Annotated in this window: 74 protein-coding genes and 1 pseudogene (1 of these 75 cut by a window edge); 32 read left to right on the top strand and 43 right to left on the bottom strand. The window is 67.6% G+C overall.

The features are described from left to right. The 3 genes in view from nadC to nadA are tightly spaced (each overlapping or abutting the next) and all read right to left on the bottom strand, a layout consistent with a single transcriptional unit that may run on beyond the window. Positions 1–728: the 5' portion of a carboxylating nicotinate-nucleotide diphosphorylase gene (gene nadC / locus DJ017_RS17635; protein ID WP_111530219.1), read on the bottom strand. The gene continues 118 nt to the left of window position 1, outside the view; 728 of the gene's 846 nt are visible here — the first part of the coding sequence; the start codon lies at positions 726–728; the stop codon falls past the left edge of the window. Beyond that, positions 725–2,248 (bottom strand): L-aspartate oxidase, encoded by a 1,524-nt coding sequence (locus DJ017_RS17630; protein ID WP_111530218.1) that lies wholly within the window; start codon positions 2,246–2,248, stop codon positions 725–727. The genes nadC and DJ017_RS17630 overlap by 4 nt, the downstream gene beginning before the upstream one ends. Then, on the bottom strand, positions 2,248–3,363 hold the full coding sequence (gene nadA / locus DJ017_RS17625) for a quinolinate synthase NadA (RefSeq protein ID WP_111530217.1): 1,116 nt from the start codon (positions 3,361–3,363) through the stop codon (positions 2,248–2,250). Before nadA ends, DJ017_RS17630 begins: the two co-directional genes overlap by 1 nt. A gap of 263 nt (positions 3,364–3,626) precedes the next feature. On the opposite strand from nadA, the gene DJ017_RS17620 reads away from it, so the two are divergent. After that, on the top strand, positions 3,627–4,712 hold the full coding sequence (locus tag DJ017_RS17620; protein ID WP_227000238.1) for a cell wall hydrolase: 1,086 nt from the start codon (positions 3,627–3,629) through the stop codon (positions 4,710–4,712). 5 nt (positions 4,713–4,717) lie between these two features. Here the strand turns inward: DJ017_RS17620 and DJ017_RS17615 are convergent, their stop codons facing one another. The 3 genes from DJ017_RS17615 to trxB form a co-directional block, all read right to left on the bottom strand. Further along, complete coding sequence (locus tag DJ017_RS17615) at positions 4,718–5,212, bottom strand: GNAT family N-acetyltransferase (RefSeq protein WP_111530216.1); 495 nt, start codon at positions 5,210–5,212, stop codon at positions 4,718–4,720. 40 nt (positions 5,213–5,252) lie between these two features. Next, a complete protein-coding gene (locus DJ017_RS17610) occupies positions 5,253–5,444 on the bottom strand; it encodes a hypothetical protein (protein ID WP_111530215.1) in 192 nt (63 codons plus the stop codon). 106 nt (positions 5,445–5,550) lie between these two features. After that, positions 5,551–6,552 (bottom strand): thioredoxin-disulfide reductase, encoded by a 1,002-nt coding sequence (gene trxB / locus DJ017_RS17605; protein ID WP_111530214.1) that lies wholly within the window; start codon positions 6,550–6,552, stop codon positions 5,551–5,553. A gap of 34 nt (positions 6,553–6,586) precedes the next feature. On the opposite strand from trxB, the gene DJ017_RS17600 reads away from it, so the two are divergent. Further along, complete coding sequence (locus tag DJ017_RS17600; protein ID WP_111530213.1) at positions 6,587–6,796, top strand: hypothetical protein; 210 nt, start codon at positions 6,587–6,589, stop codon at positions 6,794–6,796. 72 nt (positions 6,797–6,868) lie between these two features. Here the strand turns inward: DJ017_RS17600 and DJ017_RS17595 are convergent, their stop codons facing one another. After that, positions 6,869–8,611 carry a calcium-binding protein gene (locus DJ017_RS17595; RefSeq protein ID WP_111530212.1) on the bottom strand — a complete coding sequence of 581 codons (1,743 nt, stop codon included), beginning with the start codon at positions 8,609–8,611 and terminating at the stop codon, positions 6,869–6,871. A 173-nt stretch (positions 8,612–8,784) separates the two neighbouring features. Then, positions 8,785–9,258, bottom strand: a complete 474-nt coding sequence (gene greA, locus DJ017_RS17590; RefSeq protein WP_111530211.1) for a transcription elongation factor GreA — start codon at positions 9,256–9,258, stop codon at positions 8,785–8,787. Positions 9,259–9,425: 167 nt separating this feature from the next. Between greA and DJ017_RS17585 the strand changes: the two genes are divergently transcribed. Further along, entirely contained in the window at positions 9,426–10,376 is a 951-nt protein-coding gene (locus DJ017_RS17585; protein WP_111530210.1) for a glycosyltransferase family protein, read from the top strand. Here the strand turns inward: DJ017_RS17585 and DJ017_RS17580 are convergent. From DJ017_RS17580 to DJ017_RS17570, 4 genes are all read right to left on the bottom strand, one after another. Beyond that, positions 10,366–10,866, bottom strand: a complete 501-nt coding sequence (locus tag DJ017_RS17580) for an AAA family ATPase (protein WP_111530209.1) — start codon at positions 10,864–10,866, stop codon at positions 10,366–10,368. The two genes, DJ017_RS17585 and DJ017_RS17580, sit on opposite strands and share 11 nt — an antisense overlap. 51 nt (positions 10,867–10,917) lie before the next feature. Then, positions 10,918–11,700: an SDR family NAD(P)-dependent oxidoreductase gene (locus DJ017_RS17575; RefSeq protein WP_111530208.1), complete on the bottom strand. Its 783-nt coding sequence runs from the start codon at positions 11,698–11,700 to the stop codon at positions 10,918–10,920. Positions 11,701–11,956: 256 nt separating this feature from the next. Beyond that, positions 11,957–12,127 carry a hypothetical protein gene (locus DJ017_RS20525; RefSeq protein WP_165830700.1) on the bottom strand — a complete coding sequence of 57 codons (171 nt, stop codon included), beginning with the start codon at positions 12,125–12,127 and terminating at the stop codon, positions 11,957–11,959. 251 nt (positions 12,128–12,378) lie between these two features. After that, a complete protein-coding gene (locus DJ017_RS17570) occupies positions 12,379–13,074 on the bottom strand; it encodes a VIT1/CCC1 transporter family protein (protein WP_111530207.1) in 696 nt (231 codons plus the stop codon). Positions 13,075–13,240: 166 nt separating this feature from the next. On the opposite strand from DJ017_RS17570, the gene DJ017_RS17565 reads away from it, so the two are divergent. Continuing rightward, positions 13,241–13,960 carry a cytochrome b/b6 domain-containing protein gene (locus DJ017_RS17565; protein ID WP_111530206.1) on the top strand — a complete coding sequence of 240 codons (720 nt, stop codon included), beginning with the start codon at positions 13,241–13,243 and terminating at the stop codon, positions 13,958–13,960. 32 nt (positions 13,961–13,992) lie between these two features. Here DJ017_RS17565 and carB read toward each other — a convergent pair whose 3' ends face one another. Both carB and DJ017_RS17555 read right to left on the bottom strand, forming a co-directional pair. Then, the gene (carB, locus tag DJ017_RS17560) at positions 13,993–17,283 is read right to left on the bottom strand and encodes a carbamoyl-phosphate synthase large subunit (RefSeq protein WP_111530205.1); all 3,291 of its coding nucleotides are present in this window, start codon (positions 17,281–17,283) and stop codon (positions 13,993–13,995) included. 146 nt (positions 17,284–17,429) lie between these two features. Beyond that, positions 17,430–17,837 (bottom strand): group II truncated hemoglobin, encoded by a 408-nt coding sequence (locus DJ017_RS17555; protein ID WP_111530204.1) that lies wholly within the window; start codon positions 17,835–17,837, stop codon positions 17,430–17,432. Between the two features lie 166 nt (positions 17,838–18,003). Between DJ017_RS17555 and DJ017_RS17550 the strand changes: the two genes are divergently transcribed. Genes DJ017_RS17550 through DJ017_RS17540 form a run of 3 tightly spaced genes read left to right on the top strand, consistent with a single transcriptional unit; the run spans position 18,004 to position 19,118 of the window. Then, complete coding sequence (locus tag DJ017_RS17550) at positions 18,004–18,228, top strand: hypothetical protein (protein WP_111530203.1); 225 nt, start codon at positions 18,004–18,006, stop codon at positions 18,226–18,228. A gap of 46 nt (positions 18,229–18,274) precedes the next feature. After that, positions 18,275–18,667 carry a cupin domain-containing protein gene (locus tag DJ017_RS17545; protein ID WP_111530202.1) on the top strand — a complete coding sequence of 131 codons (393 nt, stop codon included), beginning with the start codon at positions 18,275–18,277 and terminating at the stop codon, positions 18,665–18,667. A 49-nt stretch (positions 18,668–18,716) separates the two neighbouring features. Further along, complete coding sequence (locus DJ017_RS17540; RefSeq protein WP_111530201.1) at positions 18,717–19,118, top strand: GxxExxY protein; 402 nt, start codon at positions 18,717–18,719, stop codon at positions 19,116–19,118. A gap of 43 nt (positions 19,119–19,161) precedes the next feature. Here the strand turns inward: DJ017_RS17540 and carA are convergent, their stop codons facing one another. Next, on the bottom strand, positions 19,162–20,334 hold the full coding sequence (carA, locus tag DJ017_RS17535; protein ID WP_111530200.1) for a glutamine-hydrolyzing carbamoyl-phosphate synthase small subunit: 1,173 nt from the start codon (positions 20,332–20,334) through the stop codon (positions 19,162–19,164). Between the two features lie 298 nt (positions 20,335–20,632). Between carA and DJ017_RS17530 the strand changes: the two genes are divergently transcribed. Together DJ017_RS17530 and DJ017_RS17525 are read left to right on the top strand one after the other, a co-directional pair. Then, the gene (locus DJ017_RS17530) at positions 20,633–21,070 is read left to right on the top strand and encodes a DUF1330 domain-containing protein (protein ID WP_111530199.1); all 438 of its coding nucleotides are present in this window, start codon (positions 20,633–20,635) and stop codon (positions 21,068–21,070) included. A gap of 75 nt (positions 21,071–21,145) precedes the next feature. After that, positions 21,146–21,391, top strand: coding sequence for a DUF1272 domain-containing protein (locus DJ017_RS17525; RefSeq protein ID WP_111530198.1), 246 nt, complete (start codon positions 21,146–21,148; stop codon positions 21,389–21,391). Here DJ017_RS17525 and DJ017_RS17520 read toward each other — a convergent pair. The 27 genes and pseudogenes from DJ017_RS17520 to DJ017_RS17405 all read right to left on the bottom strand — a co-directional run bounded on the left by DJ017_RS17520 (position 21,388) and on the right by DJ017_RS17405 (position 33,685). Beyond that, positions 21,388–22,551 carry a response regulator gene (locus DJ017_RS17520; RefSeq protein WP_227000237.1) on the bottom strand — a complete coding sequence of 388 codons (1,164 nt, stop codon included), beginning with the start codon at positions 22,549–22,551 and terminating at the stop codon, positions 21,388–21,390. The genes DJ017_RS17525 and DJ017_RS17520 overlap by 4 nt on opposite strands. A 306-nt stretch (positions 22,552–22,857) precedes the next feature. Further along, positions 22,858–23,862, bottom strand: coding sequence for a tyrosine-type recombinase/integrase (locus DJ017_RS17515; protein ID WP_133255493.1), 1,005 nt, complete (start codon positions 23,860–23,862; stop codon positions 22,858–22,860). A gap of 14 nt (positions 23,863–23,876) precedes the next feature. After that, positions 23,877–24,020: pseudogene (locus DJ017_RS21060) on the bottom strand (helix-turn-helix transcriptional regulator); the annotation flags it as partial. Then, positions 24,017–24,412, bottom strand: coding sequence for a DUF4326 domain-containing protein (locus DJ017_RS21055; RefSeq protein WP_111530194.1), 396 nt, complete (start codon positions 24,410–24,412; stop codon positions 24,017–24,019). The gene DJ017_RS21055 and the pseudogene DJ017_RS21060, both read right to left, overlap by 4 nt. A gap of 4 nt (positions 24,413–24,416) precedes the next feature. Next, a complete protein-coding gene (locus DJ017_RS20160; RefSeq protein WP_133255492.1) occupies positions 24,417–24,815 on the bottom strand; it encodes a hypothetical protein in 399 nt (132 codons plus the stop codon). Beyond that, positions 24,812–25,105, bottom strand: a complete 294-nt coding sequence (locus tag DJ017_RS20155) for a hypothetical protein (protein WP_133255491.1) — start codon at positions 25,103–25,105, stop codon at positions 24,812–24,814. Before DJ017_RS20155 ends, DJ017_RS20160 begins: the two co-directional genes overlap by 4 nt. A gap of 46 nt (positions 25,106–25,151) precedes the next feature. Then, on the bottom strand, positions 25,152–25,382 hold the full coding sequence (locus DJ017_RS17495) for a hypothetical protein (protein WP_111530192.1): 231 nt from the start codon (positions 25,380–25,382) through the stop codon (positions 25,152–25,154). A 215-nt stretch (positions 25,383–25,597) separates the two neighbouring features. Continuing rightward, complete coding sequence (locus DJ017_RS20150) at positions 25,598–26,086, bottom strand: hypothetical protein (RefSeq protein WP_133255490.1); 489 nt, start codon at positions 26,084–26,086, stop codon at positions 25,598–25,600. Beyond that, a complete protein-coding gene (locus tag DJ017_RS17490) occupies positions 26,083–26,412 on the bottom strand; it encodes a hypothetical protein (RefSeq protein WP_111530191.1) in 330 nt (109 codons plus the stop codon). The genes DJ017_RS20150 and DJ017_RS17490 overlap by 4 nt, the downstream gene beginning before the upstream one ends. Before the next feature lie 151 nt (positions 26,413–26,563). Continuing rightward, entirely contained in the window at positions 26,564–27,292 is a 729-nt protein-coding gene (locus DJ017_RS17485; RefSeq protein WP_133255489.1) for a hypothetical protein, read from the bottom strand. Beyond that, positions 27,285–27,476: a hypothetical protein gene (locus DJ017_RS17480; RefSeq protein WP_111530189.1), complete on the bottom strand. Its 192-nt coding sequence runs from the start codon at positions 27,474–27,476 to the stop codon at positions 27,285–27,287. Before DJ017_RS17480 ends, DJ017_RS17485 begins: the two co-directional genes overlap by 8 nt. Next, a complete protein-coding gene (locus DJ017_RS17475; RefSeq protein WP_111530188.1) occupies positions 27,476–28,279 on the bottom strand; it encodes a hypothetical protein in 804 nt (267 codons plus the stop codon). Before DJ017_RS17475 ends, DJ017_RS17480 begins: the two co-directional genes overlap by 1 nt. Then, positions 28,276–28,485, bottom strand: coding sequence for a hypothetical protein (locus DJ017_RS17470; protein ID WP_111530187.1), 210 nt, complete (start codon positions 28,483–28,485; stop codon positions 28,276–28,278). Before DJ017_RS17470 ends, DJ017_RS17475 begins: the two co-directional genes overlap by 4 nt. Beyond that, entirely contained in the window at positions 28,482–28,799 is a 318-nt protein-coding gene (locus DJ017_RS17465) for an FmdB family zinc ribbon protein (RefSeq protein WP_111530186.1), read from the bottom strand. Before DJ017_RS17465 ends, DJ017_RS17470 begins: the two co-directional genes overlap by 4 nt. Beyond that, positions 28,796–28,993, bottom strand: coding sequence for a hypothetical protein (locus DJ017_RS17460; protein ID WP_111530185.1), 198 nt, complete (start codon positions 28,991–28,993; stop codon positions 28,796–28,798). Before DJ017_RS17460 ends, DJ017_RS17465 begins: the two co-directional genes overlap by 4 nt. An 86-nt stretch (positions 28,994–29,079) precedes the next feature. After that, on the bottom strand, positions 29,080–29,358 hold the full coding sequence (locus DJ017_RS17455; RefSeq protein WP_111530184.1) for a Lar family restriction alleviation protein: 279 nt from the start codon (positions 29,356–29,358) through the stop codon (positions 29,080–29,082). After that, on the bottom strand, positions 29,355–29,642 hold the full coding sequence (locus DJ017_RS17450) for a hypothetical protein (RefSeq protein WP_111530183.1): 288 nt from the start codon (positions 29,640–29,642) through the stop codon (positions 29,355–29,357). Before DJ017_RS17450 ends, DJ017_RS17455 begins: the two co-directional genes overlap by 4 nt. After that, the gene (locus DJ017_RS17445) at positions 29,639–29,914 is read right to left on the bottom strand and encodes a hypothetical protein (RefSeq protein WP_133255488.1); all 276 of its coding nucleotides are present in this window, start codon (positions 29,912–29,914) and stop codon (positions 29,639–29,641) included. The genes DJ017_RS17450 and DJ017_RS17445 overlap by 4 nt, the downstream gene beginning before the upstream one ends. Positions 29,915–30,247: 333 nt before the next feature. Then, positions 30,248–30,484 carry a helix-turn-helix domain-containing protein gene (locus tag DJ017_RS17440; protein ID WP_111530181.1) on the bottom strand — a complete coding sequence of 79 codons (237 nt, stop codon included), beginning with the start codon at positions 30,482–30,484 and terminating at the stop codon, positions 30,248–30,250. After that, the gene (locus DJ017_RS17435) at positions 30,481–30,885 is read right to left on the bottom strand and encodes a hypothetical protein (RefSeq protein ID WP_111530180.1); all 405 of its coding nucleotides are present in this window, start codon (positions 30,883–30,885) and stop codon (positions 30,481–30,483) included. Before DJ017_RS17435 ends, DJ017_RS17440 begins: the two co-directional genes overlap by 4 nt. Further along, entirely contained in the window at positions 30,882–31,142 is a 261-nt protein-coding gene (locus DJ017_RS17430) for a hypothetical protein (RefSeq protein WP_111530179.1), read from the bottom strand. The genes DJ017_RS17435 and DJ017_RS17430 overlap by 4 nt, the downstream gene beginning before the upstream one ends. After that, positions 31,135–31,533 carry a hypothetical protein gene (locus DJ017_RS17425; protein ID WP_111530178.1) on the bottom strand — a complete coding sequence of 133 codons (399 nt, stop codon included), beginning with the start codon at positions 31,531–31,533 and terminating at the stop codon, positions 31,135–31,137. The genes DJ017_RS17430 and DJ017_RS17425 overlap by 8 nt, the downstream gene beginning before the upstream one ends. Next, positions 31,533–31,706, bottom strand: a complete 174-nt coding sequence (locus DJ017_RS20520; protein WP_165830698.1) for a hypothetical protein — start codon at positions 31,704–31,706, stop codon at positions 31,533–31,535. The genes DJ017_RS17425 and DJ017_RS20520 overlap by 1 nt, the downstream gene beginning before the upstream one ends. A 32-nt stretch (positions 31,707–31,738) precedes the next feature. Continuing rightward, positions 31,739–32,050 carry a hypothetical protein gene (locus DJ017_RS20145; RefSeq protein ID WP_133255487.1) on the bottom strand — a complete coding sequence of 104 codons (312 nt, stop codon included), beginning with the start codon at positions 32,048–32,050 and terminating at the stop codon, positions 31,739–31,741. Further along, on the bottom strand, positions 32,050–32,250 hold the full coding sequence (locus DJ017_RS17415) for a hypothetical protein (RefSeq protein WP_111530176.1): 201 nt from the start codon (positions 32,248–32,250) through the stop codon (positions 32,050–32,052). The genes DJ017_RS20145 and DJ017_RS17415 overlap by 1 nt, the downstream gene beginning before the upstream one ends. A 4-nt stretch (positions 32,251–32,254) precedes the next feature. Beyond that, positions 32,255–33,178 carry a pentapeptide repeat-containing protein gene (locus DJ017_RS20885; RefSeq protein ID WP_227000236.1) on the bottom strand — a complete coding sequence of 308 codons (924 nt, stop codon included), beginning with the start codon at positions 33,176–33,178 and terminating at the stop codon, positions 32,255–32,257. A gap of 144 nt (positions 33,179–33,322) precedes the next feature. Continuing rightward, complete coding sequence (locus tag DJ017_RS17405) at positions 33,323–33,685, bottom strand: hypothetical protein (protein ID WP_133255486.1); 363 nt, start codon at positions 33,683–33,685, stop codon at positions 33,323–33,325. A gap of 286 nt (positions 33,686–33,971) precedes the next feature. Here DJ017_RS17405 and DJ017_RS17400 point away from each other — a divergent pair, with 286 nt between their 5' ends. Next, complete coding sequence (locus DJ017_RS17400; RefSeq protein WP_111530174.1) at positions 33,972–34,433, top strand: GIY-YIG nuclease family protein; 462 nt, start codon at positions 33,972–33,974, stop codon at positions 34,431–34,433. 5 nt (positions 34,434–34,438) lie between these two features. Here the strand turns inward: DJ017_RS17400 and DJ017_RS20515 are convergent, their stop codons facing one another. Beyond that, complete coding sequence (locus DJ017_RS20515; protein WP_165830697.1) at positions 34,439–34,594, bottom strand: hypothetical protein; 156 nt, start codon at positions 34,592–34,594, stop codon at positions 34,439–34,441. Positions 34,595–35,188: 594 nt separating this feature from the next. Between DJ017_RS20515 and DJ017_RS17395 the strand changes: the two genes are divergently transcribed. From DJ017_RS17395 to DJ017_RS17315, 22 genes are all read left to right on the top strand, one after another. Then, complete coding sequence (locus DJ017_RS17395) at positions 35,189–35,608, top strand: hypothetical protein (protein WP_111530173.1); 420 nt, start codon at positions 35,189–35,191, stop codon at positions 35,606–35,608. 134 nt (positions 35,609–35,742) lie between these two features. Then, a complete protein-coding gene (locus DJ017_RS20510; RefSeq protein ID WP_165830696.1) occupies positions 35,743–35,913 on the top strand; it encodes a hypothetical protein in 171 nt (56 codons plus the stop codon). 173 nt (positions 35,914–36,086) lie between these two features. After that, entirely contained in the window at positions 36,087–37,076 is a 990-nt protein-coding gene (locus tag DJ017_RS17390; RefSeq protein ID WP_111530172.1) for a DNA cytosine methyltransferase, read from the top strand. Then, on the top strand, positions 37,073–37,516 hold the full coding sequence (locus tag DJ017_RS17385) for a VRR-NUC domain-containing protein (protein ID WP_111530171.1): 444 nt from the start codon (positions 37,073–37,075) through the stop codon (positions 37,514–37,516). The genes DJ017_RS17390 and DJ017_RS17385 overlap by 4 nt, the downstream gene beginning before the upstream one ends. A gap of 26 nt (positions 37,517–37,542) precedes the next feature. Next, positions 37,543–37,863: a hypothetical protein gene (locus DJ017_RS17380; RefSeq protein WP_133255485.1), complete on the top strand. Its 321-nt coding sequence runs from the start codon at positions 37,543–37,545 to the stop codon at positions 37,861–37,863. Beyond that, the gene (locus DJ017_RS17375) at positions 37,860–38,357 is read left to right on the top strand and encodes a helix-turn-helix domain-containing protein (protein WP_111530169.1); all 498 of its coding nucleotides are present in this window, start codon (positions 37,860–37,862) and stop codon (positions 38,355–38,357) included. The genes DJ017_RS17380 and DJ017_RS17375 overlap by 4 nt, the downstream gene beginning before the upstream one ends. Then, positions 38,354–38,992 (top strand): hypothetical protein, encoded by a 639-nt coding sequence (locus DJ017_RS20505; RefSeq protein ID WP_165830695.1) that lies wholly within the window; start codon positions 38,354–38,356, stop codon positions 38,990–38,992. Before DJ017_RS17375 ends, DJ017_RS20505 begins: the two co-directional genes overlap by 4 nt. Next, on the top strand, positions 38,895–39,608 hold the full coding sequence (locus tag DJ017_RS17370) for a hypothetical protein (RefSeq protein ID WP_111530168.1): 714 nt from the start codon (positions 38,895–38,897) through the stop codon (positions 39,606–39,608). Before DJ017_RS20505 ends, DJ017_RS17370 begins: the two co-directional genes overlap by 98 nt. Before the next feature lie 35 nt (positions 39,609–39,643). After that, a complete protein-coding gene (locus DJ017_RS17365; protein WP_111530167.1) occupies positions 39,644–39,910 on the top strand; it encodes a hypothetical protein in 267 nt (88 codons plus the stop codon). Between the two features lie 185 nt (positions 39,911–40,095). Then, positions 40,096–40,383, top strand: coding sequence for a hypothetical protein (locus DJ017_RS17360; RefSeq protein WP_111530166.1), 288 nt, complete (start codon positions 40,096–40,098; stop codon positions 40,381–40,383). 35 nt (positions 40,384–40,418) lie between these two features. After that, positions 40,419–40,850: a hypothetical protein gene (locus DJ017_RS17355; RefSeq protein WP_111530165.1), complete on the top strand. Its 432-nt coding sequence runs from the start codon at positions 40,419–40,421 to the stop codon at positions 40,848–40,850. Between the two features lie 19 nt (positions 40,851–40,869). Continuing rightward, positions 40,870–41,055, top strand: a complete 186-nt coding sequence (locus DJ017_RS17350; RefSeq protein WP_111530164.1) for a hypothetical protein — start codon at positions 40,870–40,872, stop codon at positions 41,053–41,055. Continuing rightward, positions 41,052–41,318, top strand: a complete 267-nt coding sequence (locus DJ017_RS17345) for a hypothetical protein (RefSeq protein WP_111530163.1) — start codon at positions 41,052–41,054, stop codon at positions 41,316–41,318. Before DJ017_RS17350 ends, DJ017_RS17345 begins: the two co-directional genes overlap by 4 nt. A gap of 32 nt (positions 41,319–41,350) precedes the next feature. Continuing rightward, on the top strand, positions 41,351–41,872 hold the full coding sequence (locus DJ017_RS20140) for a GIY-YIG nuclease family protein (RefSeq protein ID WP_133255484.1): 522 nt from the start codon (positions 41,351–41,353) through the stop codon (positions 41,870–41,872). Further along, complete coding sequence (locus tag DJ017_RS20880; protein WP_227000235.1) at positions 41,865–42,314, top strand: terminase small subunit-like protein; 450 nt, start codon at positions 41,865–41,867, stop codon at positions 42,312–42,314. The genes DJ017_RS20140 and DJ017_RS20880 overlap by 8 nt, the downstream gene beginning before the upstream one ends. Next, positions 42,280–43,911, top strand: coding sequence for a phage terminase large subunit (gene terL, locus DJ017_RS17335; protein ID WP_111530161.1), 1,632 nt, complete (start codon positions 42,280–42,282; stop codon positions 43,909–43,911). The genes DJ017_RS20880 and terL overlap by 35 nt, the downstream gene beginning before the upstream one ends. A 41-nt stretch (positions 43,912–43,952) precedes the next feature. Next, a complete protein-coding gene (locus DJ017_RS20500) occupies positions 43,953–44,117 on the top strand; it encodes a hypothetical protein (RefSeq protein ID WP_165830694.1) in 165 nt (54 codons plus the stop codon). Positions 44,118–44,139: 22 nt separating this feature from the next. Then, positions 44,140–44,277 (top strand): hypothetical protein, encoded by a 138-nt coding sequence (locus DJ017_RS20495; protein ID WP_165830693.1) that lies wholly within the window; start codon positions 44,140–44,142, stop codon positions 44,275–44,277. A gap of 30 nt (positions 44,278–44,307) precedes the next feature. After that, positions 44,308–46,521, top strand: a complete 2,214-nt coding sequence (locus tag DJ017_RS17330; protein WP_111530160.1) for a hypothetical protein — start codon at positions 44,308–44,310, stop codon at positions 46,519–46,521. After that, positions 46,521–46,778: a hypothetical protein gene (locus DJ017_RS17325; RefSeq protein ID WP_111530159.1), complete on the top strand. Its 258-nt coding sequence runs from the start codon at positions 46,521–46,523 to the stop codon at positions 46,776–46,778. Before DJ017_RS17330 ends, DJ017_RS17325 begins: the two co-directional genes overlap by 1 nt. A gap of 44 nt (positions 46,779–46,822) precedes the next feature. Next, the gene (locus DJ017_RS20135) at positions 46,823–47,104 is read left to right on the top strand and encodes a hypothetical protein (protein WP_133255483.1); all 282 of its coding nucleotides are present in this window, start codon (positions 46,823–46,825) and stop codon (positions 47,102–47,104) included. Next, a complete protein-coding gene (locus DJ017_RS17315) occupies positions 47,104–48,576 on the top strand; it encodes a hypothetical protein (RefSeq protein ID WP_111530157.1) in 1,473 nt (490 codons plus the stop codon). The genes DJ017_RS20135 and DJ017_RS17315 overlap by 1 nt, the downstream gene beginning before the upstream one ends. Positions 48,577–49,495 lie beyond the last annotated feature (919 nt).

Here is a 49,495-nt window from a genome sequence, read left to right as displayed (position 1 = left end):
GACGCCTCCAGCACCACGCGGCCCTCGGCCCGGCGCACCGCCTCGGCCATGTCGGAGAGGCTGAAGTTGTCTAGCATGATGACGTCCGGCGCCTGGGTCAGAGCCTCGTCGAACTGGGCCAGGGTGTCGACCTCCACCTCGACCTTCATCAGGTGGCCGGCGAAGGCCTTGGCGCGGCGCACCGCCTCGCCGACCGAGCCGCAAGCGGCCACGTGGTTGTCCTTGATCAGGATGGCGTCGTCGAGCCCGAAGCGGTGGTTCACCCCGCCGCCGCAGCGCACGGCGTATTTCTCCAGAGCGCGCAGGCCGGGCGTTGTCTTGCGGGTGTCGACGATCCGGGCGCGGGTGTCGCGCACCGCGTCCACATAGGCCCGCGTCAGGGTGGCGATGCCCGAAAGCCGGCCCATCAGGTTCAGGGCGGTGCGCTCGGCGGAGAGCAGGGCCCGGGCGTTGGCCTCGACCCGCGCCAGGAGGGTTCCGGCCGGCACGGCCTCGCCGTCCTCGACGAGCGCCTCGAAGTGCGCCTCCGGATCGAGCATCTCGATCGCCAGTCGCGCGCAGTCGAGGCCCGAGACCACGCCGGCCTTGCGGGTGGCGAACTGGGCGACCAGGCGCGCCTCGGCCGGGATGCAGGCCTGGGCGGTCACGTCCCCCGCGCGGCCGAGGTCTTCGGCGAGCGCGGCGTCGAGGATGGGCGCGATGAGCAGGTCGGGGAGGGGCTCGATCATTCGGCGGCGAACCGGAAGGGGGAGGCGGCCGGCAGGTCGGCCAGGGTGACGAAGGTCCGCTTCGGCGCCTTCACCTCCGGCGCGTCGGCGCGGAAGTGGCCGCCCCGGCTCTCGGTGCGGGCGAGGGCGCAGGTCGCGACGAGGCGCGCCGCGATCAGGGCGGGGGCCTTGCCGCAAGCGGCTTCGAGCGCGTCGATCTCGGTGATCAGGCGGTTGAGGCCGGCCGCGTCGCGCACCACGCCGGCGTCGCGGCTCATGGCGGCGCGCAGCCGCTTCAGGGCCTCGGCCGGCAGCACCGGCGCCGGCGTCGCCGCCAGCGGCCGGGTCCCCGGGTCGACTTCCAGGGCCGCGGCCTTGCCGGCGCGGGCGCCGAACACCGCCGCCTCGAGCAGGGAGTTGGAGGCCAGGCGGTTGGCCCCGTGCACGCCGGTCGAGGCGCATTCGCCCGCGGCGAACAGGCCGGCCAGCGTCGTCCGCCCCTCGGCGTCGGTGACGATGCCGCCCATGTGGTAGTGGCAGGCCGGCGCGACCGGGATCGGCTGCACCCGCGGATCCACTCCGCCGGCCATGCAGGCCGCGAACACCGCCGGGAATTCGTCGGGGAAGTGCTCGCCCACCGCCTGGGTGGCGTCGAGGAAGGCGCCGCGGCCCGCCTCGCGCTCGGCGTGGATGGCGCGGGCGACCACGTCGCGGGGCGCCAGCTCCGCGTCCGGGTGATAGCGGGCCATGAAGCGTTCGCCCCCGGCGTTGACCAGCACCGCGCCTTCGCCGCGCAGGGCCTCGGTGGCCAGCGGGGCCGGGTCGCGGCCGATGTCGATCGCCGTCGGATGGAACTGGACGAACTCCGGGTCGCCGATCAGGGCGCCGGCCTGCGCCGCCAGGCCGAGGCCGTCGCCGGTCAGCTCGGCCGGCGTGGTGGTGACGCCGTAGAGCCCGCCGACGCCGCCGGTGGCCAGCACCGTGGCCGCGGCGGTGATCTCGATGATCTGGCCGTCGTGCTCGGCCAGCACTCCGCGCACGCGGCCGTCGGCGTCCTGCAGCAGGCCGCGCAGCGCCCAGCCGACCTTGACCTCGATGTGGGGCGCGGCGAGAGCGGCGACGGTCACCACCTCCATGATCGCCCGGCCGGCCTGGTCGCCCTTGACCCGCGCGACGCGGGCCTTCGAGTGGGCCGCCTCCAGGCTCTGGGCGAAGCCGCCGTCGGCCGTGCGGTCGAAGGGCGCGCCGAGGGCGGCGAGCCGGCGCACCGCCTCGGGGCCCTCCTGGGCCAGCAGGCGCGCCATGGCGGGGTCCACCAGGCCGGCGCCGGCGCTCACCGTGTCGGCGGCGTGCAGCTCGGGCGCATCGCCCTCTGAGAGGGCCGCGGCCATGCCGCCCTGCGCCCAGGCCGAGGAACAGCCGTGGTTCAGCGGCACGGGCGTCAGCACCAGCGCCTTGCGCGGCCCCGCGGCCAGGGCGGCCGTGAGACCGGCGAGGCCGGCGCCGACGACGACCACGCCGTCGTGGCGAAGGCGCTCCATCAGATCAACTCCACATCGACGTGGTGGCGCGCCTTGACGAGGTCGTAGCGGGCCGGGACCAGCGGCGGCGGCAGGTCGACCATCCGCTGCACGGCCAGCCGTGCACGCTCGGCGATCGCCGGATCGACGGTCACCTCGAACTGCTCCTTCACCAGCGCCTCGTAGATGTTCTCGAGGCTGATCCGCTTCATGTGCGGGCACAGGTTGCAGGGCCGCACGAACTCGGTGTCGTGGGCGTCGGCGGCGACGTTGTCGGCCATCGAGCACTCGGTGATCAGCACCACGCGCTTGGGCTTGCGGGTCAGGACGTAGTCGTTCATCGCCGCGGTCGAGCCGGCGAAGTCCGAGACCTCCAGCACCTCGGCCGGGCACTCGGGATGAGCCAGGACCTCGGCGCCCGGATAGGCCTCCTTCAGCTCCAGGATGTCGGCGGCGGTGAAGCGCTCGTGCACCTCGCAGCGGCCCTTCCAGGCGATGATGCCGATGTGGGTCTGGCGGGCGACGTTGCGGGCCAGGTACTCGTCCGGGATCAGGATCACCCGGTCGACGCCCCACTGACGCGCGGCTTCCTCGACCACCTGCACTGCGTTGGCGCTGGTGCAGCAAATGTCGGTCTCGGCCTTCACGTCGGCGGTGGTGTTCACATAGGTGACCACCGGCAGGCCTGGATAGCGCTGCTTGATCAGCCGCACGTCGGCGCCGGTGATCGCGCTGGCCAGGCTGCAGCCGGCCTGCAGGTCCGGGATGAGGACCCGCTTCTCGGGGCTGAGGATCTTGGAGGTCTCGGCCATGAAGTGCACGCCGGCCTGGACGATGATCCTGGCGTTCGACTTGGCCGCTTCCTTGGCCAGGCCGAGGCTGTCGCCCACGTAGTCGCCGACGCCGTGGAAGATCTCCGGCGTCATGTAGTTGTGGGCGAGGATGACCGCGTCCTTCTCGCGCTTCAGGCGGTTGATCTCGGCGATCAGCGGGGCCTGGGCGCGCCATTCCATCGGCGTGATGTGCCGCTTCACCTTTTCCCATGCGGGGGCGGTCGCGGCCTCCACCTCGGGGGTGAAGTCGAACTGGAATCCGTCGGCGGCCATGGGAACCTCCCTTATGCTCAAAATGAGCATTTCTCAGGCCTAAAAAGAGGCCTCGGGGCCGGGGCCCTTCGGCTGAGTTATGCTCAATCCGAGCAAAACCTGCCCAAACCATATAGCGCTGAGGGAAGCGGGCGCAAGCGCTTAAGTTCGCAAAACCGTCTCGCTTGCCCCGGGCCGAGGCCGCCCCATATGGCTGGGGACCGCCGAACATTATAGGAAAGTTCCTTGTTTTCGCCGGGTTTAGGGGCCAGGAAGCGCCCCCGAGCCGGAGCGACCAGGGCCCTCAAGATCTCGTGAGCCGCAATCCTTCGAACCCGACCCGCGCCATCGCAGGCCTGGCCGTGACAGCCGTCGCTGTCGCCAGCCTCGCCGCCTGCGCCCCGCCCGGAAAGAAGCCGGCCGCGCCCCAGGCCCGCCTCGCCTCGGCCCACCTCAGCGTCGACCAGCTCCAGAAGCTCGCCGCTGGCGCCGACCCGGCCCAGCTCGGCATCACCCCGGCCGCGCCGCCGGCCAACGGCCTGCCGATCCCGGCCAATGCCGAAGCCGTCGGCGCCGATGCCTTGAAGATCAACGCCTCGCGCCCCTTCGCCGCCGAGCCGATCCTGCCGATGCGGCCGTTCTTGCTCAAGACCGACGCGGCCGACCGCGAGCGCGCCGTCCATTGCCTGACCCAGGCGATCTACTACGAGGCCGCCCGCGAACCCCTGAAGGGACAGCAGGCGGTCGCCCAGGTGGTGCTGAACCGCGTCCGCCACCCGGCCTATCCGAAGACCGTCTGCGGCGTCGTTTATCAGGGGGCGTCGCTCGCCACCGGCTGCCAGTTCACCTTCACCTGCGACGGGGCCCTGCGCTGGAGGCCCGAAACAGACCTCTGGGACCGCGCCGAGGGCGTCGCCAGGAAGGCGCTCGCCGGCTACGTCGATAAGGACGTGGGCTCGGCCACCCACTACCACGCCGCCTATGTGGCGCCGTACTGGGCCCCGACCCTGGTGAAGATGACCCAGGTCGGCCAGCACATCTTCTACCGCTGGACCGGCGCCTGGGGCGAACCTGCCGCCTTCACCGGCCGCTACTCGGGCCGCGAGGCGATGCTGACGCCCGCCGTCCTCGCCAGCGCGCCCGAAGCCCTGCCGCCGGAACCCCGCAAGGTGACCCTCACCCTCGGCGGTGAGGCGCGCACCTATCAGGTCGCCGATGCCGCCGCATCCGCCGATCAGCCCGCCGCCGGCACGATCCACGCCGCCCGCCGCGCGCCGACGCCGGACGAGGTCCGGAAGATCAACGCCAGCCTCGCCGCCATGGAAGCGCGGATGAACGGGGGCGCAGTGCTCGCCCAGAACACCGCCAGCCCCACCGGCAGCTCCACCGGCGGCCGCTAAACCTCTTAGGCGTCTCGGCCGCCGAAGGCGTCCGGGTAGGCCACGGTCATCGGGCCCGCGAAGGCGCCGGGATCGAGGGCCAGCGCCTGGAAGGCGGGCAGGGCGCTGTAGGGCGAGGCGACGTTCGCCGCCGCCTCGCGGCTGAAGCCGAAGCGGCCGTAGTAGGCGGGATCGCCCAGCACCAGCAGGCCGGCCGCGCCGAATTCGGGCGCGCATTCGACTCCCCGGCGCACCAGCGCCGAGCCCACACCGCTCCGCTGCAGCTCGGGCGCCACCGCCACCGGCGCGAGGGCGGCGTAGAGCTCGTACCGATCGGCCCATAGGCGGCTGAACATGATGTGGCCGACGATCCGCCCATCCTCGACAGCGACCAGCTCGAACATGGCGTCGGCGTCGGCGCGCAGGCGTTCCACCAGCCGCGCCTCGTCGGCCCGGCCGAATGCGGCCTCCACCACCTCGGCGATGGCGGCGTGGTCGGTGGCTCTGGCGTAGCGGATCATGGGCCCAGACTAGCGGGCCGGGCGCCCGCGGGCGAGGGGCTCAGCCGCCGCTCGCCAAGCGCTGTTCGGGAAGGGCCTCGATGTCCTCGCGTCGGCGCTCGTCGTGCTGCTCGTTACGGCGCGCTTCGCGAGCCAGCTTGCGCCAGCCTTCGGCGATGGTCTCGTAGACCTCCCGCTCGGCCCCGCTGGCCGCGCGCCCAGCCATCCGCGCCACCGCGTCGGCCTGCGCCATATAACGTTCGCTGTCTCGCATACCTTGCTCTCGGCCCCGTCAACTGGCGACGAGGGGCCGGAGTTTCGGCGTGACCGTCCCGGGCTGTGGAAAAGCCCGGCGAGGCTCACCAGACGCCGATCTTCTCGGCCTCGGCGTGGCTGATCGGGTGGTGGGCCTTGCGGTGGTCTTCCTCGGCGAGGAAGCGCACCGCCTCGAGCGCGGCCATGCAGCCCATGCCGGCCGCCGTGACCGCCTGGCGATAGACGTCGTCGGTGACGTCGCCGCAGGCGTAGACGCCCTCGATGGCCGTCGAGGCCGTGCCGGGCTTCACTTTCAGATAGCCCGAGGCGTCCGTCTCCAGCTGGCCCTGGAAGAGCTGGCTGGCCGGCGCATGGCCGATGGCGATGAACACCCCGTCGCAGGCGATCTCGCGGGTCTCGCCGCTCTTGACGTTCTTGAGCCGCACGCCGGTGACGCCCAGCGGGTCGGCGGCGCCGAGCACCTCGTCGATGGCGCAGTCCCAGACCACCTCGATCTTCTCGTGCGCGAACAGCCGCTCCTGCAGGATCTTCTCGGCCCGGAACTCGTCGCGCCGGTGGACCACGGTCACCTTGGCGGCGAAGTTGGTGAGGAACAGGGCCTCCTCGACCGCGGTGTTGCCGCCGCCCACCACCACCACGTCCTTGCCGCGATAGAAGAAGCCGTCGCAGGTCGCGCAGGCCGAGACCCCGAAGCCCTGGAACTTCTGCTCGCTCTCCAGGCCCAGCCACTTGGCCTGGGCGCCGGTGGCGATGATCAGGGTCTCGGCGAGCCACACGTCGCCGCTGTCGCAGGTCAGCCGGAAGGGACGCTTGGAAAGGTCGGCCTCGACGACGATGTCGTTGACGATCTCTGTGCCCATGTGCACCGCCTGGGCCTGCATCTGCTCCATCAGCCACGGGCCTTGGATCACCTCCGCGAAGCCGGGATAGTTCTCCACGTCGGTGGTGATGGTCAGCTGGCCGCCGGGCTGGATGCCCTGGATCAGCACCGGCTTGAGCAGGGCGCGCGCGGCGTAGACGGCGGCGGTGTAGCCCGCGGGGCCTGAGCCCACGATCAGGCAGCGGACGGAACGTTCTTCAGCCATCCCCGTAATGTAGGTGCGATTCTGGAGCCTTGCGATGGAAGACCAAGCGAAGACGTTGGGCGTCGTCGCCGCAGTGGGCGCTGCGGTGGGAGTCGGGCTGGCGCTGGGCCTCGGCCTGAGGGTGCTCGCGGTCGGCGCCGGCCTCGGCGTCCTGGCCGGCGCGGCGCTCGCCGTCTCGACGGCTGCCGGCCGCCGCGGCGGCGCGCCCAGGCTGACGGCCGGGTCTGCGCCGGCGCTGCACTAGCCGCGTCCCATTCGCCGAAAAGCAAAAGGGCCGCCCCGAAGGGCGGCCCCCATTGGCGTCTGGCCCGTCGGATCAGACGAAGTTGGTCAGGTCGATATCGGCCAGGCTCTTGCCGACCAGCACCACGGCGTCGCCGACCGTGTTGTTGTTGGCCGAGTCCACGAACACCAGGGTGTCCGAGCCCACCTGCACCACCACGACGTCGTGCGTGCCGGCGGTGATGTCGGCCGTGGCGTTGACCACCGCCGTGGCCGCATCGGCCGCGGTGATCTCGACGTAGTTGCCGCTCGCCACCGCCGGGCCGGCGAAGTGCAGCGTGTCGGTCGAGTTCCAGTGGTTGATCACGTCCCACAGGGCGTTGTTGGGCGTGGTGTCGCCCTGGGCGAAGACGAACTTGTCCGAGCCCGTGCCGCCGTCCAGGATGTCGCGGCCGGCGCCGCCGGTGATCGTGTCGTTGCCGGCGCCGCCCTGCATGATGTCCGTGCCGGAGCCGCCGGTGAGCACGTTGTTGCCGTCGCCGCCGATGATCTTGTCGCCGCCGGAGCCGCCGGTGATCGTGTCGTCGCCGGCGCCGCCGTCCATCGTGCTGGCGCCGTTGCCGAGCGTGATCTGGTCGTTGCCGTCGCCGCCGCTGACGCTGTCCGCGCCATTGCCGCCGACGATCGTGTCCGCGCCCGCGCCGCCGGTCACGGTGAAGGCGTTGTTGCCCACCGTCAGGCTGTCAGCGCCGTCGCCGCCGTCGATCACGCCGCTGGCCGCCGAGGTCGCGCCGATGGTGTCGTCGCCCGCGCCGCCCGTCAGGGTCGCCGCGCCGGAGCCGGCCGCGATCGAGTCGTTCCCGTCGCCGCCGTCGCCGACGAACGAGCCGGTCGAGGTCGAGCCGTTGATCACGTCGTCGCCCGCGCCGCCGCTCATCGAGCCGCCGCCGGTGAAGACGATCTGGTCGTTGCCGTCGTCGCCGAGGATGGTGTCGTTGCCCGCGCCGACGACGATGACGTCGTTGCCGACACCCGCGTAGATCACCGCCCCGCCGGCCGAGCTCGCGCCGTTGATCGAGTCGTCGCCGTTGCCGCCGAGGATCACCCCGGCGCCATGGAAGTAGATGGTGTCGGCGCCGTCGCCGCCGTCGATGTTGTCCGTGCCGCCCGAGCCGCCGTCGAGGCTGTCGTTGCCGCCGCCGCCCTGGATGGTGTCGTCGTTCGCGCCGCCGAACACGGTGTCGTCGCCGAGGTCGCCGCGAAGGTAGTTCGCCCCGTCGCCGCCGTTGATGTTGTCGTTGTTCTGACCGCCGAGCATGGTGTCGGCGCCCGCGCCGCCCACCAGGGTGTCGTTGCCGATGTTGCCCTGCAGGAAGTTGTTGCCCGTGCCGGCGATCAGGGAGTCGTCGCCCTTGCCGCCGAACAGGACGTCGTTGTCGGCCCCGCCGTCCAGGTAGTCGTTGCCCTGGTTGCCCTGCAGCACGTCGCCGCCGGCGCCGCCCAGCAGGGTGTCGTTGCCGTCGCCGCCGAACATGCCGTCGGCGCCGCCGGTCGCGACGGCCGGGTTATCGTTGCCCGTGGTGCCGATGTAGAGCACCGAATTGTCCGACAGGAAGGTCAGGTTCGCGCCGCGGATCGCGCCCGCGTTCAGCGCGTCGTCGAACGTCAGCGTCTTGCCGAAGGCGGTGACGGAGATCGTCGCCGGCCCGGTGGTGGTGAAGGGCACGAACTGCACCGACAGCTGCGCGCCGGTTCCCACCGGGAAATACAGCGTATCGCCGTTGGCGAAGGCGGACGCCTGCGCAGGCGTCATGGAGTCCCAGAAGTAGTTGGCCACGTGTAGATCCCCGACTCGACGGCGAAGCAGGCATGCTGCCGCACGGATGTTTCGAATTCCTTGCGTAGCTTAAGGTTAGTTTCGCGTCACGCGCGAGCATGCGCTCGCGCCCTGCGGCGCGTCAGAACCACGCAGGTCTTCGCAACCCCGAAAGCGGGATCAACGCCGAGTGGCTAGCGCCACTCGACCTTGGTGATCTCGTAGGCCTTGACGCCGCCGGGCGTGTTCACCTCGACCACGTCGCCGGATTCCTTGCCGATCATGGCCCGGGCCAGCGGCGAGGTGATCGAGACACGGCCCTGTTTCACGTCGGCCTCGTGCTCGCCGACGATCTGGTAGCGAGCCTCCTCGTCGGTGTCCTCGTCGACGAGGGAGACCGTCGCCCCGAACTTCACCTGGGTCCCCGACAGCTTGGTGACGTCGATCACCTGGGCGCGGGCCATCTTGTCTTCGATCTCGGCGATCTGGCCTTCGATCCAGCCCTGGCGTTCCTTGGCGGCGTGGTACTCGGCGTTTTCCGACAGGTCCCCATGCGAACGCGCTTCCGCGATCGCCTGGATCACCGCCGGGCGCTCCACCGTCTTCAAACGCTTCAGCTCTTCGTCGAGGGCCTTGTAGCCCTCGGCGGTCATCGGAACTTTTTCCATAGAGGTGATGACTCGGGTTTCGCCCTAAGGTGATCTGTGAACCGGCCGCGGGCGCAGGCGTCCGGGGGGCGCGAAGATAGGATTGTGCGCCGCAAAACTCAAGCGGAAGGCGAGCGGCGCTATTTGAAGCCCTTTTCGGCCGCCTGGCGCCTGCTAAAGCTCGCCTCATGAGCGCGCCCACGGACCTCAAGACCCTGCCCCTGCCGGACCTCTACCGTCTGGCCGCCCAGCTTCGCCAGGCCGTGCGTCCGGCGGCCACGGAAGCCGTGCTCCGTGAGATCCTCTCGCGCCAGCCGGACGAGGCCCAGGTCCGCTTCGCGCTCGCCTACCAGCTCCTCGCCCGCGGCGCCTTCGCCGAGGCCTGGCCCTACTACGAGGCGCGCACCGAGGTTCCCGCCCTCGGGATCCGCAAGCCCGACTTCCGGACGCCGGAATGGCAGGGCCAGCCGGTCGCCTCCCTGCTCATCTGGCCCGAACAGGGGTTCGGCGACCAGATCATGTTCGCCCGCTACGCCGCCCTGCTGCGCGACCGCGGCGTCAAGGTGGTGATGGTCGCGCCGCCGGCGCTCGCGCCGTTGTTCGAGACCCTGGCGGTCGAGGTTCTGGTCGGGCGCGAGGGGCTCGCCCTGCCGCGCTGCGACGCCTGGGTCATGGCCGGCTCCCTGCCGCGTTGGCTCGGCGTCCACGCCCCGCAGAGCTACTTCCCGACACAAGGGACGGGTGTTGGGATCGGCGTCGCCAGTCGCGGCAATCCGGCCTACGCCAAGGACGCCCAGCGCTCGCTGCCGCCCGAGCTCGCCGCCGAGCTCCTCGCCCTGCCGGGCGCCGTCAGCCTCGACCAGGCGGACACCGGGGCCGCCGATTTCGGCCAGACCGCCCGGATCGTCATCGGCCTTCAGCGGGTGGTCACCGTCGACACCGCGGTCGCCCACCTCGCCGGCGCGCTCGGCAAGCCCACCTGGGTGCTGCTCTCGCACGATCCCGACTGGCGCTGGGGCTGGGCGGGCGAAACGACGCCCTGGTATCCGACGGTGCGGCTCTTCCGCCAGCAGACGCCGGGTGACTGGCGCCCGGTCCTCGAGGCGGTCAAGACGGAGCTTTCCGCCGCTACTCGCTGATGCTGACGATCGCGCCGTCCAGCTCGGCGGGCGAGGGCAGCTCGAAGATCCCCTCCACGAACTCGAACATCTCCGGCGTCACCTCGATGGCGAAGTTCTCGCCGCGCACGGTGTTGCGCTCGGCCACCCGCGCCCGGCGGGTCTCCACCGGGGCGTCCACGTAGTGGAACTGCAGCGGCAGCTCGGCGCCCTCGGCGATCTCCTTCACCCGCGCCCGGTCGGCGCGGCGCATCAGGCCGATGTCCATGATCACCGAGGTGCCGGTGGCCAGCACGCCCGCGGCCACCGACCAGATCTGCGCCTCGCAGCGCTGCACCCGCTCCATCATCCACTCGAACTCGATCGGGTTGGGGATGTCCGGGCCGAACAGCCGGGCCATCCATTCGTCGAGGATGAACACCACCGCCCGTTCGCGGCGGGCGAAGGCGTTGGCGTAGGTCGTCTTGCCGGCGCCCGAAGGGCCGAAGATCACGTGCAGCGTTGCGGTCATGAGCCCGCTTAGCGCGCCTTCCGCGCGCTAGGCAAACGAAGAAGGCCGCTCCTAGCGGACCGAGAGGCCCCCGTCGATCACCAGCTCGGCCCCCGTGACATAGCGGCTCTCTTCGGAGGCCAGCCACAGCACGCCGTTGGCGATGTCCTCCGGATAGCCCTTCGTGCCCAGCGGCACGGCCATCTGGCTCATGGCGTCGAGGTCCGGCGGCGCGTTGGTCCCGGGCGGGCCGCCCTGCGGGATCACCGTCACCCAGATCGGCGTCTCGATGATGCCCGGGTGGACCGAGTTCACCCGCACGTGGTCCGCCGCGCATTCCATGGCCACGGCCTTGGTGAACAGCCGCACCGCGCCCTTGGTGGCGCAGTAGCCGGCGAGGTTCGGCGCGCCCTTCAGGCCGGCCACCGAGCTCATGTTGATGACGCTGCCGCCGCCGTTCTCGCGCATCAGCGGGATCGAGTGCTTGCAGCCCAGGAACACGCCGTCGACGTTCACCGCCTGCTGGCGCTGGAAGTCGGCGAGGCTCATCTCGAAGACCGAGCCGCCGAGGCCGATGCCCGCGTTGTTGACCAGGATGTCCAGGCGGCCGTGCTCGGCCTTCACCTTGGCGATCACCTCGATCCAAGCCTGCTCGCTGGTGACGTCGTGGTGCAGGTAGCTGGCCTTGCCGCCGGCCTTGGCGATGGCCTCGACCGTCTCGGCGCCCTTGTGGTCCTGCACGTCGGTGACCACCACTACCGCGCCTTCCTGCGCCAGACGCTCGGCGCAGCCGCGGCCGATGCCGCTCGCCCCGCCGGTCACCAGCGCCACCTTGCCCTGCACGCGACCCGCCATCTCGACCTCCCTGATCGTTGTTCAGGAAGGCGTAGCGCAGGCTGCGCGGCCTCGCCAGCGCGACCCGACGTCAAGGTCGGAGATCGTGTGCGGCGCCGATCGTCGAGGTCCGCCTTCGACGTCGATACGAGGGTGATGGGAGGGAAGGGAGTGGCGCAAAGCGATCCCGCGCGCCGCGAGACCCCACCTCGCGCGCCCTGCCTCGCACCGTGAGGCGGCCGCCCTCGCGACGGAGGCGCGGCCGCGGCTCAGGCCGTTACTGCATCCAGCTCGGCGTGCCGGAGCCGGTGTTCATGAACCCATAGACCAACCAGACGGCGAGGATGGCCACGGCCACCACCATCAGGGCTTGGATCAGGGTCTCGAAACGCTGCGCATTGTTGTGCTTGCGGTGGTGATGAACTTCACCGTGGTGCTCGGTAGACATCAGGCTTCCTCGCAATCCTACACGGAGGACCGGGGGGTCCCCCGCCTGACTGCGACAGGCGCCGCAAGGACGCCGTTCCGGCCGCTATCCCCTCCCTGGGGATAAATGGGGCCGCCGGAGCGCACCCTTATCGCCGCCTGTTTTCGTCAGGCGATGATGGGATGGTGCGCCTGGAAAGAACGTCGGTCAATCAATTGCTTGGCTGACGAGATCACAACTTTCGCGAGTGGGTCGGCGGCGCCACGCGCCGCTCAGGCCGCCACGCCGAACAGCGCGCCGACGCCCGCGGTGGCCGCCATGGCGAGCGCGCCCCAGAAGGTCACTCGCGCCACCGCCTTGCCCATGCTGGCGCCACCCGTGCGTGCGCCGATCGCGCCCAGCAGGGCCAGGAACAGGATCGAGGCGATCGAAACCGCCGGCACGATCAGGGCCCTCGGCGCGAGCATCGCCGCCGCCAGCGGCAGGGCCGCGCCGGCCGAGAAGGTGAGGGCGGAGGTGAAGGCCGCCTGGATCGGCCGCGCCTGGGTGATCTCGGAAATGCCCAGCTCGTCGCGGGCGTGGGCGCCCAGGGCGTCCTTGGCCATCAGCTGGTCGGCGACCTTGCGGGCCAGCTCCAGCTCGACGCCGCGCGCCACATAGAGACCCGCCAGCTCCTCGCGCTCGAACGCCGGCTGGCTGGCGAGCTCGGCCTTCTCCCGGGCGAGGTCGGCGTTCTCGGTGTCGGCCTGGCTGGAGACCGAGACATATTCCCCCGCCGCCATGGAGAAGGCGCCGGCCACCAGGCCCGCCACCCCGGCCAGCAGGATCTCGCTGCGTCCCTGGGCGGCGGCGGCCACGCCGACCACCAGGCTGGCGGTGGAGACGATGCCGTCGTTGGCCCCCAGCACCGCGGCGCGCAGCCAGCCGATGCGGTGGACGACGTGCCGTTCCAGATGTCGTGGAGCCATGGGCCTGCCTCGCGATTCAGACTGATAGGCAAGCGCAACATGCCCAGGAAGCAAAGCCTAGAGGGTGTGGCCAAGCCTCGCCTTGATCCAGCGCAAGGCCCCGGGCCGAGCTTCACCCTATGCAGACGGGCGGGTGGCGCCTTCGCAGCAGAGACTGAAGCCGATCATGAATCCGTCCGCATCCGAGCCCCGCAGCGTCCGTGTCTGGGACCTGCCCACGCGTCTGTTCCATTGGCTGCTGGTCGCCGCCATCGCGGTGGCGTTCCTCTCATCTGAAGACGACAGCGCGCTCTCGGCCTGGCACCAGACCGCCGGCTGGATCGCCGCGGCCCTGATCGCCTTCCGTCTGGTCTGGGGACTCGTTGGCGGCGAGCACGCCCGCTTCACGGACTTTCTCAGGCCCACGCGCATCGCCGAGCACCTCAAGGGCCTGGCCGGTGGCCGTCGCGAGCCGGAGCTCGGCCACAATCCCCTCGGCGGCATCGCCATCCTCGCGATCCTCGGCCTGGTGGCCGGGACCGTCGCCACCGGCGTCCTGACGCTGCAGGGCGGCGAGGACGAGCTGCACGAGGTGATCGCCTACGGCCTGCTGGCCCTGGTCGGCGTCCATGTGGTGGCGGTGATCGCCATGTCGCTGATCGGCCGCGAGAACCTGGTCCGCGCCATGGTCACCGGCGCCAAGCCCACCGCGCGCCATCCCGGCGCCCGCGACGCCCGGCCCGCCCCGCTGGTCGCGCTGCCGCTGGCCGCCCTGGCCGTGGCCGCCGTCGCCTACGGCGCGACCCGCATTGATCCCAAGGCCTTCACGCCCCACGCCGCCGCCGCCGAAGCCGGCGAGCAGGGCGAGCAGGCGGAGGCCGCAGAGGCCGGCGAACACGAGGACTGACGTTCAGATGCTCCCCCTGAGGGGGAGCGTCGTCAGGCGTAGCTCTGCAGCGGTCGCACCTCGAGCGGGGCCTGAGCCGTCGCCACGATCGCCTGGGCCGCGGCCAGGGCCGCCGCCGAGGTGGTGAAGTAGGGGATCTTCATCATCAGCGCCGTGCGGCGGATGTCGAAGCTGTCGACCAGCGACTGCTTGCCCTCGGTGGTGTTGAAGACGAGCTGCACGTCGCCGTTCTTCATCGCGTCGACGATGTGCGGCCGGCCCTCCAGGACCTTCTTCACCGGCTCGACCTTCAGCCCCTGTTCCTCGAGGTGCTTGGCCGTGCCGCTGGTCGCCAGCACCTTGAACCCGGCCTCGATCAGCAGGCGGGTCGGCTCGACGATCCACGCCTTGTCGGCGTCCTTCACCGAGACGAAGACGCAGCCCGTGCTCGGCAGGAACGTCGACCCGCCGAGCTGGCTCTTGGCGAAGGCCCGCGCGAAGGCCGGCGCGGCGCTCGTCTCGCCCGGCCGGATCCAGTCGAGGCCCATGACCTCGCCGGTGGAGCGCATCTCCGGACCCAGCACCGTGTCGACGCCGGCGAAGCGGGCGAACGGGAACACCGCCTCCTTCACCGCCACGTGGTCGTAGGGCGCGTCCTTCAGGCCGAAGCCCTTCAGCGGCTGGCCGGCCATCACCTTGGCGGCGATGGCGGCGACCGGCTGGCCGATGGTCTTGGCGACGAACGGCACGGTGCGGCTGGCGCGGGGATTGACCTCGAGCACGTAGATCCGCGGGTTGGCGCTCTGCGGCTCCTCGATGGCGAACTGCACGTTCATCAGGCCGCGCACCTCGAGAGCCCGGGCCATGGCCTCGGTCTGGCGCTTCAGCTCGGCGATGGTCTCGGCCTTCAGCGAGAACGGCGGCAGGGAGCAGGCGCTGTCGCCCGAGTGCACGCCGGCCTCCTCGATGTGTTCCATGACGCCGGCCACATAGACGCTCTCGCCGTCGCACAGGGCGTCCACGTCCACCTCGGTGGCGCGCGACAGGTACTGGTCGATCAACACCGGGCTGTCGCCCGACACCTGCACCGCGGTGCGGATGTAGCGGTCGAGCTGCTCGTCGTCGCGGACGATCTCCATGGCCCGGCCGCCGAGCACGTAGGACGGGCGGATGACCACCGGATAGCCGACCTTGTGCGCGGCCGCGAAGGCCTCGTCGGCCGAGCGCGCGATGGCGTTGATCGGCTGGGCGATCTTCAGCCGCTGCAGCAGCTGCTGGAAGCGCTCGCGGTCCTCGGCCAGGTCGATGGCGTCGGGCGAGGTGCCGAGGATCGGCACGCCGGCGTCCTCCAGCGCCTTGGCGAGCTTCAGCGGCGTCTGGCCGCCGAACTGGACGATCACGCCCAGGAGCTCACCGCGGCTCTGCTCAACCTTGATCAGTTCCAGCACGTCCTCGGCCGTCAGCGGCTCGAAGTACAGGCGGTCGGAGGTGTCGTAGTCGGTGGAGACGGTCTCGGGGTTGCAGTTGACCATGATCGACTCGACGCCGATCTCGTCGAGCGCGAAGGCCGCGTGGCAGCAGCAGTAGTCGAACTCGATGCCCTGGCCGATGCGGTTCGGGCCGCCGCCGAGGATGATCGCCTTCTTGCGGTCCGAGGGCTCGCTCTCGTCGTCCGGACGCTGGCCCAGCGCGCCGGTCTCGTAGGTCGAGTACATGTAGGGCGTATCGGCCCGGAACTCGCCGGCGCAGGTGTCGATGCGCTTGAACACCGGCCGCACGCCCAGCGCCCGGCGCTGCTCGCGCACCTCGTTCTCGGTGGTGTGGGTCAGCTTGGCTAGGCGCGCGTCGGAGAAGCCCATGGCCTTCAGACGGCGGAAGCCCTGCGCGTCGTGCGGCAGGCCCTGGGCGAGGATCTTGGCCTCCTCCTTCACCAGGGTCTCGATCTGGCGCAGGAACCAGGGCTCGTAGGAACAGGCGGCCTGGATCTCGTCGCAGGTGAGGCCGGTGCGGAAGGCCTGGGCGATCACCCGCAGCCGGTCCGGCGTCGGCTTGGCGAGTTCGCGCAGCACCGCGGCGTGGCCCATCTCCGGATCGCCGGCGTTCTCGATGGCCACCTCGTCCAGGCCGGTGAGGCCGGTCTCGAGGCCGCGCAGCGCCTTCTGCAGGCTCTCGGCGAAGGTGCGGCCGATGGCCATGACCTCGCCCACCGACTTCATCGAGGTGGAGAGCAGGGGCTCCGCGCCCGGGTACTTCTCGAACGCGAAGCGCGGGATCTTGGTGACCACATAGTCGATCGAGGGCTCGAACGAGGCCGGCGTCGCGCCGGTGATGTCGTTCATCAGCTCGTCGAGGGTGTAGCCGACCGCCAGTCGGGCGGCGACCTTGGCGATCGGGAAGCCGGTGGCCTTGGACGCCAGGGCCGAGGACCGCGACACCCGCGGGTTCATCTCGATGACCACCATGCGCCCGTCCGCCGGGTTCACCGCGAACTGCACGTTGGAGCCGCCGGTCTCGACGCCGATCTCGCGCAGCACCGCGATCGAGGCGGTGCGCATGCGCTGGTATTCCTTGTCGGTCAGCGTCAGGGCCGGGGCGACGGTGATCGAGTCGCCGGTGTGGACGCCCATCGGGTCCACGTTCTCGATCGAGCAGACGATGATGCAGTTGTCCGCCTTGTCGCGGACGACCTCCATCTCGTACTCCTTCCAGCCGAGTACGCTCTCCTCGATGAGCACCTCGGTGGTGGGGGAGAGGTCAAGGCCGCGCTCGACGATCTCGCGGAACTCCTCGACGTTGTAGGCGATGCCGCCGCCGGTGCCGGCGAGGGTGAACGAGGGGCGGATGATCGCCGGCAGGCCGACGAACTCCAGGCCCTCCAGCGCCTCTTCCATGGTGTGGGCGGCCTTGGACTTGGGGCTCTCCAGCCCGAGCTCGTCCATGGCGTTGCGGAATTTCTCGCGGTCCTCCGCCTTGTCGATCACCTCGGCCTTGGCGCCGATCATCTCGACCCCGAACTTCTCGAGCACGCCCATGCGCTCCAGGGCGAGGGCGGTGTTCAGCGCCGTCTGGCCGCCCATGGTCGGCAAGAGGGCGTCGGGCCGCTCCTTCTCGATGATCTTGGCCACCATCTCGGGCGTGATCGGCTCGATGTAGGTGGCGTCAGCGACGTTCGGATCGGTCATGATCGTCGCCGGGTTCGAATTGACCAGGATGATCCGGTAGCCCTCGGCGCGCAGCGCCTTGCAGGCCTGGACGCCGGAGTAGTCGAACTCGCACGCCTGGCCGATCACGATCGGGCCGGCGCCGATGATCAGGATCGAGGAAATGTCGGTGCGTTTGGGCATCTCGTCTCGCGCGCAAGGGCGGCCGCGCGGATCCGCGCGCCGACTCCGTCTGGAACTGCAGGTTAAGGCGTCCCCTTAGAGGCCGCATCCCCGGGGCGCAAGCGGCGAGATCGCTGCTCTGCAGAATCCCTCCGCAATCGCGGGCTCTAGCGGCTGCGAAGTCCCTGGCACATGCGCTCGAACGCGGGCTCGAGCAGCTTGCGGAGCGCCGGCTCGGCGCCGACCTCGTCGAGGGCGATCTTCATGCAGGCCAGCCACTGGGAGGCCGCCTCGGCCCCGATCGGAAACGGGGCGTGGGCGCTCATCACGCACGGCCGGCCCGGATGGCGCGCCGAATAGACCGGCGGCCCGCCCGTCCAGCCGATCAGGAAGTCCGCCAGCCGCGCCTTCATCGGCGTCAGGTCCGCCCCGTGCATCGCCCGCAGCGCCGCCAGCGAGGGCTCGCGCTCCATGGCGTCGTAGAACGCCTCGGCCAGGGCGCGCACGCCGACTTCCTCGCCCAGGGCCTGGTAGGGCGTGATCGGCTTGGGCGCGGTGTCGGCGGCTTGGCTCATAGCCCGTCCCCTAGGCGCGGAGCCGTCCGCGACTTTTGATCTGGATCAAATTCCGGGCCGGTCAAAACCCGCGTGAACCGGCAACCAAATCGCGGCCCAGCCATATTGTTAGGGAACGGCGCCCGCGGGCGTCCCGGCGCCAGCTTCCAGGAGCACTTTCAGTCTCATGTCCCTCATCGAAAAGATCCCGTTCCTCAGCGACGAAGAGGTCATCAACCTTCTGGCCAACGCCCGCCGGCTGAAGGACGCGGGCGACGACAAGCAGCGCGCCGCCGCCACCGATCTCATCCCCGCCCTGGAAGGCGCCGCCGCCGAGCGCCGCGCCCTGCGTATGGCGGCCGCCCAGGCCAAACGCGCCGCGCGCCGTCCCCGCCCCAAGGCCGCCGCCTAAAAGGGCTACCTAGCCACTCCGACACGCTTGAGGCAGGCTCGGGTCCATGATCCGAGCCCTGCTTCTCGCCGCCGCCGTCGCGGCGCCCGCGCCCGTCACCACGCCGCTCAAGAGCCTCGAGGCCACCGCCGCCGGCCAACCGATCACGCCGCCGCCCGGCCCCGTCGAGGTGAAGGTCTCGCAGACCGACATACCCGCGGGCGGCCAGATCCCACCGCACAAGCATCCGTGGCCGCGCTACGTCTATGTCATCTCGGGCCGCATCCAGGTGGACAACCTCGTCACCGGCCAGTCCTACGAGCTGAAGGCCGGCGACGCCTCCATCGACCCCGTCGACCAATGGCACCAGGCCCGCGCCCTCGACGGCGCCCCCGCCCGGCTCATCGCCATCGACCAAGTCCCCCCAGGCGCGACCAATCTCATCCGCAAGGCGCCGTGACAGAGTTCTTGTATTGTTCTGGTTCTCGCGAGCGGCTAGGCTCGCAAAGATGGACCACGGAACACACGGAACCCGCGGAACTCTCGTCCTTGAGGATGAGACGTTCGCCGTCAGAGGTGCGGCGTTCGAGGTTTATCGCACCTTGCGCGACGGTTTCCTTGAGGCAGTCTATCAGGAATGTCTCGGCCTCGAGCTCGCGTCCCGAAGTCTGCCATTCGTCGCTACGCCGAGGCTGCGCCTCACGTACAAAGGCCAACAGCTTACCGCGGCCTACGTCCCGGACTTCGTCTGCTTCGACCGGCTGATTGTTGAACTGAAGGCGGTACGCGCAATCGCGCCCGAGCATCGGGCGCAAGTCATCAACTACCTCAAGCTGACGGGCTTCTCAGTGGGCTTGTTGATGAACTTCGGCGCGCCCGGAGGCGTGCAGATCGAGCGCTTCGCGCTCTGACCAAGTTCCGTGTTTTCGGTGGGTTCCGTGGTTTCCTAAATCCCTATCCCTTCGCCCCATCCATGTAGCCGGCGAAGCGTTCGAAGAGGTAGAGGCTGTCGGTCGGGCCGGGCGAGGCTTCGGGGTGGTGCTGGACGCTGAACACCGGCCGATCCTTCAAGGCGATGCCGGCGTTGGTGCCGTCGAACAGCGACACGTGGGTCTCCACCACCGGCGACGGCAGGCTGTCGCGGTCGACGGTGAAGCCGTGGTTCATGGAGACGATCTCCACCTTGCCGGTGGTCAGGTCCTTCACCGGGTGGTTCGCCCCGTGGTGGCCCTGCTCCATCTTCACCGTTCTGGCCCCCAGGGCCAGGGACAGCATCTGGTGGCCGAGGCAGATGCCGAACACCGGCGTGCCGCTTTCGACCAGCTTCTGGATCTGCGGCACGGCGTATTCGCCGGTCGCGGCCGGGTCGCCCGGACCGTTCGACAGCAGCACTCCGTCCGGCTTGCGGGCCAGGATGTCCTCGGCGCTGGTGTTGGCCGGCACCACGGTCGCCCGCGCCCCGACGCTGGTCAGGGCCCGCAGGATGTTGCGCTTCACGCCGTAGTCGACGACCACCACCTCGTACTTGGGCTTGGGCTGCGGCTTCACATAGCCTTCGCCCCAGGCCCACAGGCCCTCTTCCCAGACGAACGGCTGCAGGCAGGAGGCGTCCTTGGCGAGGTCGAGGCCGACGAGGCCGGTCCAAGCCTTGGCCTTGGCCACCAGGGCGTCGAGGTCGAACTCGCCCTTCGGATTGTGGGCGATCACCCCGTGCGGCATGCCGCGCTCACGGATCGCGCGGGTGAGGGCCCGGGTGTCGACGCCGGCCAAGCCGATGACGCCGCGGCGCTCCATCCAGGTCTCGAGGTCGGCGTCGGAGCGCCAGTTGGCCGGCCGGGTCGGCACGTCGCGGAAGATCGCGCCGCGCGCCGCCGTGGTCGCCGAGCCGGAGATCTGCTCGAGGTCCTCGACGTTCGTCCCGACGTTGCCGACGTGCGGGAAGGTGAAGGTGACGATCTGGGCCATGTAGGAGGGATCGGTCAGGATCTCCTGATAGCCCGACATGGCGGTATTGAAGCAGACCTCGCCGACCGCATCGCCCACCGCGCCGACGCCGACGCCCTGCAGGATGGTCCCGTCGGCCAGCGCCAGCACGCCGGTCACCCCAGGCAACAGATCGCGGCTCATGGGCGTGACTCCTTTTAGGGCTGACGGTGCGATGCTCGCAAAAAGGCGGGCCGAGGAGAACCCCCGCCCGCCGTGCAAACGGCCGCGTACCTAATGAGTCCCACCCCCCGGGTCAATGCGACAAGCGTGAAGAAACCACGGAACGCACGGAACACACCGAATAGGGGCTGGGCGAGCGCCAGCGAGCGATCCATTGTCCGCGCCCGACGGAGGTCGCGCCTGCGCCGCCGCTGGTAAGGCTTTCCGTGTGTTCCGTGAGTTCCGTGGTTCAAATCAAAGTAGGGCAGGGGAGGCCGCCATGACCAGCTACATCGATCCCGACCGCCAGGCGTGGGAGGCCTTCAAGGGGCTGCCGAAGGATCAGCCGATCCAGATGCTCAACCTGATCAAGCTGAAGCCGAAGGCGGACTATCCGCCGGGCCATCCCGATCACGGCAAGCACCTCACCGGCCTCGACGCCTACCGCGCCTACGGCCGCACCTCGGCGGCGGTGTTCAAGCGCGTCGGCGGCCATCAGGTCTGGGCCGGCAAGCCCCAGGTCATGGTGACCGGCCCGCAGGACGCCGAGCAGTGGGACCTGGCCTTCATTGCCCAGTACCCCTCCACCGCCGCCTTCATGGAGATGGTCCGCGATCCGGACTATCGCGAGCACGTCAAGCATCGCACGGCCGCGGTGGCCGATTCCCGCCTTCTGTGCCTGGGTCTCGTCACGCCGGGCGAGGGCTTCGGCGAATAGGCCGGAATGGAGGGGCGGATGTCATTCCGCCCGTCCGCCGCCGCTGGCAGGGTTCCGCTGGAAGGAGTCCCCGCCATGCTCGCCCTGCGCCCCAACTGCGAATGCTGCGACGCCGACCTGCCGCCCGATAGCCGCGCGGCGCGCATCTGCACCTTCGAGTGCACCTTCTGCGCCGATTGCGCCGACACGCGCCTGAACGGGACGTGCCCAAACTGCGGCGGCGACCTGGTCCAACGGCCGATCCGCCCGCCGGCCATGCTGGCCAGGCATCCCGCTTCCACCGAGCGAGTGCTGAAGCCCCACCAGGCCTGCGCCGCCTAGATCGGCGCCTCAGGCGGCGGGGCCACGGCGGCCTGCACGGCGGCGATCACCTCCTCGACCTTCAGCGGCTTGCCCAGGTGGCCGTCCGCGCCGGCCTCGGCGCTGGCCCGCCGATCCGCCGCCGAGGTGTTGGCCGACAGCACGAGGATCGGCGTCCGCGGCCGCGCCGCCTCGCGCTCCTCCGCGCGGATGGCGCGGATTGCGGAGAGCCCGTCCATGACCGGCATCCGCAGGTCCATCAGGATCGCATCGAAGTCCGCGGCCCGCCACGCCTCCACCGCCGCCGCCCCGTCCTCCACCGTCACCACATGCACGCCGGCGGCCGCAAGCATCAGTTCGATGACCTTGCGGTTGGTCGGGTTGTCGTCGGCCGCGAGGATGCGCAGCTCCGGCGCCGCGGCGTGCGTGGCGCTCTGGACGTCGCGCGCCCGCCCCTCGGCCGCGAGCTCGGCGTCTCGATAGTCCAGGAGACCCGTTACCAGCCGGTCGAGCTGCGCCGCCGAGGCGCGGATGTCGGCCACCAGCTCGTTCTGCCGCGCGTCCAGGGCCGTCGCCTCCAGCGCCTGGGCGAGCCCCAGCACGCCGTTCAGCGGTGTCCGCAGCTCGTGGCTCATGTCCGCCAGGAATTCGGCCTTGGCGCGGTTGGCCGCCTCGGCGTGGGCCAGGGCCTGCTCCAGCGCCTGGGCCTGACGCTTCATCTGGGTGATGTCGACCCGCAGGCCGATGATGCCGCCTTCGCGGGTCCGCCGGTCCTCGATCAGCAGCCAGCGGCCGTCCGCCACCTGTTGCTCGTGGCGCTCGCCGGTGGCCTGCACCAGCTTGGCGGCCCGGTCGGCCAGCCATTCCTCCTCGCGCCCGACGGCGTCGGGATAATCGCCGCGGCGCACCCCCTCGCGCAGGGTCTCCACCAACGGCAGGCCGGGGCGGAAGAGGTCGGCCGAGCGGTGGTAGATCTCGGCGTAGCGCTGGTTCCAGAGGATGTAGCGGCCCTCGGCGTCCAGGAACACGACGCCCTCGGGGATCGCCTCGATGGCGTCGCGCAAGCGGTCGCGCGCGATCCGCGCCTCGTGCTCGGCGTCGAGCAGCGCCGCGCGGGCCAGCCGCCGCACGAGTCGCCGCCAGCCGGCGCGCAGGCCGCCAAGAAATCCTCCCCCGATCATGGGACCCATCCTTCCCGCGGATTCGCGGGCGAAAGGTGAAGCCCGGCTCGAGGGCTGCAACTCAGGGTCGGGCGCCGCCCGAATGGGCGCCCGCGCCGGTGCTCTGACTTCGAACGCGGCGGGATCGTGTTATGAGCCCGCACATGCGCATCACCACGGTCGGCTTGGACGCCGACGACACGCTCTGGCACAACTAAGTCAACGCTGGCGGATCGCGTTGTTTATATTGAGCATTTCAGACAAGGAGGTCCGCAGAAAACCGCGCAAAACCCGTGAACGGGGCGGGAACACGCCGCAACTTGCGCTTCACTTGCGCTGTGCGCGCTCCATGGCCTCCAGCACGTCGTCGGGGGCGAGCTTGGCATAGCGCTCCGTCGTGGAGGCGACCGTCTGGCCCAGGGCCTTGCCGACCGTGAAGATCGGCACCCTGCGCTGCACCGCCCACGACGCGAACGTGTGCCTGAGGATGTGGGGACTGAAGTCCTTAATTCCGGCGGCCTCTGCATGGGTGATGCAGGCCTTCGCCACGCGGTCGATCTTCTCGCCGGCCCAGCTCACAACATAGCGCGAGCGGCTGTGCTTCTTGGCGTGCAACAGCATCCGGCGGACCTTGCGCGTCATGGGAGCCACTGTCCGCCGCTTCTTTGTCTGCGGGCGGCCGGGGACGCGGAAGTCGATCAGCCCGGTTTCGAAGTTCACCCGATCCCACGTCAGATCCAGGATCGCGCCGGTTCTGGCGCCGGTGTAGAGCGCAAGCCTCGTGAACAGCCTGACGTGCGCCTGGCGCTTGCCCCGCATCCGCCAGAGCAGGCGGGCGACCTCGCCGCGTGTCAGCCAGCGCTCGCGCGGCGGTGCAGGGGTCATGGAGAGGATTGGCGGACAGTGCGCCAGCTTCTTGCGCTTCACGGCTCGCTTGAGCGCTGCCGAGAGCACAGAGAGGTCGCGGCGGATGCTTTCATCGCCGGCCTTCAGGCCGCGGCGGTGATCGCGGTACGCCTCCTGCATCTCAAGCGTGAGGCCTAGCGCGGACGTGGAGCCGAAGAACGGCTTGAGGTAGCGGATCGCGAGGCTGATGTTGTCGGGGCGCATAACGGTCTTGCCGTGGGCGTCCCAATACCAGTCGAGCAGTTGGGTTACGGTGAGGTCGTCTAGCGGTTCGTCGGCTCCGGCTAGGCGGAACGCTGCAAGGAACGCCTGTGCTTCATCATCGCTTCGTGTCCGCGTCGAGACGCGGTGCGAACGTCCACCCTCGAACCACTGGACGTACCAGTTTGGTGAGGTTCGGATTTTGACGAGAGAGAAGTCTGGCACGCGTTCAGGTACTCATCGAGGTCCCGCTTGCGGTACCTAATGAGGCGTGCGCTCACCTGTAAAGCCGGCAAGCGACCACTGGCCCTCAGGCGGTCCAAGGTGTCTGTGGAGATACCGAGATAATCCGCGGCTTCCTGGCGTGAGATAACGCTGCTCACGGCTTCTCGCCCTCTGGTAGGGGTTGAGGGGGGTTTGCCAGTTCCAGCAGAACGTCGGCGTGGCACGGCTCCCCGGGCCTGCACCAGCAGGCGAGGCTCTTACCGCGAAGGGGCGAGAGGTCAGCGGGATAGCCCGCAGCTTCGCGAAGCTCAGCGTCGCCGAACATGGCGCGGAAGAACCCAACGGCGCCCTCCGCGTCAGGCGCGCATCGCCCGAGCGGCCCGTCAGCCCCAATCGGGAAGGGGTTTCCCCAAGGCGTCGTGCGATCCACCTTCACCGTGTTAGGCGGCATCCGCCAACCCTTCGCGCGGCTCAGTTGGACCCGGAGAGGTCGCTCCCCGTCCCGCTGCGGCTTGACACTGCCGGGTTCAGCTTTCACGTGAGGCCCCATGACCTTAGGCCTCCCCCTTTATGGGGGAGAGGGCGGCTCGGGCGATTACTCGGCAGCGCGCTATGATCGCGATGACCTCGATTGGATGCTCTACGTCCTTGGCGTGTGGGAGCGGGACGGTCACGATCTCCTCCAGCGCCTCAAGGGCTCGGGAGAGGTCGGCTTGGAGGGCGTCTCGCTCTTCTCGAAGCCGCGCATAGGTCTCTTCCGCGATGGCGTTGAGTGCATCCCGCTCGGCTTCTACCGTCTCTAGACGGGAGGCCATGCTTTCGGCGGCATAAGCGAGGTCAGCCAGCGCGTTCCGCTCAGAGCCGAGGAGCCTATTTCCTGCGTCGCCTGATATCGTTCGCGCCTCGCGCAGCAGCTCTTCCAGGTCTAGGGCTTGGGTGGTGTCGGGGGTCATTTAGGGTTCATCCCTGAGGGCGTAGAAAGCTCGGGCTTCGCCCTGCGCACCCGCGAGTCTTCAGCGATCTGGAGATTGGCGACGCGCGCGAAAGCTGTGCTTCCGTCCGACCACTCTATGAGCTGAAAGGCCACGGGCTCGCCGATCACGACGCCGACCACCCGCAGCTCTCGATGCTCGACGAACTGACCGCGCGCAAATCCAGCGGAGTGCAGCCCATCGGGGCGCGCGGCTTCGCGCGCAGCACTCTCGTCACCGGATGAAGACCTATTCTTCCTCTGCTCACCCATGGCTAGTGTTCCCTCTCGATCAGGTCTTCTAGGGTGTGGGGGGAGATCATTGGTCAGCACTCCCGATCTCACCCAGGAGGACGTCGAAGAGCGCTTGAAGACACCGCCAGTGCCCAACTGGAAGCGTCACGGCCAGATAGGCATCCGCGAGCACCGCGCTGGAGAGGCCGTCAGCAATCTCGCCCAACAGCTCGTGAAGTTCACACTCATATAGGCTCAGCGCGATGTCCCGCCTCAGGTCGTCAAGGACTGGCGCGCTGCTGGTGCTTTTGCTCATCGGGCGCGCTCAATAGATTTTCCGCAGCGCACGCAGACGTCGCGGACGTAGGTGGCCGCCTTGGCTGCCTCTATGATCTCGACGAGAGGCCCAACCGCGCCTCGATAATTGCCTGCCCAGTTCGGCGGCTCGCTCTTGTCGTATCGGGGGCTGAACTTGCAGCCTCCGAACCACTTTCCCGCTCGCGGGCAGGTGTTCGTTTTCACTTCCATCTTCTACCCGATTTCGCTATATTGTTCAACAACATCAGATCCATTTCGGCCTTCTCGAAAGGCCGAGAATAGAGCCTCGCAGAACGCGATCACGTCCACGTTGAGCCCTGACCAGAACTTGCTCTGTGCTGGATCGCAGCGGTTCGGCCCAAGCCGGTGATGCCAGGCGCACAAGGGAGCGCTCTTGGCGTCATCCGGCCGCACACCGAGCCGCTTGTTCCACCCTCGCGCGGCGTCCTGCGCCTTTTGGTGGGCGGCTTCGATGTAGGCGTGTTCAGCCGGTGCAGGTCCCAGTATCCGACAGGCGATGCACGGAACCCCGTGAAGCCATGAGAGGTAGTCGTGATCCCGCTCCCGGATGGCGCGCTTGAACCCTCGCTTCGGCAGCTTCACTCCCATCCCGGCAGCTTTCATCCGTTGGGAGATTTCTTCCTTCGCCCGGATACGGCGCAGGACTCGTTCTTCCTTGGAGTTGCGGGTGGTGAGGGTCATCGGACCCGCTCCATGGCGCGGGCGTTGGCGTTTTGCGTGCGCCAGATCTCGATTTTTGCCTCGGCCGCCGCGTAGCGTTGGCGCCACCGGTAAGCGTCCTTGGCGAAGCGCCCGACCTTCTCCAGGTGCTCCTTGTACTCAGGCTGGGAGCGCGCCCAGTTCTCGCGGGCGGCCACGGAGCTTTCGTTGCTCTGGCTCATGAGGTCGGCCAGAACGGACTTCGTGAGCGCGTCCATGTACTCGTGAGCAGCCCGCGCGGCGGCTCCGGTTTCGTCACCGAGGATCGCCAGGGCGTCCTCTACGTCCTTGTCCGAGACGAGCGGCATCAGGCGCAGCCCCCGGCAGGTTTTTGGCCTGCCGAGGTCCCTCTGCGCGCGTGTGAACGGTTATGACGGTGCCGGGGAAAGGCGCGGAGCGTTTCGCGGCAGAACGCGCGTAGCTCCTCCTCATCCCAGAGTGGCGGGGCGCGGTAGGTCATCAGACGACAACCTTCTCCTCATGGACGGTGAAGCCGGGGATTTGCCGCTTGCCGCCGCGCACGTCTGTATCGGCAAGCTGTTGCAGGCACGCCTTGATGGCCTCGGGATGGTGAGCGACGTAGTGCTTGAGGGCGTCGGAGGGGTTGACCAGCTCGGCGCGGAACACGCTCCGCAACGTCACGGCTCGCGTGTCGCCGCTGGCGTTCGGACGCGCCTTCTCGGCCCGCGAGGCTTCCCGCTCGGCGGCCTTCGCGTCTTTCAGCAGCGCCTCGGCTTGCTCACGGCCAGCGAGGTCTTCAAGCGTGGTCTGGCGCATGGCCTCAGCGGCGATGCGAGCCTTTTCCTCGGCCTCCCGGCGCGCAGCCTCGGCGGCCTCGCGCGCGGCGGCTTCCTTGGCTTGCAGCCAAGGCGCCAGCGCCCGCTTGCACGTCGTTACGGCGAGGTCGGCCTTGTCGAGAAGCGGTTTCCACTTCGCCTGTACGGCCTTGGCCGCGTCGTCGTGGGGCTTCTTCTCCTCGGCGCGGGCCTTGTCGGCGTCCTTCGCGGCCTTGCGGATCATCTCCATTAGGCGGGAGACCGCATCGGCCTCGCCATCGGAGTTGATCCCGGCCCCATCAAGGAAGTTTGACGCCTCGGCAAACAGATCCCCGATGTGGGCGGAGAACGCTGCAAAAGCATCATCGGCGGGTGGGGAGTTGTGCCCGATAGGGGCGGCTCCATCAGCCATCGGCTCGCTCCTCAAAGGTCGCCTCGATGCCGGCGATGTGGTCGTTTAGCGCTGCGATCTCAGCGTCTCGACTATCGTCTGAGCGTTCCCGCATCAGCTTGTCGCGGGCGTTGAGGGCGTGCTCGTAGCGCATCGAGGCGATCTCGACGGGGCCACGGCTGCTGCTGTTGTAATGCGTGGTCATCACGAGAATTCCGGCACGTCGTCGGCGCTGAGTTCGGCCGCGGGAGCCTGGTCCGGGAGCTTGGCTAGAAGGTCGGCGAACTTCTCGCCGAGGGCATCAAAGCGCGCCTTCGGGAGCGCCTTGATCTCCTTCTCGCGGAACTTGTTCCACGCGTGGAGCGCGGCCTGCGTCTTGCAGGCGTCCATCTCGTCATCCAGCTTGCGCCAGTCCACTGACGGATCGACCTTCGCGGGCGGCGTGGGCTCTGGGGCCGGAGAGACATTCCGCACGGCTTCGTCATCGCCGAAACCGTCCAGCGGCACTTCCTCGGCCGGAGTGGTAGAGAGGCCGGCATTCATCATCACGACGACATGAGCGAAGGCCGAGCGACAGGCGCGCGAGATGGCGCGGGTCTGAGCCATGGCGCGGATGGCGTAGTCGGGGCGCTTGGGAAGCTCCTCCTCGTACCAGACCCTCTCGCCGCGCTTCTCACCCCACTTCCATTTGCGGATCGTGCCGCCGTACCAGGTCGGCTCGTCCTCACCCACGAAGCCCTCGGCCTGCGCGATCAGAGCGCCGTCTGACATGCGGCGCACTTCGCCGATGGCGCGCACGCCACCGTCCACGTTCTCAACATCGCGAGCCGAGGCGACACAGCCGTGCGCCACGGCGATGGCCTGCCAGCCCTCAACCTTCACATACTTGCGCTTTTGGATCTCCATGGCGCTGGCGACGACGATCTCCTTGCAGAGGTCGGCCGCATCGGTGGATGCCCGATAGGCTTCGACGTTGTTCGTCGGGGTGATGGGAACGATGGCGTTCATTCGTGGATCTCCGATTGGAGGGCTGCTTCGGTGCAGGTGGTGCAGACCATGAAGCCGGTGCGGCGGGCGGCCTGCTTGTCGAAGGCGTTGTCTGGGAACTGCTCGGCGCACACGTCACAGAACAGCCAGTGAGCCGGCAGACGTTCGCCGCGAGCGCGGGCATAGGCCCAGTCGGCGGCTTGGGTGGTGTGGGAGGGGATGGTCATGGCAGTATCGCCGTAGCCAGAGCTGCCGCCGCGCGCAGGCACGACGGGCACAGCGTCGTGGAGTGGTCGCTGTACTCGGCAGTGAAGCGAACGGCGCGCTCGACCTCCTGATCGCATTCGTCACACCGGAAGAAACTCCATGAGCCGTTGCCGATGATCTGACGCACTTCGGCGGCAGTGGCGGTGCTCGTGTCCAATTCGCGCAGTCGGTCGGTGATCGCCTGCTTCTTCGGGTCCTTCGTGTCGCGATATTGGGCCTCCCATCGGCCCGGCGCGCTGATGATCAGTTCGCGCGAAACGCAGAGCTTCATCATGCCGCCGCCCTTTCCAGGCTCCGGTCGGTCCATATACGGCGCGTTCTGGTGACGGTTTCCTCGGCCTCGATGTAGCAGCCGGGCCACCACTTGCTGTTCTTGCGGGCCCAGGCGATGGCTTCGCCGTGGGTCTGGAACTTCGGGGCTCCAGCGATAGGAGCGCCGTAAGCGGTCTTGGCGATGTATTCAGTCATTGAGGTTCTCCTGACTGAGTAGAAAAGAGGCGCTCCCCGCTAAGCTGCGGCTTGGCGCTACCGAGTTGTTCTTGGGACGTGAGGAACTATTCTTCATTTCCCCCTCCCGTAGTGGAGAGGGCGGCGCGGCCGGCGGGGGTGGTTCTCCGGTTCCACCGCTCCTCGACCTCGGCGATGACGGTCTCGCGGTCCTCGCCTCGCCGGTCGGCGTAGCACTCCATGTGCTCCGCTGAGCATTCGAGGCAGTAGATCGCGCATCCGCGCTCGACGTTGCCGGTCGAAATGTTCCGGTAGGGGCGCAGCGTGTCGAGTTCGGCCGCGCCGCCGCAGAATGGGCAGGCGAGGAGTAGGGGCGCGCCCGTCATGGCGTGACCTCCCCATTCGTGATGAAGCCGTGCCAGCCGGGGCACCCCCGCGCTGTGCGGGTGCACTTGCCCTCGTCGGCGATGCTCGGGGTGATCGTCATCTGGTCCCACGCTGGCGGCAGGACGTTGGTCACGTGCGCGCCGTTACGCGGCTCACCGCCGACGACAAGCCACACGCTCACGCGCCCCTTGCGGCATAGCGGGCAGAGGAAGTTCATCGCGCCGTCGCAGCCGGGCGGAACGTCGCTGGCGTGAGGGTCGAGCGCTGTCAGCTTCACGCTCACGGCTTCTCCTCCGTGGTGGAGAGGGCAGCGCGGGCACGGCGAAGCATCCCGAAGGTCACGGCCATGTCGCCGCCTTCGCCACCGTCAACCGCTTCATCGTCTTCGTCGCCGTCGTCTGGGACACCGAAGTCGGCTTCGCAGGCGCTGAGCAGTTCCTCCAGCGCCTCCCGCAGCTTCTCCACGCGGGCTTCGGCGGCTTGGGCGCGGTCTGTGGCGACATCAAGCCGGTCGGCCAATTCGTTGCCCGCTTCACGCTCCGTGACGGGCCACATGGGGCCGCACCCGTTGGGGCAGTCCTCTGGCCCGTTCTTGGCGGATACCGAGCCGTCGTGAGCGTTTAGGACGGAAGAGACCAGCCGCAGGCCGCACTTTGCGCAGCGGCGAAGGCCGGGCACGAAGACCTTGCGCGCCAGCTCTTCCCTCTCACCCTGTAGGCGGCGGAGGGCGGAGGCGGCTTTGGCGCAAGCGATCTCGTATCGCGACGAGGACGCAAGAGGGCTGAACGGAACTAGGTTCGTCAGCTCCTCCACTAGTCCAGCATGTTCAGATGGAATGGTCATGCTTCAGCCTTCGCGAGCAGATCGGCCACGACTTCCTTGTCTGGCTTAGCGGTCATCGGAGGTGTCCTTGAGGGCGGCGCGGCCGGCGGCGGTGATGCGGTATGGCCGCTTCTTCATCCGAGGTCGTTCGGCCACGGACGGCGGTGTGTAGGTCTCGGCCAGCCCCAGCTCGGCGAGTTGGGCACAGCTTACTGGCCGGAACCAGTAGCAGCGGTTATTCCCGTCAAACGACGCCAGCTCCCGAAGCGTACCGAGCATCGCCCTCGTCAGCTTCACGCTCACGGCTTCTCCTCCAGGGCAGGGCGGCCATCGGTCGGGCGGCTGGCGTCGGATGCTTTGAGGATCGCGCGAGCGGCCTCATCCAGCGTGCTGGCCTCGAAGTCATAGCCACCGCCGCCGCCGGGGTTTCGCACCCACTCGACCCGCACGTGAGTGCGAATGGCGCGCTTGATCGCCTCGGCCCCGCAGAGGGGTGTCGCAGACGGATAGGCCCCAAAGTGCAGGCGCGCGCCGGAAAGAGTCCTGAACGTCTCGCCGCAGTGGAAACACGTCCAACCGTGAGGGGGCGCGTTGTAGGTTTCAGCGTCGACGGTCAGACCCCGAACGTGCGCCTCGATGTCGGCGCGTTGATCGTCGGTGAGGGACGCCCAACCAGCGCGTGGAAAGTCGCTGACCCCGCTCACGGCTTCTCCTCCGTGGTGGAGAGGGGGTCGTGAGCCGCGTCGCGCTGCCAGCCGTTGCTGTTGTCGCGAATGTTCTCCAGAGCCGTTCTCAGCTCCCGCCGCTCAGCGAGGAGGGCGGCGGCTTGCTGGGCGTAGTGATCATGCGCCTGACCGAGCAGCGACCGGATGTAATCCTGCCACCACCCGACGTCACCGCCGCCGAAGTCGTTCAGCAGACCAGCGTCGAACGCGTCCAGCACCGTTTCCCGCTCAGCCATGGGAGGCTCCCGTGGCTTTGGCGATGGCGGCGTTCGCGCGCGCCTCTACGGCCTCGATGGATTGGGCCGGATCGGGGTCGCGGCGGTGAGTTAGGAGCGCTATCAGCGCCTCCAGCAGATCGGGGGCCGCAGCGTAGAGAACGGCGTCCTTGTAGCGGCGGACCTCGGCCAGCGTGGTCATGGTCCCGTCTGGATTGTCCACGTACACGCAGGCGACGAAGCCCTCGTAGAGGGAGGGGCCGACCTGATGGCGTCCCGGCGTGAAGGCCCCAGATCGCGCTCCCGTCGAAGTCGTCGCGGGGCTATCGGGGCCCTGCGCCGCACGGCTGGCTCCGGGCTGAACCCCTTCTTCCCGTTCCATCTCTCGTTCCTCTTGTTCGATGAGGGGCATCAGGCGACCTCCTTCCGGAAGATGCAGGCCCGCGGAATGAAGTCGGAGAACGCAGCCTCGGCGGCGGCGTAGAGGTCGTTGAAAGCCCTCCTCGCTCCGTTCACCTCGTAGATGTCGAGGAGCTGGTGGGCCTGGCGTTCATCGAGCCAGCAAGGACCGCTGTCCGTGGACATCAGGACGCGCTCTTGCTCTGCGTGGAAGGCGGTCATTGGGGAGCACCAGCAAGGCCACAGTAGCCCTCGGTGCGCTCGAACTCTCGCCCACGCTCGGCATAGACGGCCTGCGTCGCGGTTGCGAAGTTGGGCTTTCCAGACGCCTTCATGTGCGCCTGCACCGCGTCAAGAAACGCGGCGGTTCGCTTGGCCTCGCTCCACCGCCACGCCATGCAGGCAGAGGCGATGCACTTGGAGGTTATGCAGGCGCCTCCGTCGCGGTCGCGATTGAACCCGCCGGGGTCTTCCCAGCCAGCCGGACGCGCGTGCGGACACCACTTCGTCTTGGCTTCTTCCTGGGTCATCACCGATCCTCTCCGAACCGATCCTTGTTGCTCGTCACGAGCGCGATGCTGTCTGCGAGCCCATCCAGAGGGCCTGAGTAGGTCCCTGGCGGGTTGGGGCAGGCCTTGCGGAAGGCGGCGTCGATCCGCGCCATCTCGCGCTCGAACTCCAGCTCCGGAGAGCGGAACACCGGCCGGCTCTGTTGGCTGTCGTAGGGCATGGGCTTAGGCCGTCTCGGCTTCAGCGTTGACGGGACCGAATACGCCGTTCGCGCGCAGCTCGTCGGTGATGTCGCGCAGCACCTTGAGGCGGGAGACGCGGTACTTGCCGTCCGTCCCATGCGGAATGCAGGCGATGTCCTTCGCGGTGTGTTCGATCAAGAGGATGCGCTGGCCCTCGGACCATTCGCGCAGGACCCACGGCAGGTCGGCCACGTTCAGACCCGCGCCGCAGTGGTTGCTGGGGTCTCGGTCGCAGTCGGTCTCTTCCACCACCTTGCCGATGGGGTAGGAGACCCGCTTGTGGTGGATGGGGCTTTGGCCGTCAGCCGTCACCAGTTTGAAGGCTTGGATCTTCCCGCGAAGGTACGGCAGTGCGGCCAGCGCCGTCGTCTTTTCAGGAATATGATTGTTGGCCCCGGACAGGTTGGCCCCGGACAGCTTGGCCCCGGACAGGTTGGCCCTGGACAGGTTGGCCCTGGACAGGTCGGCCCCGGACAGGTTGGCCATGGACAGGTTGGCCCCGGACAGGTTGGCCCCGGACAGCTTGGCCCCGGACAGGTTGGCCCCGGACAGCTTGGCCCCGGACAGGTTGGCCCCGTACAGGTTGGCCCCGGACAGGTTGGCCCCGTACAGGTCGGCCCCGGACAGGTTGGCCCTGGACAGGTCGGCCCCGGACAGGTCGGCCCCGTACAGGTTGGCCCCGGACAGCTTGGCCCCGTACAGGTCGGCCCTGGACAGGTTGGCCCTGGACAGGTTGGCCCCGGACAGGTCGGCCCCGGACAGGTTGGCCCCGGACTTCACCGCAGCGCGCACGGCGAGCCCAAGCTTCACGGGCGGAGACGCCAGCGGATCACATTCAATCTGAACCGTGATGTCGCCCTTGAAGGCCCAAGCCGCTAAGCGGCGGATGGTGAAGCTTTCGCCCATCGGTCTGTCCCCTTGGGGCTCGTTGTCGATGGGGAGACGTTACCGATGGTAATGCGCCTTGGCAATAGGAAATTCGGAAAAGTAACGCGCTGCGTCGCGGTAACGCAGCGCTCGCGCGCGCGATTCCTTGTTATGGGAAGGGGGCTAGCCGGCCTTCAGCAGGCGAACGATGGCGTCGGCAACAGCGGCCTTACGGTCCTCGGTGGCCTCGTCGTAGGCCTCAAGGATCTTCTCGCGCCGCTCGTCCTCGTCCCGCCAGGGCGCGCCCTCGCCGAGAAGCAGCCATTCCCACCGGACGCCCATGCGCTTGGCGAAGTGCATGGCGTGCTGGTGATCTAGCGGCGTGTGCTTGGAGCTGTCCGGCTCGCGCTCATAGGCGCGGTAGGTGTTGACGTTCACGCCTAGAGAGGCGGCGGCATCCTTGGCCGTCTCCCACTTGCGCTTACGCGCCCACCTGAGGCGACCCCAAGAGCCGACCGCGTTCCGCCAGGTGTCTTCTCTAGCCATGGTCGGAGAGATTACCGAGGGGGACGTTCGCGCGCGGAATGTCGCAAGCGGGACTATTGCCAACAGAAATTACCCCCGGTAATCTGCCGGGGATGGTTAGAACCGCTTCGCAATTCATCGAAGACAAAGGCGTGCAGGCTATCGCCGCGGCGACGAACCGTTCGGTCGGGGCAGTGCGCGTCTGGAAGCACCGCAATCGTTTTCCTCGGGAAGCGTGGCTGGAGCTGTCGGAGGCCTACCCGGAACTGACGCTAGACGTTCTCCGGCATATGCCGACGGGTCGCCAATGATCTACGTCATTCGCGATAGCCTAAGTGGCTATGTGAAGATCGGATACGCCGCCGATCCGTGGCGCCGTCTGGCAAAGATCCAGTCGGACACGCCCGGCGAAGTGCGTCTCGTCGTTTCCGAGGAGGGGGACGAGGAGCGCGAGGCTGAGCTGCACCAGCAGTTCGCCCATTGCCGGACGCGCGGAGAGTGGTTCGCGCCAGATGCGGCGCTTGAGGCCTACATCGCTGCGTCGGCGACCCCCGAAAAGCCGGCCGCCGTGCGCGAGAGCCAAGCCTTCTGGAATGGCCTGACCGACGCCCAGGTGGCGCGGGCTACCGGCTTCCGCAAGCCATACGTGAGTGAGGTTCGCCGGGGCCTCCAGAGGGCGACGCCGCCCAAGGCCATCATCTTTCAGCGAGCGACGGGTGTCAGCGCCATCAAGCTCGTGTTTGGCGACCTTGCGGACGAGGCCGCCTGAATGACTCAGCGCCTCCGCATCACCTCCAGAAACAGCGGCAAGTTCTGCTTGAAGAACGTCAGCGCCTGCCGGCGCGCCCTGTCTCTGGCTGGTCGTTGCGGAAGTGGTCTGAGTTCCAGCACGGTCGCGAGGGATTCCTCGGAGGCCAGCTTCTCGGCCATCATGCGGAGGAATTTGTCGGATCGCTTTCGCGGCGTGCAGGCCAGAAAGCACTCCACACTGACGCGCCAGAGCACGAGGCTTGGATGGGCCTCGGGCAATTCCTCTGAAGCTCTCGCCGACGCTTCGGGCATTACGCGCCACCCCGCTTACTCGTCCCCCTGGGGAATTAGGGCTCGCCTGAAACGGGTACGTCAACACCATTCCGAGCGCGTTAATCTTAACGCTACGGAAGTTGTTCCAAATCAATACAACAGGCGTCAGGAACTCGCGATTCGCGATTACCTGGGGTTTATTGACGTTGTTCCTGAACCGCGGATTGGCGCTGAGCATAGCGCCTCACTCCGCGACACTTTCGCGCGCAACCCCCCCGATCCCTGCGCGCGGGCGGGGCTGGCTCACCTCTCCAGGGGCCAGTCCCGCCATCCGCTCATCGCGGTCTCTCGCCGCATATCTCACCGCCGCGCGCCAGAGGCTGCGCCGCGTCTCCACGTCCTGCGTTCGCATAAGTTCCTGCAAGAGCCTGCGAGCGCACTCAAGTCCGGTCGTCTGTCGATCACCTCCGGTCATTCCGGCCTCCGTTTGAGGAGCCCCTTATGACCCTGACGGCGGACAGCATCATGCACCTCGACGGGCAACTTCTGCCCTTCTCGCGCGACCTGCGGGAGGCGCTGGCGATCTATGCCCGGCGCACCTGGCCGGTGAACACGAGCGGCCACGCAGCGAAAGCGTGGGGCATTCCGAAGACCACGGCGGCGAACCTTCTCAAGGGTCACGCCTCGGACGCGACGGTCACGAAGATCATCCGCGCCGGGGGCTGGGAGCTGGCCCTGCCGGTGATCGGCGCCGTGATCGGCGAACCCGTACACGCGTTCTTCCGCGAACAGATGCGCCAAGCCGCAAGGGAGGCGGAACGTGCCAAGGCACACGAAGAACTCGCCCAGGCCGCCTACCGGCATCTGGCGACTGGCCTTGCTGATCCTGGCGAGGATCGGCGGTCGAGGCGCCGCGCTTGAGCGATGGGCTCTGAAACGCCTCGGCGTTTGGCCTGACTAACCCGGCAGACCGCTCAACAGAAGCGGCGTCGGCATCGAGCTAAGGGGCGAACCCGCGACGCCTTGAAGATCGCGGCGAGGAATGGGGAGGGCGCATGGAAGCGCTCCTGATCGCCTACGGAATTTCCTGCGTCGTCTGGCTGGTGATGGTCGGCGGCATGGTTGGTCGCGCCAACGACGACGACCTTCGGACCGGGCTCCTCGTGACGCCGCTCTCGCCGCTGCTATGGCCGGTCGTGATCGGTGCCCTCCTGTTCGGAGCCTGAGCGATGCTTCGCCGCCTCCTCTCCTTCTGGCGCACCTACACCGCCAAGAAGCGCTCCATCTACTACCAGAACCTCGTCTGCTCTGCGTTCAGGCCTCAGGTCCATGCACACGGACAGTTCGCACTTACTCATGCTCGGCTGGCTGCTGAGATCGGGTGGAGGGGGAAGGGGAAGTGAAGAAGCTTCGCGTCCTTGACCTGTTCTCCGGCATCGGCGGCTTCTCGCTGGGCCTGGAGCGAACCGGCGGCTTCGAGACGGTCGCCTTCTGCGAGATCGAACCCTTCTGCCGGCGCGTGCTGGCGAAGCATTGGCCCGAGGTCCCTTGCTACGATGACGTGCGAACCCTCTCCGCAGAACGCCTTGCTGCCGATGGATTTGCCGTCGATGTCATCTGCGGCGGCTTCCCCTGCCAAGACATCAGCAACGCCAACCCTGACGCCGAGGGCATTGAGGGTGAGCGTTCTGGACTTTGGAGCGAGATCGCCCGACTGGTTCGCGAGCTTCGACCGCGCCTCCTCATCGTGGAGAACGTCGCAGCTCTGCTTGGTCGAGGGCTCGACCGCGTTCTCGGAGACCTGGCCGCGCTCGGGTACGATGCGGAGTGGGACTGCATTCCTGCGTCTGCCGTTGGCGCCCCTCACCAAAGAGATCGCATCTGGATTGTTGCCTACCCCAGAGGCGAGCAACACGAAAGCAAGGGCGATGCGTTCCGGCGGGCGCTCGCCGCGGGACTTCCTGAAGCCTTTGAGCGGAACACCCGCGTTCCGGTTGGGGCTGACGCGCAAGCCGACGCATTCGGTTCCGACGCCCACGGCTTCGGATCACATCGAGCGGGAATCGACCAGCTCGGAAGTCCTCAACTTCGAGACGAACAAGACGGTAACGCTGAGCAGGTGGGTCCGGTTTTGGACGACACCAACGGTGAACGACTCCAAGAACTCGACCTTTCCGCCGTCGCAGATCGAGCGGGCTTCGCTCGTCGGCGAGCTGTTGCGGGAAGGGGAGTCTGGGCAGTTGAACCCGCCTTGGGTCGAGTGGCTGATGGGGTTCCCCACCGGGTGGACCGACTTAAGGCCCTCGGAAACGCAGTCGTCCCGCAAATCCCCGAGCTGATCGGCCGCGCGATCCTGGAAAGCCTCCAAACCCAATCGGAGGCCGCATGACCCACGAGATCCTATCCTCACCCCTGAAGGCCTTGTGTGAGCAGGCTGAGAGGGAGAAGAAGACCCGTCGTCGGCCTGAGCAGGATTTGCAGCTCGCCGTCGCACGCTACATCGACCGGGCCTATCCCGGCCTGATCTGGTGGCACACCCCCAACGCCTCGGGCAACCGCGGCGCGCGCCTTGGCGGCATCCTCAAGGCCATGGGCGTCAAGGCTGGGGTCCCCGACATCGTGATCATCCTGCCGACCGGGCAGGCGGCGTTCATCGAACTCAAGGCCGGCAAGGGCCGCCTCAGCGAACCCCAGGAAGCCTTCCGCGACAAGGTGCGCTCCTTCGCCTGCCTGTGGGCTGAGTGCCGCTCCCTAGTCGAGGTCGAGGGCACGCTTGAGGCCTGGCTTCGCCCGCTCGGCCATCACCCCAAAGCACGGATCGCAGCATGACAAGGGCTGTCTACAAACCGCGCCCGTTGACTGGCGCCGCCGAGCTGGCGGCTCTCCGACAGTTTGTCGAGGAGCGCCGCAGCGTCACCTACATGGCCCGCCGCCTTGAGCGCGGCGAGCCTCGCATCCGCCTGACGCTGGAGGCGATGCTGGGTGGCCCCTACACAGCCGCCCGTGAGCGCGCGGACGATGAGAAACGCAAGGACGCGCTGGTGCAGGAGCCCAACCGGGAGCCCGATCACTTCGGGCACTGCCGCGCCGTTCTGCGGGCAGATGCTCCGGGCAAGCCGGCTGGTGCGGGCTTCCCCGTGCTGACGATCCCAGCTTTTGTGCGGGTGGCAGCATGATCGCCGCTAACGACACGTCCAACGACTTCCTGATGGACATGGCGCCGGACCAGATCCGCGCGCTTATCGCCCGTGCGGCCGGCGTTCTGGCCCATGAGACGAGCACGGACTCCACGGCCCAGACGCTGCGCAATATCGCCTTCGCACTTCAGCGCCAGCGCTTGCCTGCTGCCGAAAGGGTTGAGCGCAAGAAGCTGTGGTTCTGGATGGCGACCGCTCCCGATGCTCCGACCAAGCCTAAAATGCGCGACATCGCGGAGATCGTGGCTGAGGAGAGTGGCGTTCCACTGGAGGAACTGCGTGGCCAGGATCGGCACAAGCGCATCGCCCACGCCCGACAACGGGCCTACGCCCTGATCTACGGGACCGGCCACTTCTCGACGTCGCAGATCGGCGCCTTCTTCGGGGGCCGAGACCACACGACGGTCTTGCATGGCATCCGCGCGCACAAGGCGAGGATGGCCAAGGGCCAGCCCATGGCGGTGGCCAAGTGACACTGCTGGAGACCCTAGACGCGCTGGAGAAGTCTGGCGCCTCGAAAGAGGTGATCCTCGCCGTTGTCCGCGCCTACGCCGAGGCTGATGACGTGCGGCTTGAGGCCCGTAGAGCCAAGGACGCCGCCCGCCAGCGGGCGAAAAGGTCACGCGGTGTCACGCGGTGTCACGCGGACACTGATGGACATGGCGTGACGTCCGCGGACACGGCTCCTCGCGACGCGCACGTAGAAGATACTTCTTCTTCCTCACTACGTTCGGAAGAGGAAGATACCCCCAAGAAACCTACGGTTTCTGCCCCCAAGGGGGCCGCTCGCTCGAAATCGAACAATCGCCGGTCGCGGTTCGTCCCGGATGACTGGAACCCAACCGATGCCGACATGGCCTATGCGGCGAACCTGGGCTTCACCCCCGGCGAGATCGAGCGCGAGCTGGCCAAGTTCCGCCGATACGAGTTCGCCAGGCCCTACTCCCACTGGTCACGAACGCTCCAGAGCTGGCTCGACCGAGCCGCCGAACGCAAGCCCCGAAAAGCCCATGAACGCCCTGACGACAAGTTCGCCCGCCGCCAAGCCAACCACGCTCGCGCCTTCGCCGCATCTGAGCGCGCTGCTGGACCGGGATGGGAACCCTGACGACGCCTGCCAGGAAATCGCCAGCTATCTCGCCCTTCGCGAGGAGTGCCGGGAGATCCTGCCGGCCCTGCGGGAGCAAGCCGAGCGCCGGGCGGACCAGGAAGGCATCCGCGCCGTCGTCGGGCGCCGGTTCGCCACCTACCCGCAGCCCGAGCGAAACGAAGGCGAGTGGGCGGCCTGGTGGCGCGACTACTACGATGCCCTGACCGGGCTTTCCCTCGCCAGCCTGGAGGCCGCGATGCGGGAGTGGATCAAGCGTTCCGACAGCCAATTCCTCCCGAAGCCCGGAGAGCTGCGCGAGCTGGCCCTTCGCACCCCGAGCCGCGCCCTGCAACGCTACCAGCGCGCCCGGCGCGTGGTCGAGCTTTCCTCGCAGACCCAGCAGCGCGAGCGTGTTCAAGCCGACATGGCCCGCCGAGGCACGAACGCCGAGGAGCAGCGCCGCGCCGTCGCGGATATGGCCCGCGGCCTCGCCGGAACCCTGTCCGAGGAAGCCGCCAAGCAGAAGGGCGCCATGCGCCGGCAGACCCTGACCCACGCCAGCCGCTGTGTGCGGCCGGAAGGGGATCTCACACCCGCCCAAGCCGACGTGCTGCGGCGGTGCGGGATCGAGTAACCGCGTACCCCCTGAAACCACATAAGGAAATCGTTATGTTTCGTCTTCCCACGCTCTCCGAGATCATCGCGCTGTTTTGGCAACCCACGAAGGTCGTTCACGCGATCAAGGGCATTGAGACGGCGGCTCAGCGCGCCGAAAGCGTCGTCCAGTTCAACCAGAAGGCCACGGAGCGGCTTTCCGAGGAAGAACAAGAGCTGAAGGCTCGGGCTGAGAAGGTCGCGGCCAAGAGCGCCGATCACCAATACGAGGCCCAGCGAGCGGCCCGTGTCTCCTCCCGCCTGCGCGAGCTGACCGCCTGAGATGGTTGCGGCGCTCGTGATCCTTTGCCTGCTGGCCTTGTGTTGGCCGGGAAATGGCCCGCGGGCGCCTTAGCCGTATCTAATCCAGATCGCAAGGAGCGTGGTGGGAGCGCAGAACGCGTCCCCGCTGCGCTCCCTAAGAGGCCATAAATCCCACCCCCGAGCCCACCAAGGAAACCCCCTGAATGGCCCGACGCAACACCCCGCACGATCCGGCGAAGAGCACGGCCGGCTGTCTCGGCAAGATCGGGTATCAGACCCGCGCTGAGGCGGATGCAGCGAAGCGCCGGGTCATCGAGCGCCGCGGGGAGTCGAACCGGCTGAACACCTACCTTTGCGCGGTCTGCGGCCACTTCCACCTGGGAAGGAACCCCAAGGACCGAACCAAGGAGCTGCGCCGCGTGCCGACCCATCGGGCGGACAGCTACCGCAACCGCTTCGCCCGATACCTCCAACTGCTGGCGGGAGAATAGCCCACTGCCGAGCCCCACGTAAGGAACCCCGACCCGTGACCCGCATCATTCACGGCATCAGTCGAGAGCTTCTGAGAGCCGCCTTCTGCGACTACTTCGGCGTGGCTGACGAGCACGCGGACATCCTGGTTCTGCTCTACGAGCGGCCGGGAACCATGATCCTGACGCGCGACCTGGCCAAGCTTCTCAACTCCCACCGCCCCCCGACAAAGGGCGCCATCCAGGAGCGCATCCGGTTCCTGAGGGAAATCATGGAGGCGGAAAGCCTCGACACCGGCGAGGACGATGAAAGCTCCGGCTACGCCCTGAGCGACATCGGCGTGAACGAGTGCGTCAAGGCGCTGCGAGAGATGGCCGAGGCGCTCATGAAGTGCGGACCTTCCACCATGCTTGCCGGCCGCAACGTCGAGCAGATCCGCCGTAGCGAGACTAGCCATCCACTGAGAGCCGTCGCCGGCCAGCGATAATCCATCGAGAGAGCATCCCATGGACCATCCAACCTACCTCGAACTCTTCCACGAGACGGTAATCAAGGTTCTTCCCGAGGTCGCCATCCGGCAGGGCCGGGGAGACCACGACAGCGCCGCCGACCTCGTGACCGCACTCCGCACGAAGCTGGACGACCTCTGGGCTCAGCGGGTCGTCACGGCTCAGCAGGGGATGAAGCCGTGAGAGCCGAGTCGAAGAAGAGCGACGAAGACCCGCGCATCGCAGCGCTCCGGTTCGAACACGAGCAAGCGCTAGACAGCCTCACTGATGCTCAGGCCACGGCCGTTACCCGCATGGTGATCGCGCACCATCTGCTGGCCAAGCACTCCGACGAGGAGCGCCGCGCCGCCTACGCGCCCATGATGGAAGTACTGTTTGAGCTAGAGGTGGACGGCACGCTTCAAGGCATCTACCCCGGATTTGGTTTTCCGATGGGGGCTGCATGACCAAACCCCCTAAGGCAAAGGTAGGAAGGCCGGTGATCTACGGCCTGACCGATCCGGTGACGGGAGAGCTTCGCTACATCGGCAAGGCCAATGACGCGACGCAGCGTTTTGGAAGTCACCTCCGAGACATGGATCGCCGAAGAACGCCGCTTTACGACTGGATGAAGAAACTGCGCGCTAGTGGCCGCTCACCAGCCCTGGTCATCATCGAAGAATGCGCCGGTGATTGGCGAGAGGCAGAGCGGCGCCTGATATCCGAGGCTAGGGCGCGCGGGGCGCGTTTGTTGAACGTGGCTGACGGCGGGGATGAGCCGTACTGCCCGCCCGAGGTTCGAAGCGAAAACGGTAGGCGGGCGGTGCGGAGGTTTCTTGGCAAGGAGCCCCATGGGCCCGGGAAGCTAACGCGCGAAGATCTTGTCATCGACACGCTGGAATGGATGTTGCGGTTCTGGAGGGAACGAGACCGTCCCACAAGGGCAGCCGGCGTGCTCCTCAAAATGAGACAGTGCTACGCGGCAGATCCGGATGCCTATGGGCGCTGGGCGAATGTCTAAGCGCACGAAGCAGCTAGAGCAGCAGATCTTGGGCCGCCTATCTTTGGGCGAGCCGCTGACCTCGATTTGCCAGGACGTCGGCATTCACTACACGACATGGAGAGAGTGGTGTCGAGGCGACCAAACCCTAGAGATCGCGCACGCGCGCGCGAGGGATTTGGGGTTTGATGCCATAGCAGAGCGGGCGCGGTTAACGGCGCGAGGCAAGGGAGAGGGCGAGGGCGGCGACAGCAGCGGCGACACTCAGCGGGACAAGCTCATCATCGAGACCGACCTCAAGCTGCTCGCGAAGTGGGACCCGAGGCGGTACGGGGATAAAATCACGGCGGAGCACACCGGCCCGGACGGAGGCCCGATCCGCTCTGAGACCCGTCTGGACGTGTCGGCCCTGACAGACGAACAACTCCGTGCCCTCGCTAGCATTCCAGCCCACCGCGGCTGACGTACGGGCGGCTCAATGCGAGCTGGCCCGGCGCAACCTGGCGGACTTCTGCGGCCTCATCGAGATACCCGGCGCTCCGGTCGATGAAGACCCAGATAGCGACACGCTGGCGTTCCGGCCGATTGAGCGCCCGCAGGCGGCGCACCACCAACTGCTGATCGACAAGCTGGAGGCTGTGGAGCGCGGCGATCTCAAGCGCCTGATGGTGTTCATGCCGCCAGGGAGCGCCAAATCGACCTACGCCTCCGTGGTGTTCCCGGTCTGGTTCATGGGCCGCCAGAAGCGGCGCAACGTGATCGTCGCGACCTATGCCTCGGATCTGGCGCGCAAGATCGGCCGGCGGGCGCGCTCGATCCTGAAGCAGCCTGTCTTTCGCGAGGTCTTCGGGACCGGCCTGTCGCCTGAGAGCAGCGCGGCCGACGAGTGGGCGTTGGACAACGAAAACGAGTTCATGGGCGGCGGCATCCTGTCGGGCATCACCGGCAACCGCGCCGACCTGATCGTCATTGATGACCCGATCAAGGGCCGTCAGGAGGCCGACTCCGAGATCATCCGCGAGCGGACCAAGGCCGAGTACCAAGATAGCATCCTGACCCGTCTCAAGCCGGGTGGCCGGGTGGTGCTCATTCAGACCCGCTGGCATTCTGCGGACCTGGCGGGATCTATCCTGCCGCCAGAGTACGACGGCGAGAGCGGCCCGATCCTCTGCCGCGATGGTCAGGTCTGGGAGGTGCTGCGCATCCCGGCCGAGGCCGACCGGCCAGATGACCCGCTCGGCCGCAAGATCGGCCAGATGCTCTGGACGGAATGGTTCACCGCCGATCACTGGGCGCCGTTCCGAGCTGTGGCGCGGACCTGGGCTGCGCTGTTCCAGCAAAGCCCTTCGCCGGGGGAGGGAACCTACTTCTACAAGGCGTGGTTCGACGGCGGCACGGTGGACATTCCGGGGCTCGGGGCGAAGACCTACGAGCGCAGACGCTACCGGCCCGGAGAGCAGCCCAAGCACCTGCGGAAGTACATCACCTCCGACCATGCCCCGACCGATGGGGCCGACAGCGACCCGAACGTGGCGCGAGTGTGGGGCATGGACCCGGACGGCAATCTCTGGCTGCTCGACGGCTTCAACGCCGTGCAGAAGATGGACAAGACCGCTGAAGCCATCATCGGCCTCATCAAGGCGCACGAGCCGTTTGCGTGGTTCCCCGAGGACGACAACAACTACAAGGCGGCCGAGCCGTTCATCGTCCAGCAGATGCGGGCCAAGAACGTCCGCACGCGCATCGAGCCGATCAGCCCGCACGGCGCGAGCAAGGCGACCAAGGCGCAGAGCTTCCAGGGCATGTGCGCGCTCCAGATGGTCTGGATACCCGAGGGACCGATGGGGGACGCTGTGATCGAGGAGTATTCCCGTTTCCCGGCCGGCGCGCACGACGAAGAGGTGGACTGCGGCGCGATCATCGGCCTGGCCATTTCACTGGCCCACCCCGCCATCGTCCCACCCGAGGACAAGCCCCAAGGCGAGGCTAGGGGGATTTCGCAGATGACCTTCAACGAGGCGCTACAGACGCTGAACAAGCCGGCGTCGGAGAGGATTTAGCGCCCGACTGAGCGCCCACTACCCAGAGCCATCCTCATGGCATGTACGCCATCGAATACTTCTGCGGCGCCAAGTTCGGCGGTTGGGTCAGGACCCGGGAGCGGTTCTCCAGCGAGGACGTCGCCGCACAGGAAATCCGCCAGCGCGTGAAGCAGGAGCGCCAGGCCGACATCACGCCGATGCTGAGGCGGGCGGTTGCCGTCTAAGAGCCCCGCGCAACACCGGCTAATGGAGGCGGTCGCCCACGATCCGGCGTTCGCCAAGAAGGCTGGTATCCCGCAGAAGGTCGGCCAGGAGTTCGTCTCCGCAGACGAGGCCAAGAAGCAGGCCCTCGTCAAGGCGGTGAAGGGGCAAGCGTCCCGCTGAGCAACCGCCATGGTCGCCTAGTCTCGCACCATGGCCCAAGCCGCGCCCGACCAACAAGCCGAAGACCCCGCCAAGAAGCTGAAGGACGCCCAGTGCGCCCGAAAGTGGATCGCGGAACTCACGCTGTCGGAGAAGGCCCAGCAGAAGTGGCTTACGAGAGCCCGCAAGATCGTCCAGCGCTACAAGCAGGACAACCGCGCGGACACCGACCAGCGGCGCTTCGCCATGCTGTGGTCGAACACCCAGACCATCCAGCCGGCGGTTTATGCGCGCCCTCCGCAGCCGGTCGTGTCTCGCCGGTTCGGTGACGCTGACCCGGTAGCGCGTGCGGCGTCGGAGATCCTTGAGCGGGCTATCGCCTATTCCATCGACTGCCAGGACTTGGACGGTCGGCTTCGCCAGTGCAGCCTCGATTACGTTCTGGTGGCCCGTGGCCAGACCTGGGAGCGCTACGTCCCGACGCATGGCCCGATGGTCACGCCGGAGATCGAGCTTCAGGTCGTTACCTCGGGGGATGGCGATGAGGACGAGGGCGAGTCCACCGACGACGACCAGCCCGAGCGCCTCTACACCGACGAGAACGGCACGACCTACGACCCGGAACAGGTGAAGTTCCGCGAGGATGGCTCAGCCTACGCCGAGGGCGAGCCCTACGAGCCCGTGGTCTACGAGGAGAGCGTCACCGACTACGTGAACTGGGAGGACTTCGGTCACTCGGTCGCGCGGACGTGGGACGAAGTGGATTACGTCTGGCGCCGCGTCTACCTGAACCGCTCGCAACTCATCGAGCGCTTCGGGGAAGACCTCGGCAAGCGCATCCCGCTGGACTGGGGCGTTCGCAACGCCAAGGGCGACGCCAAGACCGTCGATGACGCCGAGCTTTCCAAGAAGGCCGCCGTCTACGAGATCTGGTGCAAGTCCGAGGAGAAGGTCTACTGGATATCCAAGTCGTTCAGCGAGGCCCCGCTCGACGTCCGCGACGATCCGCTGGAGCTTGACGGCTTCTTCCCGTGCCCGCGCCCCCTGCTGGGAACCACGGGCAATGACAGCACCATCCCGGTCCCCGACTTCGCGCTCTACCAGGACCAGGCGCAGGAGATCGACAAGCTCACCGCCCGCATCGCCCACCTTCAGGACGCCTTGAAGGTTCGGGGCTTCTATGCCGGCGACCAGAAGAACAACCTCAACAACCTGCTGAACTCCGACAGCAACATGCTCATCCCGGTTCCGGACTGGGTGAGCCTGAAGGAAGACGGCGGCATTCGGGGCAAGATCGACTGGTTCCCCATCGACCTCGTGGTCAGTGCGCTTCAGGCGCTGATCAATCAGCGCGCCCAGCTCATCAACGACGTCTACCAGATCACCGGCATTGCCGACATCCTGCGCGGCATGAACGACCCGCGCGCCACGGCGACGGCGGAAGCGCTGAAGGGCCAGTGGGGCACGCTGCGCATCCGCGACCGCCAGCTTGAGATGATGCGGTTCGCGCGGGACATCCTGCGCATCAAGGGCCAGGTGATCGCGGAGAAGTTCGACCCGGACACGCTCAAGCAGATGACCGGCGTACAGCTTCCGACCAACGCCGACAAGCAGCAGGCGCAGCTCACCATCCAGCAGGGTGCGATGCAGTACCAGCAGGCGGTGATGCAGGCTCAGGCTACGGGCCAGCCGCCGCCGCCTCAACCCGAGATCCCCGACGCGCTGCAACAGGTTCTGCGCTCGCCCTCGTGGGAGGACGTGACGGCGCTCCTGCGCAACAACGCCCTTCGCCAGTTCCGCATCGACATCGAGACGGATTCCACCGTCGAGCCGAACGAGCAGCAGGAGAAGGCGCAGTTCGTGGAGTTCATCGGCGCGCTTGGCCAGATGGTGCAGCAATGGGGACCGGCCGTGGAGGCGCAGCCCGCGCTTGCACCGGTGGCCGCTGCGGTCGTCAAGGCCGGCGTCAGGAAGTTCCGCGCCGGCCGAGAGCTGGAGGACGTGATCGACACGGCCATCGACCAGATCGCCCAATCGGCCGCCCAGCCCAAGCCGCAAGGCCCGCAACAGCCGCCGGTCGATCAGACCAAGATCGCCGTCGCGCAGATCGAAGCCTCGACGGCGCAGATGCAGGACCAGGGCGAGACACAACGGGCTCAGATGCAGGCGCAGCTCAAGCAGCAGGAGCTTGGTCTGAAGGCGCAGGAGACGCAGGCCAAGCTCTACGCGCTTCCCTACGACCCGCAGCCGCAAGTGGCCGTCTGATGAGCCAGCAGGGTCTTCGCCAGGCGAGCGTGCGCGCCGTCACTGGGACCGCCCTGACCTATGAGGGCGACTGGCACGCGCTGTTTGATGGCAAGAGCCTTCCAGTGGGACATTTTAACGAACGCCTGCTTCGCTGGATCAACCTGAAGCTCACCGCGAGCTACACCGATCTGGCGCAGGCGCAACAGGCGCTGGCGACGGCAAATGGCGCCTACAATTGGGGCTCGATGGGGACGTTTACGGCGACCATCCCGTAACCGCGTTCCGCTGAGCAGTGGTGGCCTCGGGCGATCATTCGTCCATGGCAAACATCACCGTCTTCGAATTTTCGCTCTCCCCGAACGCCGCCGGTGAAGTCACCTGGCCCGCGGATGTGACGACCACGACGACCACGGCGTCTACGGTCTCCCTCGCCGCGACCACGCGGGCCTTCATCGTCACCGCAGACCAGGACTGCCGAGCGATCATCAACGCCTCGGGCGTCTCAACCGCGGCGGGCGTCTCGACGCTGCCAATCCTGGGGTCAGCGCCCAACCAGTTCCTCATCGCCGCCGGCTCCGGCCAGACTGTGAAGTTCGCCTGATGCGCGGCATTGATCAGCGCGCGCGCGGCGCCGCCAGCGCGGTCAAGACCGGGAACCTGACCTACACGGTCGGAGTTGGCGGGGATTTCTCTGACTTGGCCGCCGCCGTCACCGCCATCAACAGGTTCGTGGTGACACCCAGCGCGGTGATCAACCTGACGCTGCTGGATGGCGTTCAGACTATGACGTCGCCCATCCTGTATCAGAACCAGGGCGGCCACAGCATCTTCATTTCGGGCCAGAACACCTACACGAAAACCACCTCGTCGGTTCAGTCGTCGTCGGGTTCTTCGGGTGCATGGTCTGTCGTCCTCAACGTCAATTCGGTCGCGAATATCGCGGCCAACGACTATGTGGTGATCTCGGCCCCATCCGGCGGCACGAATCCGACCTACCTGGCGGGCTGCTGGAAGGTGACGAATGTGGATGCGGTCAACACCCGCATCACCATCAGTTCGACGCACCGCGCCTCGGCCGCTCCCTCGGGGAACGTGGTCGCGACCGTCACCGTCCTGAAGTCGATCCTGAAGTTCACCGGCTGCGACGGGCTGCGCGTGTGGGGCGGTTCCTCGACCCTCAATCTCGACAAGTGCGCTGTAGTGGGCGACGGCACAGCCAATACGCTCGGCATCGCCAATGACGATGTGGACCGCGTTTACATCAAGACGGTCCTAGGCGTCAGCGGCTTTTACAACGGCATCAATGGCCTCCAGAACTCGCAACTGAACTCGGACGGGGTAGTTGCGGTGTCGAGCTGCACCAACTGCGGCTACCACGCACGCCTCGGTGGCTCGCTTTCTGTCGCGACCATGATTTCGTCCGGTAACGCCGTGGACGGCGTGAACGTCGAGGTTGGTGGTCACTTCTACGGCGGGTCCACTTCCATCTTCACCGGCAATGGGAACGATGGGGTGCAGGCGTACGAGGGTGGGCAGGCCTCGGTCGCGAATACGACGGCCACTGGCAACGGGGCGTGGGGCTATGCCACCGCTTCGCAGGGCTGGGTTAACATCTCGGGCGTCACCACAGCGAACAACACCAGCGGGGCCACGGCTACGGGGATGATTTCCGACAGCCTGACTGTCGGCGGCACATCGATCACCTCCAGCGGCGTCATTCAGTCCGCCGGCGCCATCTTCGGCAACAACGTCAACGCGGCGCAGCTCAAGAACTCGGCCTCCACCACAACGAACCCGACCGTCAACCCCAATCGCGCCGATGGGACCTCAGGCGTCGGCGGCGCGTCGGGTTCTCCGTCGATCATCACCGCTGGCGTCGAGCAAGCCATCTGGCCGGGCGCGGGTGTTCAGAAGATGCCGAAGGGCACCGATCCCGGCACAGCGCCCGGTGCAGGCTTCGCGCGCATCCAGTGGGTTGCGGGCACGACAGCCGGGACGGCTAAGCTCGTGGCTTATGCCGGCACTTCGACCACTCCGACCACGATCATCGACAACGTGGGTGGCGGGTTCTAGCGCTGGCGATTATATACTTTGCAAATCGGCCGATTGACTCCCGCCGTGGCGGGGGTTGAACCTGCCTCTCGGGTCAACCGGGAGGGGCCGATGCGGCGAGCCATGGCGGGCGGTAAGGGGCGCGGATCGGGCTACAAGCCGCCGAAGATGCCAAAGCCCCCGACGCCCTTCATAAGGGACCTCGCGGCCGAGCAGCGCATACGCCCGTTCATCGAGGCGCGGCGGGTGATCCAGTTCGTTTCGAAGGGGAAGACAAGAACCGTCGAGCCTTTTCTGCTTGGCTACAACCACGCTGGAAACCTTGAGCTATCAGCGTGGCAATTGACCGGCGGTAGCGGTCAGGGATGGCGAGGCTTTCTCGTACGTGAGCCATCCGGCATAGCTGCAACTCCAGCCACCTTTGCAGGATCACGGCCGGGCTATAACCCCAACGACTCCCAGATGCAGTTGATCGTCTGTCGCGTGTAGCGACCTCGCAATCGCACGGCTGAGGCCAGTGGGCTGGGAACCTGTTCAGCGCGCAGGTGCTTTGGTGAACGCGTCGCATGGTAATATGATACCGTGCGGTATCGAGTTACCGCAATTCACTTCCGCGTTAACAGCTCCGGCAGCTTAGCGACGTTCGCCGCGATCCGACGCGCCAGGTCACGGCTCACCCGAGCGTCCCGCTCCGTCCCGACAAGCGGCGTCTCTCGGTAATAGACGAAGGCGAACTTCTGGCCGTTGGCGGCCTCGACCCAATTGATCCGGCCCGCACCAGCTCACCGATGTCCTGCTTGGCGCTGTCTCGTAGGGACCTATATACATCATTGACCCACGCCCCGAGCTGAGTCATAGTGGGCCTATCGACAAGGACCGCCCCGATGCTCCGCCATTTCGACAGCCTGATTGAACTCTTCGAAGCCTTCCCGGACGAGCA

The organism is Phenylobacterium soli, assembly GCF_003254475.1.
GTDB classification, from domain to species: domain Bacteria; phylum Pseudomonadota; class Alphaproteobacteria; order Caulobacterales; family Caulobacteraceae; genus Phenylobacterium; species Phenylobacterium soli.
Note: the sequence above shows the minus strand (reverse complement) of the source record. Positions and strands in the feature narration are given on the sequence as shown.

What these genes read in the sequence shown, in the direction of transcription:
- DJ017_RS17630 (WP_111530218.1), bottom strand. Translation starts at nt 2,248, where the DNA reads ATGGAGCGCCTTCGCCACGACGGCGTGGTCGTCGTCGGCGCCGGCCTC.
- nadA (WP_111530217.1), bottom strand. Translation starts at nt 3,363, where the DNA reads ATGCTCATTTTGAGCATAAGGGAGGTTCCCATGGCCGCCGACGGATTC.
- DJ017_RS17615 (WP_111530216.1), bottom strand. Translation starts at nt 5,212, where the DNA reads ATGATCCGCTACGCCAGAGCCACCGACCACGCCGCCATCGCCGAGGTG.
- DJ017_RS17610 (WP_111530215.1), bottom strand. Translation starts at nt 5,444, where the DNA reads ATGGCGCAGGCCGACGCGGTGGCGCGGATGGCTGGGCGCGCGGCCAGC.
- trxB (WP_111530214.1), bottom strand. Translation starts at nt 6,552, where the DNA reads ATGGCTGAAGAACGTTCCGTCCGCTGCCTGATCGTGGGCTCAGGCCCC.
- DJ017_RS17600 (WP_111530213.1), top strand. Translation starts at nt 6,587, where the DNA reads ATGGAAGACCAAGCGAAGACGTTGGGCGTCGTCGCCGCAGTGGGCGCT.
- greA (WP_111530211.1), bottom strand. Translation starts at nt 9,258, where the DNA reads ATGGAAAAAGTTCCGATGACCGCCGAGGGCTACAAGGCCCTCGACGAA.
- DJ017_RS17585 (WP_111530210.1), top strand. Translation starts at nt 9,426, where the DNA reads ATGAGCGCGCCCACGGACCTCAAGACCCTGCCCCTGCCGGACCTCTAC.
- DJ017_RS17580 (WP_111530209.1), bottom strand. Translation starts at nt 10,866, where the DNA reads ATGACCGCAACGCTGCACGTGATCTTCGGCCCTTCGGGCGCCGGCAAG.
- DJ017_RS17575 (WP_111530208.1), bottom strand. Translation starts at nt 11,700, where the DNA reads ATGGCGGGTCGCGTGCAGGGCAAGGTGGCGCTGGTGACCGGCGGGGCG.
- DJ017_RS20525 (WP_165830700.1), bottom strand. Translation starts at nt 12,127, where the DNA reads ATGTCTACCGAGCACCACGGTGAAGTTCATCACCACCGCAAGCACAAC.
- DJ017_RS17570 (WP_111530207.1), bottom strand. Translation starts at nt 13,074, where the DNA reads ATGGCTCCACGACATCTGGAACGGCACGTCGTCCACCGCATCGGCTGG.
- DJ017_RS17565 (WP_111530206.1), top strand. Translation starts at nt 13,241, where the DNA reads ATGAATCCGTCCGCATCCGAGCCCCGCAGCGTCCGTGTCTGGGACCTG.
- carB (WP_111530205.1), bottom strand. Translation starts at nt 17,283, where the DNA reads ATGCCCAAACGCACCGACATTTCCTCGATCCTGATCATCGGCGCCGGC.
- DJ017_RS17555 (WP_111530204.1), bottom strand. Translation starts at nt 17,837, where the DNA reads ATGAGCCAAGCCGCCGACACCGCGCCCAAGCCGATCACGCCCTACCAG.
- DJ017_RS17550 (WP_111530203.1), top strand. Translation starts at nt 18,004, where the DNA reads ATGTCCCTCATCGAAAAGATCCCGTTCCTCAGCGACGAAGAGGTCATC.
- DJ017_RS17545 (WP_111530202.1), top strand. Translation starts at nt 18,275, where the DNA reads ATGATCCGAGCCCTGCTTCTCGCCGCCGCCGTCGCGGCGCCCGCGCCC.
- DJ017_RS17540 (WP_111530201.1), top strand. Translation starts at nt 18,717, where the DNA reads ATGGACCACGGAACACACGGAACCCGCGGAACTCTCGTCCTTGAGGAT.
- carA (WP_111530200.1), bottom strand. Translation starts at nt 20,334, where the DNA reads ATGAGCCGCGATCTGTTGCCTGGGGTGACCGGCGTGCTGGCGCTGGCC.
- DJ017_RS17530 (WP_111530199.1), top strand. Translation starts at nt 20,633, where the DNA reads ATGACCAGCTACATCGATCCCGACCGCCAGGCGTGGGAGGCCTTCAAG.
- DJ017_RS17525 (WP_111530198.1), top strand. Translation starts at nt 21,146, where the DNA reads ATGCTCGCCCTGCGCCCCAACTGCGAATGCTGCGACGCCGACCTGCCG.
- DJ017_RS17520 (WP_227000237.1), bottom strand. Translation starts at nt 22,551, where the DNA reads ATGATCGGGGGAGGATTTCTTGGCGGCCTGCGCGCCGGCTGGCGGCGA.
- DJ017_RS21055 (WP_111530194.1), bottom strand. Translation starts at nt 24,412, where the DNA reads ATGGGGCCTCACGTGAAAGCTGAACCCGGCAGTGTCAAGCCGCAGCGG.
- DJ017_RS20160 (WP_133255492.1), bottom strand. Translation starts at nt 24,815, where the DNA reads ATGACCCCCGACACCACCCAAGCCCTAGACCTGGAAGAGCTGCTGCGC.
- DJ017_RS20155 (WP_133255491.1), bottom strand. Translation starts at nt 25,105, where the DNA reads ATGGGTGAGCAGAGGAAGAATAGGTCTTCATCCGGTGACGAGAGTGCT.
- DJ017_RS17495 (WP_111530192.1), bottom strand. Translation starts at nt 25,382, where the DNA reads ATGAGCAAAAGCACCAGCAGCGCGCCAGTCCTTGACGACCTGAGGCGG.
- DJ017_RS20150 (WP_133255490.1), bottom strand. Translation starts at nt 26,086, where the DNA reads ATGACCCTCACCACCCGCAACTCCAAGGAAGAACGAGTCCTGCGCCGT.
- DJ017_RS17490 (WP_111530191.1), bottom strand. Translation starts at nt 26,412, where the DNA reads ATGCCGCTCGTCTCGGACAAGGACGTAGAGGACGCCCTGGCGATCCTC.
- DJ017_RS17485 (WP_133255489.1), bottom strand. Translation starts at nt 27,292, where the DNA reads ATGGCTGATGGAGCCGCCCCTATCGGGCACAACTCCCCACCCGCCGAT.
- DJ017_RS17480 (WP_111530189.1), bottom strand. Translation starts at nt 27,476, where the DNA reads ATGACCACGCATTACAACAGCAGCAGCCGTGGCCCCGTCGAGATCGCC.
- DJ017_RS17475 (WP_111530188.1), bottom strand. Translation starts at nt 28,279, where the DNA reads ATGAACGCCATCGTTCCCATCACCCCGACGAACAACGTCGAAGCCTAT.
- DJ017_RS17470 (WP_111530187.1), bottom strand. Translation starts at nt 28,485, where the DNA reads ATGACCATCCCCTCCCACACCACCCAAGCCGCCGACTGGGCCTATGCC.
- DJ017_RS17465 (WP_111530186.1), bottom strand. Translation starts at nt 28,799, where the DNA reads ATGATGAAGCTCTGCGTTTCGCGCGAACTGATCATCAGCGCGCCGGGC.
- DJ017_RS17460 (WP_111530185.1), bottom strand. Translation starts at nt 28,993, where the DNA reads ATGACTGAATACATCGCCAAGACCGCTTACGGCGCTCCTATCGCTGGA.
- DJ017_RS17455 (WP_111530184.1), bottom strand. Translation starts at nt 29,358, where the DNA reads ATGACGGGCGCGCCCCTACTCCTCGCCTGCCCATTCTGCGGCGGCGCG.
- DJ017_RS17445 (WP_133255488.1), bottom strand. Translation starts at nt 29,914, where the DNA reads ATGTGGCCCGTCACGGAGCGTGAAGCGGGCAACGAATTGGCCGACCGG.
- DJ017_RS17430 (WP_111530179.1), bottom strand. Translation starts at nt 31,142, where the DNA reads ATGGCTGAGCGGGAAACGGTGCTGGACGCGTTCGACGCTGGTCTGCTG.
- DJ017_RS17425 (WP_111530178.1), bottom strand. Translation starts at nt 31,533, where the DNA reads ATGCCCCTCATCGAACAAGAGGAACGAGAGATGGAACGGGAAGAAGGG.
- DJ017_RS20520 (WP_165830698.1), bottom strand. Translation starts at nt 31,706, where the DNA reads ATGTCCACGGACAGCGGTCCTTGCTGGCTCGATGAACGCCAGGCCCAC.
- DJ017_RS20145 (WP_133255487.1), bottom strand. Translation starts at nt 32,050, where the DNA reads ATGACCCAGGAAGAAGCCAAGACGAAGTGGTGTCCGCACGCGCGTCCG.
- DJ017_RS17415 (WP_111530176.1), bottom strand. Translation starts at nt 32,250, where the DNA reads ATGCCCTACGACAGCCAACAGAGCCGGCCGGTGTTCCGCTCTCCGGAG.
- DJ017_RS20885 (WP_227000236.1), bottom strand. Translation starts at nt 33,178, where the DNA reads ATGGGCGAAAGCTTCACCATCCGCCGCTTAGCGGCTTGGGCCTTCAAG.
- DJ017_RS17405 (WP_133255486.1), bottom strand. Translation starts at nt 33,685, where the DNA reads ATGGCTAGAGAAGACACCTGGCGGAACGCGGTCGGCTCTTGGGGTCGC.
- DJ017_RS17400 (WP_111530174.1), top strand. Translation starts at nt 33,972, where the DNA reads ATGATCTACGTCATTCGCGATAGCCTAAGTGGCTATGTGAAGATCGGA.
- DJ017_RS20515 (WP_165830697.1), bottom strand. Translation starts at nt 34,594, where the DNA reads ATGGCCGAGAAGCTGGCCTCCGAGGAATCCCTCGCGACCGTGCTGGAA.
- DJ017_RS17395 (WP_111530173.1), top strand. Translation starts at nt 35,189, where the DNA reads ATGACCCTGACGGCGGACAGCATCATGCACCTCGACGGGCAACTTCTG.
- DJ017_RS20510 (WP_165830696.1), top strand. Translation starts at nt 35,743, where the DNA reads ATGGAAGCGCTCCTGATCGCCTACGGAATTTCCTGCGTCGTCTGGCTG.
- DJ017_RS17385 (WP_111530171.1), top strand. Translation starts at nt 37,073, where the DNA reads ATGACCCACGAGATCCTATCCTCACCCCTGAAGGCCTTGTGTGAGCAG.
- DJ017_RS17375 (WP_111530169.1), top strand. Translation starts at nt 37,860, where the DNA reads ATGATCGCCGCTAACGACACGTCCAACGACTTCCTGATGGACATGGCG.
- DJ017_RS17370 (WP_111530168.1), top strand. Translation starts at nt 38,895, where the DNA reads ATGAACGCCCTGACGACAAGTTCGCCCGCCGCCAAGCCAACCACGCTC.
- DJ017_RS17365 (WP_111530167.1), top strand. Translation starts at nt 39,644, where the DNA reads ATGTTTCGTCTTCCCACGCTCTCCGAGATCATCGCGCTGTTTTGGCAA.
- DJ017_RS17360 (WP_111530166.1), top strand. Translation starts at nt 40,096, where the DNA reads ATGGCCCGACGCAACACCCCGCACGATCCGGCGAAGAGCACGGCCGGC.
- DJ017_RS17350 (WP_111530164.1), top strand. Translation starts at nt 40,870, where the DNA reads ATGGACCATCCAACCTACCTCGAACTCTTCCACGAGACGGTAATCAAG.
- DJ017_RS20880 (WP_227000235.1), top strand. Translation starts at nt 41,865, where the DNA reads ATGTCTAAGCGCACGAAGCAGCTAGAGCAGCAGATCTTGGGCCGCCTA.
- DJ017_RS20500 (WP_165830694.1), top strand. Translation starts at nt 43,953, where the DNA reads ATGTACGCCATCGAATACTTCTGCGGCGCCAAGTTCGGCGGTTGGGTC.
- DJ017_RS20495 (WP_165830693.1), top strand. Translation starts at nt 44,140, where the DNA reads ATGGAGGCGGTCGCCCACGATCCGGCGTTCGCCAAGAAGGCTGGTATC.
- DJ017_RS17330 (WP_111530160.1), top strand. Translation starts at nt 44,308, where the DNA reads ATGGCCCAAGCCGCGCCCGACCAACAAGCCGAAGACCCCGCCAAGAAG.
- DJ017_RS17325 (WP_111530159.1), top strand. Translation starts at nt 46,521, where the DNA reads ATGAGCCAGCAGGGTCTTCGCCAGGCGAGCGTGCGCGCCGTCACTGGG.
- DJ017_RS20135 (WP_133255483.1), top strand. Translation starts at nt 46,823, where the DNA reads ATGGCAAACATCACCGTCTTCGAATTTTCGCTCTCCCCGAACGCCGCC.
- DJ017_RS17315 (WP_111530157.1), top strand. Translation starts at nt 47,104, where the DNA reads ATGCGCGGCATTGATCAGCGCGCGCGCGGCGCCGCCAGCGCGGTCAAG.